The organism is Halomonas litopenaei (genome assembly GCF_003045775.1).
Taxonomy (GTDB): domain Bacteria; phylum Pseudomonadota; class Gammaproteobacteria; order Pseudomonadales; family Halomonadaceae; genus Halomonas; species Halomonas litopenaei.
The window spans coordinates 114,205-171,187 of record NZ_PXNS01000005.1 but is presented as its reverse complement, the minus strand read 5'-3'; the positions used below and the strand labels follow the sequence as shown (position 1 = coordinate 171,187).

Here is a 56,983-nt window from a genome sequence, read left to right as displayed (position 1 = left end):
CAGCCAGAAGCGCAGGCAAGCACCCAAGCAGGCCCGCGGAGGTATCCCCGGCTGGCTGTGGGCCGCCGTCGGCGTGGTCGCAGGCTTCCTGCTGGCCCACCACCAGAACGGTACCGCTCCCTGGCAGGATCCCCGTTCACCGGTGGCGGCGGTACTGCCCAAGCCCTCCAGCGGCGAGCAGCAGGGCAGCAATGCGAGTGGCAGTGCACAAGGCGGACAGGCCAGCGAAAGCGAGCCGCCGATGCCGACGTTCGAGTTCTATACCCTGCTGCCGGAGTCCGAAGTCATCGCCTCCGACGAGGAGATGCCGGCGTCCACCGCCAAGCGCCCCGAGGCGGCCCAGCCGAGCGAGGACGAGATCTCCGCGGACGACCCCATCGCCGCGGTGATCGCCGCCAACTCCCGCGAAGAGGAAGCGTCGTCCACGCCATCCGAGACCCCGCGCAGCGCCGAGCGTCGCTACATGCTGCAGGCGGCCTCCTTCCGCGAGGTCAACGATGCCCGACAGCTCGCCGGGCGACTCAAGGACTTCGGCCTGCTGGCCAAGATCAGCGAGGTCGAGGCCACCGGCGGCGCCACCTGGCATCGCGTCCAGGTCGGCCCCTACAGCGATCGCAATGAGCTGTCGCGGGCCCAGGATCTGATGAGCACTCAAGGCATCGAGCCGCTGCTGATCCAGCTGCAGAACTGACGTCGGCACACCTCCTCCTTCTGAAGCTACGCCCACCAGGCCCAGAACGTCATGTCTGGGCCTGGTGCGTGCTGGCCACCGCTCAAGCCCCCATCGTGGCGGCGTCTTTCTTCCTCTGTTGCACCGTCTTCTTGGCGCAGCGAGCCGCATTCCCGAGTCGCCCGCGCTTGAAATCCTTGCGACCTGCCCGCACCTACCAGCCTATCGCTTATGCAGAGGGCTCTGCCCCTCGACAGTCACCGGAGGCCTCGGCTTCCCCAAGGAGAATTCTCCATGACCACGATCGTTTCCGTTCGCCGCGGCGACCAGGTGGCATTGGCCGGCGATGGCCAGGTGTCACTGGGCAACACGGTGATGAAGGGCAACGCCAGCAAGGTGCGTCGCCTCTATCACGGCCAGGTGCTGGCCGGTTTTGCCGGTGGTACCGCCGACGCCTTCACCCTGTTCGAACGCTTCGAGGCCCAGCTGGAGAAGTACCAGGGCAACCTGGTCAAGGCCGCGGTGGAGCTGGCCAAGGACTGGCGCACCGATCGCGCCCTGCGCCGCCTCGAGGCGCTGCTGGCGGTGGCCGACAAGAAGGCCTCGCTGATCATCACCGGCAACGGTGACGTGGTGGAACCCGAGCGTGGCATCATCGCCATCGGCTCCGGCGGCAACTACGCCCTGTCCGCCGCCCGCGCGCTGCTCGAGAACACGGAACTGTCGCCCCGCGAGATCACCGAGAAGTCGCTGGAGATCGCCGGTGACATCTGCGTGTTCACCAACCATCACGTGACCCTGGAAGAGCTTTGATCATGACCCAGATGACGCCCCGCGAAATCGTCCACGCGCTGGATCAGTACATCGTCGGTCAGCAGGATGCCAAGCGCTCCGTGGCCATCGCCCTGCGTAACCGCTGGCGCCGCATGCAGCTCGACGGCGAGCTGCGCCAGGAGGTCACCCCCAAGAATATTCTGATGATCGGCCCCACCGGCGTCGGCAAGACCGAAATCGCCCGGCGCCTGGCCAAGCTGGCCAAGGCTCCCTTCATCAAGGTCGAGGCGACCAAGTTCACCGAGGTGGGCTACGTCGGCCGTGACGTCGAGTCGATCATCCGTGACCTGACCGAGGCAGCGATCAAGCTGGTACGCGAGCAGGCCAAGGAAGAGGTCGGCCACCGCGCCGAGGACGCCGCCGAGGATCGCATCCTCGACGCCCTGCTGCCGCCGCCCCGTGGCCAGGAAAACGAGCCGCGCGAGGACTCCTCGACGCGCCAGATGTTCAGGAAGAAGCTGCGTGAAGGCCAGCTCGACGACAAGGAGATCGAGATCCAGGTGTCGCCCCAGGCACCCAACCTCGAGTTCCAGACACCGCCGGGCATGGAAGAGATGACCAGCCAGCTACAGAACCTGTTCTCCGGCATGGGCAAGGGCAAGACCGAGACCCGCAAGGTCACGGTCAAGGAGGCCTTCACCATCCTGCGCGACGAAGAGGCCGGCAAGCTGGTCAACGAGGACGACATCAAGTCTCGCGCGGTGGAGGCGGTGGAGCAGAACGGCATCGTCTTCCTCGACGAGATCGACAAGGTCGCCAAGGGCAGCGGTCAGTCCAGCGGCGGTGAGGTCTCCCGCGAGGGCGTCCAGCGCGACCTGCTGCCGCTGATCGAAGGCTCCACGGTGTCGACCAAGTACGGCATGGTGAAGACCGACCACATCCTGTTCATCGCCTCCGGCGCCTTCCACCTGTCGCGTCCCTCGGATCTGATCCCCGAGCTGCAGGGCCGTCTGCCGATCCGTGTCGAGCTGTCGGCGCTGACGCCGGACGACTTCAAGCGCATCCTGACCGAGCCGTCCGCCGCCCTGACCCGTCAGTACGAGGCACTGCTGGCCACCGACGGCCTCGAGGTGCGCTTCACCGATGACGGCATCGAGCGCATCGCCGAGATCGCCTTCAACGTCAATGAAGGCACCGAGAACATCGGCGCCCGTCGCCTGCACACGGTAATGGAGCGGCTGCTCGAGGAGGCCTCGTTCAAGGGCTCGGATCTCGGCAACCCGCTGGTCATCGACCGTGCCTACGTCGATTCTCAGCTCGGCGAGCTGGCCATGGACGAGGATCTGAGCCGGTATATCCTGTAACCACCGGCCAAGCACCCTCGATGACCGGGCCGCCGCGCACTGCGCCGCGGCCCGGTCGTGCTTTCGATGCCGCAAATGCTGAAGTTAGGGCACGCCCACCGTGCTGAAACAGAGAGGATCGCCATGAGCGCCCCCACTCCGACCCTGGTGCACTACCACAGAAAGGCCCGCGAGCTCGAGATCGGCTACGCCGATGGCTCTCGCCACCGCCTGTCGGTGGAGTACCTGCGAGTGTTTTCTCCCTCCGCCGAGGTCCGTGGCCACGGCGGCGACACTGCCACCCTTCAGGTCGGCAAGAAGGACGTGGGCCTTGCCGACATCACCCAGGCGGGCCGCTACGCCCTCAAGCTGCACTTCGACGATGGCCACGACAGCGGCCTTTACAGCTGGGACTATCTGGACTGGCTGATCCGCGAGCGCGAGGCCAACTGGGCCGACTATCTCCAGCGTCTGGACGAGGCCGGCGCCAGTCGCGAGCCGCTGGGTATCGAAATCCGTCAGCTCTAGCGATCGACACCGGTGTGGCGACAAGCCGGGTGACGGTCAAAGACAAGCCACCTCGGCAAGGCTACAATGGCCGCTGCCAAAGAGCCCCCGTCGGCTCTTCTCGCCATCGCTCACGACTCGGGAGTCCCATGGATAAGCGCACCACCCACTTCGGTTTTCAGGACGTGCCGGTCGAGGAAAAGGCCTCACGTGTCGCCGATGTCTTCCACAGCGTGGCGGCTCGCTACGACGTGATGAACGACCTGATGTCCTTCGGTATCCATCGGCTGTGGAAGCGCCTGACCATCGAACGTTCCGGCGTCCGGCCTGGTCATAGCGTACTCGACATCGCCGGCGGTACCGGCGACCTGGCGCTGAAGTTCTCGCGCATGGTGGGACCGCGCGGCAAGGTGGTGCTGGCCGACATCAACGCCTCCATGCTCGGGGTGGGACGCGACAAGCTGATCGACCGTGGTGTCGGCGGCAACGTCGAGTACGTCCAGGCCAATGCCGAATGCCTGCCATTTCCCGACAATACCTTCGACTGCATCACCATCGCCTTCGGTCTGCGCAACGTCACCGACAAGGACGCCGCCCTAGCCTCCATGGCGCGCATCCTCAAGCCCGGCGGCCGCCTGCTGGTGCTGGAATTCTCCAAGCCCGACAATCCGCTGTTGACCCGCGCCTATGACGAGTACTCCTTCCGTCTGCTGCCGAAGATGGGCGAACTGGTGGCCGGCGACGCCGACAGCTATCGCTATCTGGCCGAATCGATCCGCATGCACCCGGATCAGGAAACGCTCAAGGGCATGATGGAAACCGCCGGACTCGAGCGCGTCGAATACACCAATCTCACCGGCGGCATCGTCGCGCTGCATCGCGGCATCAAGCTTTGAGGACATGATGGCCTTGACCCCGACCCTGCTGCTGGCCGGCATCGAGAAGACCGTCAACGCCCTGCTCGCACGCGACCCTGCCTCGCCTTCTCGGCTGCGCTCGCTGGCGGGCCAGCGGGTGCTGATGTGCCTGGAGTCCCCGCGTGTCCAGCTGGCGCTGTGCTATCACCCCCAGGGGGTTGACCTGCTGCTGGTGGACGAGGTCGATGAAGGCGCCTGGGACGCCATCGTCGAGCTGGACAGCGACACCCTGGGCCGGCTGGCCGGCGGCGCCGACATGGAACGGCTGATGTTCGAGGGCCGTCTGGCGGTGCGCGGCAAGATCCACCTGCTCGAGGCGACCCGCGACCTGCTGCTGGATCTCGACCTGGACTGGGAGGCTGAGCTTGCCCGCTATCTCGGCGACCTGCCGGCTCACCAGCTCGCCGAAGGCCTGCGCGGCCTGTCCCGCTGGGGCCTGCGCACCCACCGTGAGCTGTGCGCCGACGTCTCCGAGTACGTCTTCGAGGAAGCCCGCTGGCTGCCCGGCCGCCATCAGCTCGAGGCCATGCGCGAGGCGCTGACCGAACTGGAGCTGGCCACCGACCGTACCGAGGCACGTCTCAAGCGCCTGACCCGTCGCCTGGCCCGGGAGAACGACGTCTCATGATCCTCCGCCCGCTGCGCATCATCTGGGTCGTCACCCGCTACCGTCTCGACACCCTGCTGCCGCTGGAAAAGCTGCCCTGGTGGCTGCGGCTGATATTCACCTGGTCGCCGCTCAAGCTGATTCCCGTCGGCGAGCGCTCCCGCGGCGAACGCCTGCGTCTGGCGCTGGAGTCGCTGGGACCGATCTTCGTCAAGTTCGGCCAGATGTTGTCGACCCGTCGCGACCTGTTCCCCGACGATATCGCCAATGAACTCAAGCGGCTGCAGGATCAGGTACCGCCCTTCCCCGGCGAGCAGGCCGAAGCACTGATCGAGGAGTCCCTGGGCGAGCCGCTCGAGGTACTGTTCGCCGAATTTTCCCGTGAGCCGCTGGCCTCGGCCTCGATCGCCCAGGTCCACACCGCCAGGCTGCCCGACGGCCAGGACGTGGTGGTCAAGGTGATTCGCCCAGGCATCGAGCGGGTCATGCGTCAGGACATGGCGCTGATGTACCTGGTGGCGCGAGCGCTGAACAAGGTGCCGGAAGCGCGCCGGCTGCACCCGGTGGAAGTGGTCCGCGACTACGAGACCACCCTGTTCGACGAGCTCGACCTGACCAAGGAAGCGGCCAACACCTCCCAGCTCAAGCGCAACTTCGACAAGTCGCCACTGTTGTATGTGCCGTCGATCCACTGGCCGCTGACCCGCCACAAGGTGATGGTCCAGGAACGCATCCACGGCGTGCCTGTGGCCGACATCGAGGCGCTCAAGGCCCAGGGCACCGACCTGAAGCGCCTGGCCGAGCGCGGCGTGGAGATCTTCTTCACCCAGGTGTTCCGCGACAACTTCTTCCACGCCGACATGCACCCGGGCAACATCTTCGTCTCCCGCCAGGCGCCGTCCGACCCCCAGTACATCGCCATCGACTGCGGCATCGTCGGCAGCCTTACCCGGGAAGACCAGGACTACCTGGCGCGCAACCTGCTGGCCTTCTTCCACCAGGACTACTACGAGGTCGCGGCGCTGCACATCGAGTCCGGCTGGGTGGCCGAAGATACCCGCGCCAACGAGTTCGCGGCGGCGGTACGCACGGTATGCGAGCCGATCCTCGAGAAACCGCTCAAGGACATCTCGTTCGGCCAGGTGCTGCTGGGCCTATTCCAGACCGCGCGGCGTTTCAACATGGAAGTCCAGCCCCAACTGGTGTTGCTGCAGAAGACCCTGCTCAATATCGAGGGGCTGGGCCGTCAGCTCTACCCGGACCTGGACCTGTGGGCCACCGCCAAGCCCTACCTGGAGCGCTGGATGAAGGAGCGCGCCGGCGCCCAGGGCCTGTGGGAGTCGTTCAAGCGGCAGGCACCGGAGCTGACCCGGCAGCTACCGGAATTGCCGGTGCTGGCCCACCAGGCACTGTCCCAGACCGAGAAGCGATCGCGTCAGATCACCCAGCAGGGCGAGGTCATGACCCACATCCTCGGCCAGCTGACCCGCCAGGCCAGGCGAATTCGCCGGACCCGACTGGGGCTCGCCCTGGCCGCGGTGGCGCTGGCCTGGCAACCGCTGTCCGGCTGGTTGACCGATCAGCCCTGGCCGGTCCTGGTCGCTGCGGGCATCGGCACACTGCTGGTGATCTGGAACTGATCTTTTAATGGAATCTTCACCGATGAGCGATATTCTGAACCAGCTCGACGCCGCCCTCAGCGAACGTCGGCACGCCGATCCTGACACTTCCTACGTTGCCTCCTTGCATCACAAGGGGCTGAACAAGATACTCGAGAAGGTGGGCGAAGAGGCGGTGGAGACCGTGCTTGCCGCCAAGGATGTTGACGCGGATCCAGCCAGTCGCGAGGCGTTGATCGCCGAAACGGCAGACCTGTGGTTTCATAGTCTGGTGATGCTCTCGCACCTGGGACTCGACCATCGGCAGGTGCTGGATGAACTCGCCCGACGCTTCGGCGTATCGGGGCATGAGGAGAAGGCCTCGCGCCGCTCCTGAGCCTCGGGGAACCAACGATTCACGGCGCCTGGCGCCGCATATTGAGGAAGTTCTTATGTTAGGTGGTATCAGTATCTGGCAACTGCTGATCGTACTCGGCATCATCATCCTGATCTTCGGCACCAAGAAGCTCCGCAACGTTGGCAGCGACCTGGGTGGCGCGGTCAAGGGCTTCAAGAAGGCCGTCAACGAAGATGAGGACAAGTCGGAGGAGGCCAAGCCCCAGGCCCAGGTCCGTCATGACGAGACCGATACGCCCAACAACACCTACGACGTCGAGGCGGAGCGCAAGCCCGAATCCTCCGACGAGCGCAAGTAACGCCACATGTTCGATATCGGCTTTCTGGAACTGCTGATCATCGGGGTGGTGGGACTGCTGGTGCTGGGTCCCGAGCGCCTGCCCAAGGCCGCGCGTACCGCCGGCCTGTGGATCGGACGCATCAAGCGTTCGGTGGCCGGCATGCAGCGCGAGATCAGCGCCCAGCTCGAGGCCGAGGAACTGCGCCAGAAGCTCAAGGAGCAGGAACGCAAGCTGGACGACAGCGTCAACCAGGCCAAGCGCAGCGCCGAACAAGCCAAGCGCAGCGTGGAATCCATCGCCGGCACCCCGAACAAGGGCAACGGCGGGCAGGCGGATTCCACCGGCGCCCAGTCTGCCTCGGCCGGCCAGCGGCTGGACGACGCCGTCGACAGCGCCGCACGCGCCTCGTCGTCCAGCGCTTCGGCTTCCACGCTCTCCCCCGCTCCCAGCGATGACACCGCCTCTTCCGAGCACAAGGACTCCGCCACCCGATGAGCGATACCGGTGACACTCCGCCGTCAAGTCAGGGCCACGCCCCACTGATCGAACACCTGGTGGAGCTGCGCTCGCGGCTGATGCGCGCCGTGATTGCCATCCTGGTGATCTTCCTGGCGCTCTACGCCTTTTCCAACGACATCTACCAGTTTGTCGCAGACCCCCTGATGGAGCTGCTGCCGGAAGGCTCCCAGATGATCGCCACCGAGGTGGCGTCGCCCTTCCTGGCGCCGTTCAAGCTGACCCTGGTAGTGGCGGTGTTCGTGGCCATTCCCTTCGTCCTGCACCAGGCCTGGGCCTTCGTGGCACCAGGGCTGTACGACAAGGAAAAGGCCCTGGCACTGCCGCTTCTGGCCTCGAGCGTCCTGCTGTTCTATCTCGGCGCGGCCTTCGCCTACTACGTGGTCTTTCCCCTGCTGTTCGCCTTCTTCACCCAGACCGGGCCGGAGAACGTGCAGGTGATGACCGATATCAACCAGTATCTCAACTTCGTGCTGAAGCTGTTCTTCGCCTTCGGTATCGCCTTCGAGATCCCGATTGCCACCTTCCTGCTCATTCTCACCGGCGCCGCCAGCGTCAAGAGCCTGAGCGCCAAGCGCCCCTACGTCATCCTCGGCTGTTTCGTCATCGGCATGCTGATGACCCCGCCGGACGTGGTCAGCCAGAGCCTGCTGGCGGTACCCATGTACCTGCTCTACGAGGTCGGGCTGCTGTTCGGCCGGCTGGTCAAGAGGCGGAGCAGCGATGACGAGGAAGCGCCGGACGAGGCGTGATCGCCACACCGGCAGAGCCCCCGTCAGCAGAATGCACAAAGCCCGAGGCATTGGCCTCGGGCTTTGCTTTTTTACCGCTCTCGCACCGGTGGTGTTCAAGGCGCTTGGCGACAATGATCCGCCATCGTCTGGCGTCTCAGGTGTTGACGTCCATCATCTCGTCGATACGATCCACCAGCTTGTTGATGCCCAGCGCCGCCTCGCTGATGCGGGTGGCCAGCATATAGGCGGGGGTGGTCACCAGGCGATGCTCGAAGTCCACCACGATATCGTCCACCGCACAGCTGCGATGTAGGCCGCCCATGGCGCTGATGCAGCCACACACCTCGGGGTCGGTACCGATGGTGACGGCGATGCCCGGCCCCAGCACCTTGGGCACCAGCACCGGCGCGATGCACATCAGACCGATCGGCTTGCGCGCATCGTGAAACTCGATCAACAGCTCGGCCAGGTCTTCGTGGACCTCCATCTCGGACTTGGCCGTGGCGTAGTTCGAAAGATTCTTGGCCGCCCCGAAGCCACCGGGCAGGATCAGGGCATCGAAGTCCGATGCCGACAGTTCGTCCAGCGGCGAAATCTCGCCACGAGCCAGGCGGGCGGACTCGACCAGCACATTGCGCGTCTCCTCGACGGCCTCCCCGCTGTGGTGGTCGATCACCTCCTGGTGAGCGATATCCGGGGCAAAACAGCGATAGGCGATGCCCAGCTGGTCCAGGCGCAGCAGGGTCAGGGTGGTCTCGTAGATCTCGGAACCATCCTGTACGCCGCAGCCCGACAAGACGATCGCTACCTGTTTACTCATGTCATTCTCCTTTATAGCGCGTCGCGAACGGGGCCGGACGCGGCCAAGACTGCCACTACTCTAGAGAGTCGCCACGGGTGCGACAAGACGCGACTTTCGGCGAACGGGAGAGGAGGAATATACTCAATCAATGTCATGCTTTTGTCATGAAGTGCCACCAGACTAGCGCGTGGCGCCGAATCCTTGCTTCCGTGGAGTGCCGTCTTGAGTGCCATTACCCCTCGTCTTTACCCCGCCAGCCGTCCTCGCCGCATGCGCAAGGACGACTTCTCCCGCCGCCTGATGCGCGAGAACCAGCTGAGTGCCGACGATCTGATCTGGCCAGTCTTCGTGCTCGAGGGCGAAGGCCGCCGCGAGGCTGTACCGTCCATGCCCGGGGTCGAGCGCCTGTCGCTGGACCTGTTGATCGAAGAGGCCCGCGAGGCCGTCGAGCTGGGCATTCCCGCCATTGCGCTGTTTCCGGTGGTCGACGCCGACAAGAAGAGCGAGCTGGCGGAAGAAGCCTACAGCGCCAGCGGCCTGGTCCAGCGCAGCGTGCGCGAGCTCAAGGCCGCCCTGCCCGAGCTCGGCGTGATCACCGATGTCGCCCTGGACCCCTACACCAGCCACGGTCAGGACGGCATCCTCGATGAAGACGGCTATGTGGCCAATGACCGCACCGTCGAGACCCTGATCAAGCAGGCGCTGTCCCATGCCGAGGCCGGGGCCGACGTGGTCGCCCCCTCCGACATGATGGACGGGCGTATCGGTGCCATCCGTGAACTGCTCGAGCGTGAAGGCCTGCCCAACACCCGCATCATGGCCTACAGCGCCAAGTACGCCTCGCGCTACTACGGCCCCTTCCGCGATGCGGTGGGCTCGGCGGCCAACCTGGGCAAGGCCGACAAGTCGACCTACCAGATGGACCCCGCCAACAGCGACGAGGCCCTCCACGAGGTCGCCATGGACATCACCGAAGGTGCCGACATGGTGATGGTCAAGCCCGGCATGCCCTACCTGGACGTGGTCCGCCGGGTCAAGGACGAGCTGCGCGTGCCCACCTACGCCTACCAGGTGAGCGGTGAATACGCCATGCACATGGCCGCCTTCGACAACGGCTGGCTGGACGCTGACACTGTCATCCTCGAGTCGCTGATGTGCTTCAAGCGTGCCGGCGCCGACGGCGTGCTGACCTACTTTGCCAAACGCGCGGCCAGGCTATTGGCCCGCTGATCAGGGGAGGGAGCGGCGCCCTTCCCGAGCCCCGATGAGGAACCACCATGGAAGACGCGCAGAGCGACAACGCCACGATTGAACATGCGACCCTGGGCAAGTCCGACGTCTCGATGAGCGACGCGCCCCAGGCCGATACCCCGGTGCCGCGCCTTAACCAGACGCGCACCGGCATCAAGCCCAAGGCAATGCCGGACCCTGAGGCCGACCTCACTGACCCGAGCCTCTACTTCAATCGCGAGCTGTCGCATCTGCAGTTCAACATCCGGGTGCTGGAACAGGCGCTGGACCAGGCGCACCCGCTGCTCAACCGCCTGATGTTCCTGTTGATCTTTTCCTCCAACATGGACGAGTTCTTCGAGATCCGGGTGGCCGGACTGAAGAGCCAGCTGGCCCTGGGCGACGACACCACCGGTGCCGACGGCCGCAGCCCGCGTTCGGTGCTCGACGAGATCTCGAAGATCGCCCACGAGCACGTGGAGCGTCAGTACCGCATCCTCAACGAGCAGCTGATCCCTGCCATGGAAGCCCACAACATCCGCTTCCGTCGGCGTGGAGACTGGACCAAGCAGCAGCGCAAGTGGGTCCATGATTACTTCTCCACCGAGATCATCCCGGTGGTCAGCCCCATCGGGCTGGACCCCTCGCACCCCTTCCCGAGGCTGGTCAACAAGAGCCTCAACTTCATCGTCGAGCTCGAGGGCAAGGACGCCTTCGGTCGCGAGGGCGGCCTCGCCATCCTGCCGGCGCCACGTTCGCTGCCCCGGGTCATCGCGCTGCCGGAAGAGCTGTGCGAGGAAGGCTTCACCGAGTACCTGTTCCTGTCGTCGATGATCCACGCCCACGCCGACGAGGTGTTCCCGGGGATGAAGGTCAAGGGCTGCTACCAGTTCCGTCTGACCCGCAACGCCGACATGACGGTCGATCCCGAAGAAGTCTCGGACCTGGCCTCGGCCCTGCGCGGCGAGTTGCTGGCCCGGCGCTACGGCAGCGGCGTGCGCCTGGAGGTGGCCGACAACTGCCCCGAGGAGCTCTCCGACTTCCTGATCAAGCAGTTCCAGCTCGAAGCCAGTGACCTCTATCGGGTCAATGGCCCGGTCAACCTGACCCGCATGATGTCGGTACTGGGTGACGCCGACCGGCCCGATCTGATGTACCGCTCCTTTACCCCCGGCGTGCCCAAGCAGGTCAAGCAACCCAACTCCATCATGCAGTCGATGCAGGAAGGCGACATCCTGCTGCACCACCCCTTCCAGTCGTTCACCCCGGTGGAGGACCTGCTGCGCGAGGCCGCCCGCGACCCCGACGTGCTGGCGATCAAGCAGACCCTGTATCGCACCGGTGCCGACTCCCCCATCGTCAACGCCCTGGTCGAGGCCGCCGGCCACGGCAAGGAAGTGACGGTGGTCATCGAACTGCGCGCCCGCTTCGACGAAGCCGATAACCTGGCGCTGGCGTCACGCCTGCAGGAGGCCGGCGCCATCGTCATCTACGGGGTGATGGCCTACAAGACCCACGCCAAGATGATGCACATCGTGCGCCGCGAGAAGGGCGCGCTGCGCCACTACGCTCACCTCGGCACCGGCAACTATCACTCCAAGACGGCCAAGCTCTACACCGACTACAGCCTGCTCACCGCGGACCCTGTGCTGTGCGCCGACGTGCACAAGGTGTTCCAGCAACTGTCCGGCATGGGCCGCACCCGCCAGATCGAGAAGCTGCTGCACGCCCCCTTCACCCTGCACGAACGGGTCGTGGAAATGATCGAGCGGGAGGCAAGCTACGCGCGCAAGGGCAAGCGCGCCCATATCATCGTCAAGTGCAACTCGCTGACCGAACCCAAGCTGATCCAGGCGCTCTACCGCGCCTCCCAGGCCGGCGTCGAGTGCGACCTGATCATCCGCGGCATGTGCTGCCTGCGCCCTGGCCTGCCCGGCATCTCCGAGAATATCCGGGTGCGCTCGGTGATCGGTCGCTTCCTCGAACACACCCGGGTGTTCCACTTCCACAACGACGGCAAGCCCGAGATATGGGGCTCCAGCGCGGACTTCATGGCGCGCAACATGTTCCATCGGGTCGAGACCTGCTTCCCGCTGCTCGACAAGAAGCTCGCCGCCCGGGTGCGCAAGGACCTCGAGACCTACCTGGTCGACAACTGCCAGAGCTGGCTGCTGCAGGCCGACGGCACCTACATCAAGCAGGATCCGGGCGAGGCCGCACCGATCTCCGCCCAGGAAACGCTGCTGTACGCCTACGCCGCTCGCGCTTGAGTAACGCCCCGCATTGACGCGCCATCGGCGCGTCGATAGCACCACCCAGGCCCCTCGCCAGCGACGCTGGCGAGGGGCTTTTCATGTTGTCGTCATGTGTCCTGACGGCTGCCGGACGCCGCGCGACCTGCGCCTTGGCCGCCCCAAGCGGTTCCCGGACCAACCGCCTCCCGCTTCAGGCTGCCGATCATCCAGCCCTGGACACCCAGACCCTAGAAAAAACACCCCGGCTCCCTGAAAAGGGAGCCGGGGTGCTGGGGCGGCGCAAGACGTCAGACGTAGAGAACGCCCCTGGAGGTTGCCCGAAAGGCCGACGCAAGCCGGCACCTTTCGGACACGTCCTAGACGCCGATCTGGCCGCCGTCTTCGCGCTGGATCACCACCGTGGCGGCGCGCGGTCGCACGCTGGCATCAGACGCCTGGGTCGCGTCGTCACTGGCCGGCCAGTTGCCCGGATGCTGGATATTGATAAACAGCGCGGTCTTGTCCGGCGTGGGGAAGATGCCAGTGACCTCGCAGCCGTTGGGGCCTACGCAGAAACGCTTGAGCTTGTCCTGGTTGGCCCCGGAGATCACCGCGGCGGCACCATCGGCACGCTCGAGCTCCGCCGGCACGACCGCCAGCACCTGGTCATTGGTGCTCTCGGTGACGCCCTCGTAGCCATTGTCGGTCTGGATCCACAGGATGCCCTGGCCGTCGCCGCGCTCATCGAAGTAGAGCCCATCGGGACTGGCGAATTCGTTGTCGGCGGTCAGCCCGGACAGGTTGTTCTGGTCACTGGCCGCGGCACCGAACACGAATACCTCCCAGTCGAAGGCGGTGGCATCGCTGCCCTCGCGCCAGCGGATGATCTGACCGGCCTCGTTGTTCGCCCGCGGGTTGGCCGCATTGACCGGTGCCGTGGCGTAGCCGTTGCCCAGCGCGGTGATGTTGTCGCCGTCGCCGGTCAGGGTCGCCTCGGTGCCGTCTTCGGTACGCTTCGAGTTGTTGGTCAGGGTCATGTAGACCTCGCCGGTGGACGGGTCCACCGCGCCCCACTCAGGGCGATCCATCGGTGTGGCACCCATCAGGTCGGCGGCATCACAGGTGTGGATGATCACCCCGGCCAGGTCATCGGCGTCGAGTTCCAGCGCCTCGGCCAGGGTACGGCCATCCTGGGTGGAAGCGTCCGGCGTCAGCGGCAGCCACTCGCCGCTGCCATCGGCGTTGAAGCGAGCGACGTAAAGGGTGCCGCTGTCCATGTACTTGTCACCGATCGCCAGGCGATCGGCCTCGGCGCCGGGAGCGATGGCATCCGCCGGGTCCCAGGCCGCCTCCGAGACAAACTTGTAGATGTACTCGTTGCGCGAGTCGTGACCGGAGTAAAACACCACCGGCTCGCCTGCTACCAGCTTGCCCGGCCAGCAGCCCTCGTGGCGGAAGCGGCCCAGCGCCGTGCGCTTGATCGCCTGCCTGCCGGTATAGGGGTCGATCTCGACGATATAGCCGAACTGACGCGGCTCGTTGCGGTAGTCACCGCTGGCGTCGTCGGCGACGGGGTCGCCGATCAGACGGGTAAATTCGTCGTCGCGTTCGCTGTCATCGCCTGCGGCGGTCTCCCAGCCGTAGCGCCCGCGACCACTGGCGATGCCAAGACGGTCATCGTCCAGGGTACGGCCTTCGTTCTTGACGAAGTAGGCCGGCCAGTTCTCCTCGCAGGTGAGGTAAGTTCCCCAGGGCGTGTAACCGTGGGCACAGTTGTTGTTGGTGCCGCGAGCCTGGGTGCCGCCCGGGGAATACCGGGTCTTGACGTAGTCGCTGCCCGCCACCGGCCCTGACAGGTGCATCGGGGTGGCGCTGGTGTAGCGACGGTTGTGGGCGGAACCCTTGACGTGGCTCCAGCGACCATCGGCGCCCTTCTTCACCTCGACCACGGTCACCCCGTGGGCGTTGATCTCGGTGCGCACCTCGTCCGCCGGGCGCTTGCCTTCGGTCATGTTGGTCGGGCCACCCTGGGGCGCCCACAGCGCGTTCTCGTCGATGTATTCGTTGTTCATCACCAGCAGGAAGCGCTCGGAGGCCGTGCTCTCATCCAGCGCGAAAGGATGCATGCCGTCGTGATGCATGCCGACGCTGGCCGCCTGGGCCTGGGGCGTCATCGTCAGATCTTCGCTCCACTCGGGCGCGCTGTCGTCAAGCGGCGTCCCCCAGGGCACCAGCACCTGGGCGGTATAGCCCGGCGGCACCACCACGGCGTCGCTGCGCGAACCGGCGATCGACTCGAAGGCCAGCGCCAGCGGCGTCTTGGCCATCCCTGACGACGGCTCGTTGGCGAAGGCCGAGAGACCAAAGCTTCCCAGCATGGTCATGGCCGCCATGCCCATGCCACCCTTCATCACCGCTCGCCGGGAAAGACGACGGTCGAGCACCGAGGAGAAGGGTTCATTACGGCTGGGGTTCAATAGACGATGATCTTCAATTTCCTTGCTCATTGCGCAGTCCTCTTCTTGCAGCCCTCTGTTCGCCGTCAAGGCGTGGGCTGTCGGTGCCAGTCACTGTTGCCGGCCTCGGGTATCGGAGGGGAAAGTCGATCACAGGGGCGACGGCGGTCCGCCGACAACACTAGGTAGTCCAGATGACACTCGTATGACGATAGACGAGGTTGACGCAGAGCACAGGAAGTAGCGCTATTGTAAAAAGAGTAACAGTTGGTGAAAGAAAATGGCTTCGCTCGTCGACACAGTGCACCAACAATCGCTATCGACAGGACCAGAACCATGTGGAATCTGGGACACCGACATCAGCGCATACTTCTTATGCCCCAACGCGCCCCTTCAGCCGACGAAGATCCCGAGCCTCGTTGGTACTGGGTCCACTGTGTCGATCAACAGAGCCTCGACCGGGGCAGCGCCGCCAATGTCCAATCGCTTTCGTGCCTCGACCAGGCACTTCCCTGTTGTCTCGTCATACCGCCACAATCGGTCACCCTGGTAACGCTGGACGGCGCCCTGGCCGAGGAGGTCGACAGCAGGGAGTCACTGGATGAACTGGTTGAGCGGGAGCTTTGCGTAATACCGCACACTCTCGCGCTCCATGTGCTCTACCGTGATGACAGCGCCCTGGATGTCATGGTGGTGCAGCGTACGCTGCTGGCCCAGTGCAGCCGACGCCTGGGACGCCATCACCTCTCGCCCCGCTGGTGGGCCAGCGCCTTCCAGGGTCTGCCGCCGCCCGAACCCGACACCCTGGGCGTGCTGCCCTGGGGCGACGACTGGATGCTGAAGTGGCGCCACCCCGAGACCCCTGAACGGGAGCGCTGGCTGTGCTGGCCCAAGAGTCAGGACATGGAGGACCTGAGCGACCTTCTTCCGGAAGTGCTGCGCGAGTCGCCATGGAATTGTCCACTGGCCCCCCAGGCCGTCAACGGCCTCGACTGCCTGGACTTCTGTGCCCGCCACCTGCCCGAGGACCTGCCACTGGTGCCCTCGGACATCGGAGGTGAGGGTCAGCCAAGGGAGAAGAAGCCCGAGCCCGCGTAGAGGCAGCGTGATCGCTATCGCTAAACTTCGCTGCCGCTGGCCCGAAAAACGTGCATAGGCGTTTGAAGCGACGAGAGGGAGTGCTGAAGTCATATCGTGAGCGATGACGAGCCGGATGCCGCCGGAGCGCAAAGGCTGGAGTTTACCTCCGACGAAATGAGAACCTTTAGCGCCGGCGGCGGAGTTGCAGTGCATCGCCATCTATCCCGTGTTTCTTCAATCTCCGAGCATGACTCCTATACTTTCCGTTTGGCTACCAACTCCGTTGACCGCCGTAATATCCTGGGGACAGCATGACATGACTACGTAACAGGTCATCATTGCCTTGAACACGATCCTGTCGTCTCTTTTGGCCACGGGTGGCACAAATGTCAGTGAGCCATCACCATCAAGTGGAACATTCATCCACACATTGAATGGTGATGGAACATGCGAAACCTCCTTGCCGATGGCAAGCAATGCCATTCGAAGATTATCAACACAGTTGTCATGGTATTCGCTTACGCCAAGCTGTCTATAGCGATTGATATCGCAGGCGGCAATCAATGTGTCATGCACCCCAGGCGAAGTATCTTCCACTAGTTCCAGCATCTCGTTTCTTCTATTGGAAACCATACTGTCACCGACAACCGGCACCAAGCGCCCAAGATGGGTTCGAGTATGTTCCATGGATAGAAATTCGTCTGGATCACTCGTATTGAAAGCCCACATATCGCAGACCTGCAATCCACTTACGTTAATCAGCGTAAGCATCTTCCCTTTTTCCAGTACAACGGCAGCGCCACACCTCGCGGGAATGAAATAGACCTTTCCTGGCTGCAGAACACCATTGCGCGCAAGCGGTTGGCTCACTGACAACTGTTTTTCTTCCAGCGCACCGAAAGAAGCCGCCAGATCAGGCTCCCTATCTCTACTTATATAACCACCCATCATCCACCTCGCTCACTGATTTTTCCGACTTATCATGAAGAATACATTGTTGGAAATCAGACACTCCCTCTCACCACATCGGCCCTCTGACGGCGAGACGCGCAAATTTCTCATCCCGCGAGACTATTCTTATTTCAAGTTCTGCAATACAGACGTTTGCTGGACAGGGAATCACATCTGTTGCCGAGCATCTGGTACCCAGCAGGGGACGATCGTAGAAGCGGTCACGGAGGTGCGCTCACCCCGAGACTGGATCGGAAACAACGCGAGGAACGTCCAGACTGGCCGCCAGCCTGTCGACCAACGCCTCAACGCGTTGCTCCGCCTGAATCAGAGACTGCTGCAGCCGCTCGCCGGCAAACTCGTCATACTCCACGGCGATGCTGTGCAACTCCTCTATGCCGAGATAGGCGAAAACGGTACGCAAGTGTGGTTCGACGTGGTTGGTGTGCTCCATTCGCTCACCAGGCTCGTAGCCATAGTCACCCCGTGCACCAAGCACCACCAAGCGCTTGCCCATGGCGCTCAGCATCGGCCAGTAGGGCAAGCCTGGGCGGGAGCGATCAAAGCCGAAAGTCCGCCCGACTCGCACAATATTGTCGATATAAGCCTTGAATCCGGCCGGAACGCCGAAGTTGTACATCGGGACGCCAGCGATGATCAGATCCGCCTCGAGCAGTTCGTCGACCAGGGAATCACTCTCCGCGAGAACCTCGTGCATCCAACTATCCCGCGCTTCCGGCTTGGTGAAGGCGGCATGAATCCAATCACCGCTGACAGGGCGAGGCGGCTGCTGGCCGACATCGCGATAGACGACCCTGTCGTCAGGACGTGCCCGTTGCCACTGTGTGACGAAGTGGGCGCTGAGGCGTCTCGAATGCGATCCGTGGGGTTGACTACCGGAAAGTCCGGAGCGTGCGCTGGCATCAAGGTGCAACAGTGTGGCCATGAAGATTCTCCTTTGGGATTAGTACCGCTCATGCTTGGTGGAGCACGAACGACAGAATCTTCCAATCGATTCGGGCCGACAAACGATCTATTCTTTGCAGATGCACAAAAATTTTTTACCCATAGGGATGTGATGCAACGACGCCGACTACCACTATCGCAGTTGCGTGCTTTTGAGGCGGCAGCACGTCACCGTAGTTTCAAGGGGGCGGCTGAAGAGCTGGCGGTAACGCCCGCCGCGATCAGCCACCAGGTACGTGAACTGGAAAGCTGGCTCGGCGTAGCGCTATTCGAGCGTCGCACCCGCCAGGTGATCCCGACCGACGCGGCAACGGAGCTTTCTCCCGTGCTACGCCAGGGCTTTGACGCCTTCGCCGAGGCATTGGAAAGTCTGCTCAAGCGAACGACACCCGCCAGCGTCACCCTCTCCTGCACTCCGGCCTTCGCCAGCCAGTGGCTGCTTCCTCGACTGACCGACTTTCATTCGACGAATCCCGATATCGCCTTGAATATCCATGCCAGCGAGAGCGTGCTTGATCTAACGCATGGAACCCGCCTGGCGATTCGTTACGGTATGGGCCCCTATCCGGACCATGAGGTGGTGACCCTGGCGACCGATCGCATTGCCCTGGTCGCCAGCCCGCAACTCCAGCTGGCTGGCGTCGACGACCTCAGGGGTGTTCGTCATATCGATTTCGACTGGTACTGTCCGAACCTTGGCCTGCCCGGCTGGGCTCAGTGGTGTCAGGCGTTGGGGTCTACCCCTGCCGTGCTGGGGCCTCGACTCGCCTTCTCCGAAGAAAGTCACGCGATCCAGGCCGCTATCTCCGGTCAGGGCGTGGCCCTGCTGGGCTTGACCCTGGTGCAGGATGAGATCGCTCGTGGTGTGCTGGAGGTGCCATTCGGCCCGTTTCTACCGGGACTGCACTACCACCTGATCAGGAGCCAAACAATGTCCGACAATGCCATCCTCGACAAGGTGGTGGTTTGGCTTCAACAGGCGTTTTCAGCGGCAACCGCTACCATAGGCGAACAACAGGCACCTTGATGCAACCCGTTTGCCTTCCCGCAAGAAATGACCGTCCTGGCCTTGAGCGTGGCGCTGGATGATCGAACTCAGACGTCATCGGACATCGAAGGCGTTCGCCCCATCGCCCCCTCTCCGATGACCCGAAGCAGCCGGTGGGACATGTGAGGATGACCCGACACTGCACGGGAGGGCATACTGGGGGCGATATCACTAAAACGGGAAAATGTTGTGAAACGGGCCATGCCAGGGATGCGGTCTGCTCTACTCACTACGGTGCTTGCCGCGGCGCTTGTTACTCTCAGCGGCTGCGCCGCCTTCGCCCCGGCGCCGCCGAGCCATCAGGACAATCTGTGCGAGATCTTTCGCCAGCAGCCTGACTGGTACGACGCCACCCAGGCCTCCTATGAAAAGTGGGGCACGCCCCCCTGGACCCAGATGGCCTTCATCAAGCGCGAGTCGTCGTTTCGCAGCCACGTCAGGCCGCCACGTACCAAACTACTGGGCTTCATTCCGTGGACGCGCCCGTCCTCGGCCTACGGCTATGCCCAGGCCCAGGATCCGGTATGGGGCGAATACGATGACGCCGCCGGCGGGCTGTTCGCCAGTCGCACCGACATGGACGACGCCACCGACTTCATCGGCTGGTACAACGCCCGCACGCGGCGCATGACGGGGGTGTCACTGTCCAACCCCGAGCACCTGTACCTGGCCTACCACGAAGGCCAGGGCGGCTATCAGCGCGGCAGCTATCGCGCCAAGCCGGCGGTGCAACGCGCGGCGCGGGAGGTGGCTAGCACAGCTTCCCGCTACCGCAGCCAACTGGCAGCCTGCGAGGCGGAATTCCGCTGCGACAGCTTCTATCAGGTATGGCCCTTCTGCCGCTGAGTCAGGTGGCCACCCACTATGCTTCCCGCTACCGCAGCCAACTGGCAGCCTGCGAGGCGGAATTCCGCTGCGACAGCTTCTATCAGGTATGGCCCTTCTGCCGCTGAGTCAGGTGGCCACCCACTATGCTTCCCGCTACCGCAGCCAACTGGCAGCCTGCGAGGCGGAATTCCGCTGCGACAGCTTCTATCAGGTATGGCCCTTCTGCCGCTGAGTCAGGTGGCCACCCACTATGCTTCCCGCTACCGCAGCCAACTGGCAGCCTGCGAGGCGGAATTCCGCTGCGACAGCTTCTATCAGGTATGGCCCTTCTGCCGCTGAGTCACGTCCCCCACCCGCGGCGCGAGCCAGTTACGCCGGACAAAAACGACCAGAGGCCCGAAAGGGCCTCTGGTCTGGTTCGTTCGCATCGTCGGGCTCAACCCTGCTGGGCAAGACGCTCGGCAGCCAGGCTCAACAGGTGTTCGGTGGTCTCCCAGCCGATGCAGGCGTCGGTGACCGAGACACCGTAGCGCAGCTTGCCGGGCTCCAGGGGTTGTTTGCCCTCGTTCAGATGGCTTTCGAGCATCACCCCGATCAGCGAGGTGTCACCGGCCAGGCGCTGGGCCAGCACCTCGAGCAGGACTTCGCTCTGACGACGATGGTCCTTGCGTGCGTTGGCGTGGCTGCAGTCCACCATCAGCCGCGGCGGCAGGCCGGTGCCGATCAGCGCCTTCCTGGCGGCGGCGACCGCATCGACCCCGTAGTTGGGCTCACCGTGGCCGCCCCGCAGCACCACATGGGTGTAGGGGTTGCCGGCAGTCTCGCGCATGACCGGCTGCCCCTGCTCGCCCACCGCGAAGTGCTGGTGGGGGTGGGCGGCCGAGCGCATGGCGTCCAGTGCCACCTGGACGTCGCCGCTGGTGGCGTTCTTGAAGCCGACCACCGCGCCGATGCCACTGGCCATCTCGCGATGCAGCTGGGATTCGGTGGTGCGTGCACCGATCGCGACCCAGGCCAGCAGGTCCTCAAGGTAGGGCGCGATCATCGGCTGCAGGATCTCGGTGGCCACCGGCAGGCCCAGCTCGACGATCTCGCGCATCAGCTGGCGTGACAGCTCGAGCCCACGCGCCATGTCGCCCTTGCCATCCAGGTCCGGGTCATAGGCCAGGCCCTTCCAGCCCACGGTGGTGCGGGGCTTCTCGACGTACACCCGCATCACCACCAGCACTCGATCACGGATGCTGTCGGCCAGGGAGGCCAGGCGCCGGGCGTATTCAAGCGCCGACCTGGGGTCATGGATCGAACAGGGCCCGACCACCGCCAGCAGGCGATCATCACGACCCTCGAGAATGTCACGGATCTGCTGACGCTGAGCGTCGACGCGATCGCTCAGGGTCGTCCCGAGTGGGCACTGGCGCTTGAGCGCCTGCGGGGTCGGCAGGGTCATCTGGGGGGCGGTCTCTTGCGTCGCGGCAGCGTTGAGGTCGGCGGTGGCAAGCGAAAGGCTGGCGGTCATGGTATCAGCTCCGTGTGGTCGTACATCGTTGGGTGCGTCGACCACCGAGGCGCTCACGGTCGGAGGTGGCCAGTTGGGCCGACCGCGCGTCGATAAATCGCCAGCTATCGCCATAGGCATAGCCATGGGAAATGGTGCTGGCGAAGAGTCGATATGCGGTCATGTCATTGCTCCGGTTGCCTGCCTTTCGCAGGTGAGTGCTACTGGGTGAAAACGTCTGGCCACACAAACAAGGAACCCCCGGACGGGCAGCCGTCCGGGGGTTCTGGGAGGCGGCCCTGGGGGGGGAGCGCCTCGCGAGTGCCAGATACTTGGATCAGGCCTCGCGCACCAGCGCCCCGGTATCAAACCAATACCAGGAAAAGCTGGGCCAATAAAAGGACACCGCGTCCGCATGCACACAATCCGAGCCCAAGACGGCACCGACGAGGGCGCTGTCGCTGCCATCGGGTCGGGGTCGGGTCGGGTTTGCGTGATCGGTCATCGGTGTCTCCTCGAATCTTGTTTCATCCTGCCCCGCGCCGGAGCAAATGGCAACCCCTGTGCACGGGCAGGAAAAGCGCCGTGCCGTCGACCATGGTCTGCTGACGCCCCTGGCTAGCCTGTCGCCAGCTGCACCCAGCCGATGGTCGCCGGCAGGCAGGTCATGCCGACCATCACCACCAGGCCGAGAAAGATCGTCAGGAATCCGCTTTCGTCATGAAAGCCGTCGTGAGAGCTGTCGCCATGCAGGTCGTCGTCGTGATGGGCCATGGGTCGCCTCCTTGTGATGTTGTTGTCAGGGTCATCCAGAGTCTAGGGGGATTCCTCGGGTCAGGCGAGTCCGCCGGCGATTCAGCGCAGGTGGCGGCCACCGTCCACGGCCAGGGTCGTCCCGGTCACATAGCGGTTGTCGAGCAGGTAGCGCAGGCTCTGGTAGATGACCCCGGGCCCCGGCACCATGTCCATCGCCGACTTGGCCCTGGCCTTGGCGGCATAGTCCTCGTCGTCGCCCTGATTGAGCATGATCAGCGCTGGCGCAATGGCGTTGACCTGGATCTCTGGGGCATAACGCGCGGCGAAGGACAGCGTCAGATTGTCGAGCCCGGCCTTGGTGGCGGCGTAGGCGGCGTGCTTGCGCGAGCCCTTCTGCACCACGTAGTCGGTCATGTGGACGATGTCCCGCTGGGGCTCGCTGCAGGCGTCGAGCAAGGCCTTGGCGTGGAGGTTAATCAGGTAAGGCGCCAGCATATGGATACGGAACAGCCGCTCGAAGGCGGCCCCGGCATCATCGCCATCGCTGTCCGGTGCCCAGTCGCTGGCGTTGTGGACGATGGCGCGAAGCGATCCGGTCTCGCTCTTGAGCCGCTCCAGGAAGTCGAGGATACCGTCTTCGCTGGAGAAGTCCGCCTGGAGGGTGACGATGCCGCGCTCGCGCATGGCCTCGAGCTCCGGGCGCTCGCGGCGATAGCTGATGATCACCGGCTGGCCGTCCTGTACCAGGCGCTCGGCGCAGTGACGCCCCAGACGCTGGGCGCCACCGGTAATCAGGATCGGCGACGCGCTCATGACTGCTTTTCCCCGACCAGGCTACCGACCACCGGCACCAGAGGGTCGCGTGGCGCGTAGGCGAAGACGTCCGAGAACACCCGTGACGGGTCCAGCCCCAGCGAGGCGAGCACGTCGACACAGGCATAGACCATGCCGGGCGAGCCCGACAGATAGACGTCGTGGCCCGACACATCGCCAAGCTCGGCGGCGAGTGCGGCGTCGATACGGCCATGATGGGCGTGCACCCGCTCGTCGGCGAAGCCTTGCTCGAAGCCTTCCTCGCAGACCGCGTGGAAGCTGACCTTATCGGACTCGGCGACCCACTGCCGGGCCAGGCTCTCGGCGTACAGATCACGGCGTTCCTTGGCCGCCCACCACAGGCTGATGGAGCGCTCGGGGTTGGCGTGGAGCGCCGCCTCGACGATCGCCTTCATCTGGGCGAAGCCGGTACCGGCGGCGATCAGCGTCAGCGGACGATCGCTTTCACCATCCAGCACGCAGTCGCCCCCCGGCAGACGCACGGTCAGGTGCTGGGCCTCGACCAGCATGGCCCTGAGCTGGGCCGAGTTGGAGCGTTCGGGCCAGTGCTGAATATGCAGCTCGAGTCGCCCATCGTCACGATGGCGGCTGGCGATGGAAAAGGGCACCCAGCAGTCATCGTCCAGGCACATTTCCAGGTACTGGCCCGGGGCATGGGCCATGGCCTCGGCGCGTCCTTCCAGAATCACGCGAAACACGTCAGGGGTGAGGTCCTCGACCTCGATGACCTGGCAGGTCAGGGTCCTTGCCGTCATGTCGACCTCTTGTTGCTGTCGGGGAGAGGAATGTCGAATTCGTCCCAGCGCTCGCTGACCCGGGACTTGATGCTGTCGTCCATGGCAATCGCCACGCCCCACTCCCTGTCCGTTTCACCCGGCCACTTGCTGGTGGCGTCCAGGCCCATCTTGGAGCCGAGCCCAGCCACCGGAGAGGCGAAATCGAGGTAGTCGATCGGGGTGTTCTCGACCATCACGGTGTCGCGGGCCGGGTCCATGCGGGTGGTGATGGCCCAGATCACGTCCTCCCACTGGCGAGCGTCGACGTCATCATCCAGCACGACCACGAACTTGGTGTACATGAACTGACGCAGGAAGCTCCATACCCCCATCATTACCCGCTTGGCGTGGCCCGGGTACTGCTTTTTCATGGTCACGACCGCCATGCGGTAGGAGCAGCCTTCCGGGGGCAGATAGAAGTCGACGATCTCAGGGAACTGGCGGCGCAGGATCGGCACGAACACCTCGTTCAAGGCGAGCCCGAGGATCGCAGGCTCGTCCGGTGGACGTCCGGTGTAGGTGGAGTGGTAGATGGCGTCCTTGCGCATGGTCATGCGCGTCACGGTGAACACCGGAAAGGTCTCCACCTCGTTGTAGTAGCCGGTATGGTCGCCGTAGGGACCTTCCGGCGCGGTATCATCGGGGTACAGGAAGCCCTCGAGGATGATCTCGGCAGACGCCGGCACCTGCAGGTCGGCGTGACCGCAGTTGACCAGTTCGGTGCGCGAGCCACGCAGCAGCCCGGCGAAGGCGTACTCGGACAGCGAGTCAGGCACCGGGGTCACCGCCCCCAGAATGGTCGCCGGGTCGGCGCCCAGCGCCACCGCTACGGGGAAGGGCTCGCCGGGGTGCGCCTGCTGGAATTCCTGGAAGTCCAGCGCGCCGCCACGATGGGACAGCCAGCGCATGATCAGGCGGTTCTTGCCGAGCTTCTGCTGGCGATAGATACCGAGATTCTGACGACTCTTGTGCGGGCCCTTGGTGATCACCAGCGGCCAGGTCACCAGGGGGGCGGCATCACCGGGCCAGCAGTGCTGGATCGGCAGTCGATCCAGGTCCACCTCATCGCCCTCGAAGACTCGCTGCTGGACCGGTGCCGAGCGCACGGTCTTGGGACCCATGCTCATGATCTGCTTGAAGATCGGCAGCTTTTCCCAGGCATCGCGAAAGCCCTTGGGAGGTTCCGGCTCCTTGAGAAAGGCCAGCAGCTCACCGACCTCGCGCAGCGCCTCCACCGAGTCCTGGCCCATGCCCATGGCGACGCGTTTGGGGGTGCCGAAAAGGTTGCCGAGCAGCGGCATTTCGCTGCCCTTGACGTTCTCGAACAACAACGCCGGGCCACCGGCGCGCAGGGTGCGATCGCAGATCTCGGTGATCTCGAGATAGGGGTCCACCTCGGCGGTCACCCGCTTGAGTTCGCCGGCGGCCTCGAGACCCGCGATAAAGTCACGCAAGTCACCATATTTCATGCGATTGCCTCGCTCCCCTGAACACAAAAGGGGCAGCATAGCATGCTGCCCCTCGTCTTGACCTCGGTCACCTGGACCTTGCGTCTGGCGACCGCCCAGGCGCGGCGTTGGCCAACGCTAGCGGCGCTTCATCGCCTCGAAGAATTCGAGGTTGGTCTTGGTGTCCTTGAGTCGGTCGATCAGGAACTCGGTGGCCGCGGTATCGTCCATCGGGTTGAGCAGCTTGCGCAGGATCCACATGCGCTGCATCTCCTCGTCGGAGGCGATCAGGTCCTCACGACGGGTGCCGCTGCGGCGGATGTTGAGCGCGGGATAGACGCGACGCTCGGCCAGACGGCGATCCAGGTGGGCTTCCATGTTACCGGTGCCCTTGAACTCCTCGAAGATCACCTCGTCCATCTTGGAGCCGGTGTCCACCAGGGCCGTGGCGATGATGGTCAGGCTGCCGCCTTCCTCGATGTTACGCGCGGCACCGAAGAAGCGCTTGGGCTTTTCCAGGGCGTGGGCGTCGACACCACCGGTCAGCACCTTGCCGGAGGACGGCACCACGGTGTTGTAGGCGCGCGCCAGACGGGTGATGGAATCGAGCAGGATGACCACGTCCTTCTTGTGCTCGACCAGACGCTTGGCCTTCTCGATCACCATCTCGGCCACCTGGACGTGACGCGCCGGCGGCTCGTCGAAGGTCGAGGCGACCACTTCGCCGCGCACGGTGCGCGACATCTCGGTGACCTCCTCGGGGCGCTCGTCGATCAGCAGCACGATCAACTGGCACTCGGGGTTGTTACGCGTGATCGAGGTGGCGATGTTCTGCAACATCAGCGTCTTGCCCGCCTTGGGCGGCGACACGATCAGGCCACGCTGGCCCTTGCCGATGGGTGCGGTCAGGTCGATGATGCGCGCGGTCAGATCCTCGGTGGAACCATTGCCGATCTCCATGCGCAGACGGTCCTGCGGAAACAGCGGCGTGAGGTTCTCGAACAGGATCTTGTGCTTGGCGTTCTCCGGCCGGTCCAGGTTGATCTGGCTGACCTTCAACAGCGCGAAGTAGCGCTCGCCTTCTTTCGGCGGGCGAATCTTGCCGGAGATGGTGTCGCCCTTGCGCAGGTTGAAGCGCCGGATCTGGGACGGCGACACATAGATATCGTCGGGGCCGGCCAGGTAGGAGCTGTCGGCGCTGCGCAGGAATCCGAAACCGTCCTGAAGGATCTCCAGCACGCCATCGCCGAAGATGTCTTCGCCGCTCTTGGCGTGCTTCTTCAGGATGGCAAAGATGATGTCCTGCTTGCGGGACCGGGCCAGGTTGTCGATACCCATCTCGCGGGCGATATCGAGAAGCTCCGGCACGGGCTTTTGCTTGAGTTCGGTCAGATTCATCAGAGTTCAGAAATTACTCGTGGAAGCCGGGCGGCAAGGCGCCGAGGGGCGAAAAGACACGCCGATTGAGTGCGTTCAGAGCCCGAGGCTGCTCGTGCGAGGCCAGGTAAAGATAATAGGGCCATTGACTGGATTCTCCGGAGGGGAGATCCACGCCAGCGTCTGGACGAGGGAGCAGGTTCATTCGCCGTTGCCAGCGTCTCGCGGGCTTGGGCCGGGGCCTTGGCCGGGAGCGGAGCTGACGTCGTGCGGGCTGTCTGACGACTTGGGATGGTCACGTCGCGGCGGCGGCGCGACCGGGAAAACACATTCGAAACAGGCGAATGACCCGATACTAGACAAGCCGGAAGGGGAACGCAAGCCCCGTGGCGGACCCGGATCATTGACATCCCCCGGGGCGAAACGCAACCTTGATCCATCTCCAGTGAAGGACCCGCCATGAATCAACCCTCGGATACGCTCAGCACCCTGCGCGAGTCGCCCCACGACGCCACCAAGGACCCCGCCCGCCTGGCCGCCATCGATCTGGGCTCCAACAGCTTTCACCTGCTGGTGGCCAACTATCAGGATGACCGGCTGCAGGTGGTGGCGCGGCTGGGCGAAAAGGTCCAGCTGGCGGCGGGCCTGGACGACGACGGCTACCTCAACGAGGACGCCATGACGCGGGCGCTGGACTGCCTGGCTCGCTTTGCGCCCTTTCTCGAGGGCATCCCCGCCTCGCGTATGCGGGTGGTGGGCACCAACGCCCTGCGCGATGCCCACAATAGCCAGGAGTTGATCGACCGCGCCGAGGCCATGCTCGGCACGCGCATCGAGATCATCGCCGGGCGCGAGGAGGCACGCCTGATCTACCTCGGCGCGGCCCACGCCCTGGCCGAGAACGGGCGCCGGCTGATCGTCGATATCGGCGGCGGTTCCACCGAGTTCATCATCGGCGAACAGTTCGAACCCAAGGCGCTGGAAAGCCTCTCCATGGGCTGCGTGACCTTTACCCGACGCTTCTTCGGCGACGGCGATATCAGCGAGAAGCGCATGCGCAACGCCGAACTCGCGGCGTTGTCGGAACTGGCTAATATCCGCAGACCCTACCAGCGTCTGGGCTGGGATGACCCGGTGGGCTCCAGCGGCACCATCAAGGCGGCGGCGGCGGTGATGCACGCGGCAGGCGACGCGCCGGAAGGAGTGATCACTCGCGACGGTCTGGCCAAGTTGAGAAAGCGCTTGATCAAGACCAAGCAGCTCGACAAGGTCTCCATGGACGGGCTCAAGGCCGATCGTGCCCGGGTCTTTCCCGCCGGTGTCGCGATTCTGTGCGCGATCTTCGAGGCCTTCGACCTCAGCGAAATGCGCTACGCCGACGGCGCCCTGCGTGAAGGGGTGCTCTACGACATGGCTGGCCGCAACAGTCCCGAGGACTCGCGTCTAAAGAGCCTGGAGACCCTGGCCCGCTACAACGCCGTCGACGTTCGCCAGGCCGACAATGTGGCCGCCTCGGCCAAGGCGCTGTTCGCCCAGGTCGCCGACGACTGGGGGCTCGATGAGGAACGTGGCCGCTATCTGGAGTGGGCCGCCTGGGTGCACGAGATCGGCCAGTCGATCTCGCACAGTCAGTTCCATCGCCACGGCGCCTATCTGCTCGAGCACTCGGATCTGGCCGGCTTCTCGCGCCCGGAACAGCGCCTGCTGGCCTTCCTGGTCCGCGCCCACCGACGCAAGTTCCCGAGCAAGGAATGGCAGCTGTTGCCGAAGGCCGAACAGCGTGACAGCCAGCGCCTGGCACGCCTGCTTCGACTGGCGGTGATCCTCAACCATTCGCGCCCGGAGCAGCCGCCGGCGACGCCGCGGCTCGAGGTGGACGGCGAGGTCCTGCATCTGCACTACCAGGGCGGCGACGAGCCAGGCCTCTTGTGCACCGACCTGGAGCGCGAGGCCGACTACCTGGCCAATACCGACTTCGCGCTCAAGCTGCACGCGAGCACGGCCCACGCCGAAGCCTGAGCCCTCTCACACGGTCCCTGGCCAGAGCCATTGCCCAGAAGTCACGGCCAGAGCCCTTGGCCAGAAGCCATGGCCAGAGCCCTTGGTCAAATGCCACGGCCAGAGCCCTTGGCCAAGCCATCAGCCGGCCCCAGGCGTTGCCCGTCAGGGCGACGCCGTCCAGCCCTCGGCCAGGGCGATCCAGCACCCCCTGCCGGCGTCCAGCGCAGCCACACAGACCTCGCCCTGCCACACCACCAGCACCTGGGCACGCCGCCAGGGCGGCACACCAGCTTCCTGCAGCAGCCGCTTCAGGTCGCGACTTCCTCGCCCGGCAAGCCTCAGCCTTTCGCCGCCCTGGCGCTGGCGCAGCCACAGTGGCAGCGGCGTTTCCTCCTCTGTCGTCGGCAGCTTCATCGACACCCCCGCGACCACCAGGGCGCTCCCTGGCGACCAGGGGCCTTCGGCAACCTCCAGCGGATCTCCGGCACCCTCCCCCATCAGCCACAACGCACCGCGCCAGAGCCGCGCCTCTGCCCCGGGCCAGCTCACCTTGACCTCGGCGTCACGCCGGGCATGGCATTGCTCAAGCAGATCGTCCAACCGTGGTCCCGGTGCCGGCGCAAGTCCCAGCCGACGCAGGCACAGCCCGATCATCCAGCGCTGACGGCGCCGTGACAGCGACAGCAGGCCCTCGAGTTCCAGCCTGGCGGGGTCGCCACCCAGCCGCGCCAGATCCTCAAGCGCGTATTCGTCCAGCAGTGCCGCCGCCTCGCCGGCATGCCGGGCGCTCGCCGCCAGGGCATCCGCGGCGTCGGGCCAGCGCTGCGTCAGCGCCGGCACCACCTCATGACGCAGATAGTTGCGATCGAACTCGCGACTGGCGTTGCTGGGGTCCTCGACCCAATCGAGCCCGCGACGCCGGGCTTCGGCTTCCAGTTCGCTTCGCCGGACCTCCAGCAAGGGGCGCTCGATCGAAAGGCCACGCTCCTCACGCCGCGCAGGCATGGCGGCAAGGCCCGCAACGCCTGCGCGCCTGAGTGCGGCCAGCAGCAGCGTCTCGGCCTGGTCATCACGGTGCTGGGCCAGCCACAGCACATCACCGGCGTCCAGGCATTCGACGAAGGCGTCGTAGCGCGCCTGGCGCGCCGCCGCCTCCAGGCCCTTGCCGGAGGTACGGTCCACCCTTGCCCGGACGACCTCGAGGGTTACCCCCAGCTGCGCGCATAGCCTGCGACAGTGGCGCTCGAAGTCATCCGCCGCCGCCTGCAGGCCATGGTGCACGTGGATCGCCCGCAATCGGCGCGACCGCTGCCCGCAGACCCTTGCCGCCAGCGCCAGCAGCACGCAGGAGTCGAGCCCGCCGGACAGCGCGATCCACAACGACCGCTCCGGCGGCACCCGGTCGAGGGCCCGCTCGATTCGCGCTTCAAGGGTGGGAGACGTCGGCATGTCGGCGATTCCTGAGGGTCAGGGTGGGCGGTGGCACCTACTATGCATACGGCCCCCATCGCAGGACGATGGGGGCCGCTGGGTCGACGCCAGACGCGGGGAACTTGCCCGCGCCACTTACGCCAATTGCGTCACTGACGCCGGGGCGCCGTGGCTCATCAGACGCTCATCGATGCAGAGCGTTCGGGCTCAGGCCGGGGCGCCGTAGCTCATCAGACGCTCGTAACGACGTTCGAGCAGTGCCGCGGTATCCATGGCGTCGAGGCGCTCGAGGCTTTCGCCGATGGCGTCGCGGACCCGGGTGGCGGTTTCATGGGGGAAGCGATGGGCGCCGCCCAGGGGTTCCTTGATCAGGGTGTCGACGAAGCCCAGCTCCTTGAGACGGCTGGCGGTGATCCCCATGGCCTGGGCGGCGTCGCTAGCCCGCTCGGCGCTCTTCCACAAGATCGAGGCACAGCCCTCCGGCGAGATCACCGAGTAGGTGGAGTATTCAAGCATCATCAGCTCGTCGCACACGCCGATGGCCAGGGCGCCGCCGGAGCCGCCTTCGCCCACCACGGTGGAAATGATCGGCGTCTCAAGCCGCGACATCACCGCCAGATTGTAGGCGATGGCCTCGCTCTGACCGCGCTCCTCGGCGTCGATGCCCGGGTAGGCACCAGGGGTGTCGATAAAGGTCAGCACCGGCATCTTGAAGCGCTCGGCCATCTCCATCAGACGGCAGGCCTTGCGATAGCCTTCCGGCCGCGGCATGCCGAAGTTGCGGCGCACCTTCTCCTTGACGTCGCGGCCCTTCTGGTGGCCGATGATCATCACCGGACGATCATTGAGTCGCGCCACACCACCGACGATGGCAGCGTCATCGGCGAACTCGCGATCACCGTGCAGTTCGTCGAAGTCAGTGAATACGTGCTCGAGGTAGTCCAGGGTGTAGGGACGCTGGGGATGGCGCGACAGCTGGGATACCTGCCACGGCGACAGGTCCTTGAAGATCGACTCGGTGAGCTTGCGGCTCTTTTCCTCGAGACGGGAGATTTCGTCCGCCAGGCTGACCTGGCTGTCGTTGCCGACCAGACGCAGTTCTTCGATCTTGGCCTGCAGTTCGGCGATGGGCTGTTCGAAATCGAGATAGTTGGGATTCATGGGCCAGCCTTGTGGTCATGGTCAGGCGGGCGCGACGCAGTCGTCGCAAGCCCACCCATGGCAAAGAAAAAGTGGTGTGCATTATCGCACCCTGACCGGGCCACGCAAGGCGCAGCGGGTCAAGATCGTCTTAGAGGCGCCCTCGCAACCCCGCGCCGCTAGCGATACTTGAGGCGGACGCCGTCCTGGCCCTCGACCTCACGCAGCGCGATCAGCAGGTCGTCGGATGGCAGCACCTTCCACTGCTCGTCGAGTTCGAGCCAGCCGGTGGCCTCCAGATTGCGGTAGCGCAGGCGCACCGGCAGGCCTTCCTGGTGACGATGCGGCTCGAGGCTCGTGCGCAGGCTGTCGATCAGTCGACCGTTGGCCTCACGACCATCCACCGACACTTCCACCGCCTGACCGAAGCGCGAGCGCGCCTGGACCATGGGGGTGACCTCCTTGCCGCGCAGGCGCAGGCCGCCGGAGTAGTCATCGCTGGACACCTCGCCTTCGATGATCAGCACCTCGGCGTTGTCGAGCTGCTCGCGCACGCTGTCGTAGAGCTCACCGAACAGCGACGCCTCGATGCGTCCGGTACGGTCGTCCAGGGTCACGAACGCCATGGTGTCGCCACGCTTGGACTTCATGGTGCGCTGGGCCACCACCAGGCCGGCGACCCGCTGGGGCTCGCGGGACGGTTTCAAGTCGGCGATGCGGGTCGAGACGAAACGCGAAAGCTCTTCCTCGTATTCATCGATGGGATGGCCGGTCAGATAGAGCCCCAGGGTGTCCTTCTCGCCGGCCAGGCGCTCGCGGTCGCTCCACTCCCGCACGCGCAGATAGTCGGCGTAGGGATCGCTGGCGCTGTCGTCCTCGTCCGGGGCGAAGGCCTCGCCAAACAGATCCATCATCCCGGCGCTCTGGTTCTTGTGGCTCTGGGCCGCGGCCTTCAGGGCGTCATCCAGCGAGGCGGCCAGCACGGCGCGGTTTGGCCCCAGGTTGTCCAGCGCCCCGGAGCGGATCAAGGCCTCCAGGGTACGCTTGTTCATGCGCTTGGGGTCGATCCGCCGACAGAAGTCGAACAGGTCGCTGAAGGGGCCGTCTGCGCTGCGCGCCTCGACGATGGCGCCGATGGGACCTTCGCCCACCCCACGGATCGCGCCCAGGCCGTAGACCACCCGCCCCTGTTCGTCGACGGTGAACTTGTAGCCACCGACATTGACGTCCGGCGGGGTCACCGTCAGCTTGAGGTGACGACACTCCTCGATCAGCGGCACCACCTTGTCGAGGTTGTCCATCTCGGTGGACATTACCGCCGCCATGAAGGGACCCGGATAGTGGGCCTTGAGCCAGGCGGTCTGGTAGGACACCAGGGCGTAGGCGGCGGAGTGCGACTTGTTGAAGCCGTAGCCGGCGAACTTCTCCACCAGGTCGAAGATGTTGCCCGCCAGGTCGGCATCGATGCCGTTGGCCGCGCAGCCCTCCATGAAGCCGGCGCGCTGCTTGGCCATCTCTTCCGGCTTCTTCTTGCCCATGGCACGACGCAACAGGTCGGCCTGGCCCAGCGAGTAGCCGGCCATCACCTGGGCGATCTGCATCACCTGCTCCTGGTACAGGATGATGCCGTAGGTGGGCTGCAGCACCGGCTTGAGCAGATCATGCTGGTAGTCCGGGTGCGGATAGGAGATCTCCGCCCGACCGTGCTTGCGGTTGATGAAGTCGTCGACCATGCCGGACTGAAGCGGACCGGGACGGAACAGCGCCACCAGGGCGATCATGTCCTCCAGCGAGTCCGGCAGCAGGCGCTTGATCAGCTCCTTCATGCCACGGGATTCGAGCTGGAACACGGCAGTGGTCTCGGCCTTCTTGAGCATCTCGAAGGTCTTGCCGTCATCCAGCGGAATGGTGTCGATATCGAGCGGTCCCTGGCCCTCCTTCGAGCGCACCTTGTCGACCATCTCCAAGGCCCAGTCGATGATGGTCAGGGTACGCAGGCCAAGAAAGTCGAACTTGACCAGGCCGGCGTCCTCGATATCGTTCTTGTCGAACTGCACCACCAGGCCGGAGCCGTCTTCATCGCACAACAGCGGAGAGAAGTCGGTCAGCTTGGTGGGGGCGATCACCACGCCACCGGCGTGCTTGCCGGTGCCTCGGGTCACGCCCTCGAGCTTGAGCGCCATGTCCCAGATTTCCTGGGCCTCCTCGTCGGCCTCGAGGAACTCCTTGAGCTGAGGCTCCTCCTCGATGGCCTTGGCCAGCGTCATGCCGACCTCGAAGGGGATCAGCTTGGACAGCTTGTCACCCAGCGAATAGGGCTTGCCCTGGGCCCGGGCCACGTCGCGAACCACCGCCTTGGCGGCCATGGTGCCGAAGGTGACGATCTGGGACACCGCGTTGCGGCCATAGCGCTCGGCCACGTAGTCGATGACCCGGTCGCGCTTCTCCATGCAGAAGTCGACGTCGAAGTCGGGCATGGAGACACGTTCCGGGTTGAGGAAGCGCTCGAACAGCAGGTCGTACTGGATCGGGTCGAGGTCGGTGATCTTCTGGGCGTAGGCCACCAGCGAGCCGGCACCGGACCCCCGCCCCGGCCCCACCGGCACGTCGTTGTCCTTGGCCCACTGGATAAAGTCCATCACGATCAGGAAGTAGCCAGGGAACCCCATCTGCAGAATGATGTTCAGCTCGAAGTCCAGGCGCTCGCGGTAGCGTTGCTCGAGGGCCGCCCATTCGTCACTGTCGCGGGGGTGATGCGCCACCGGATAGAGCGCCTCGAGGCGCTCGGTCAGACCGTCGTGGGAGATCTTGCGGAAGAACTCGTCCTGGGTCATGCCCTCGGGGATGCCGTACTCCGGCAGGAAGATCTCGCCCAGACGCACGTCGACGTTGCAGCGCGCGGCGATCATCACGCTGTTTTCCAGCGCCTCGGGGATATCGGCGAACAGCTCGGCCATCTCCTGGGGCGACTTCAGGTACTGCTCTTCGGTGTAACGGCGCTCACGTCGGGGATCGTCGAGCGCCTTGCCCTCACCGATGGAGACCCGGGTCTCGTGGGCCCAGAAGTCCTCACGCTTCAAAAAGCGCACGTCGTTGGTGGCCACCACCGGCACCCCGGTGTCCAGCGCCAACGCCACCGAGGCGTGTACGCAGTCTTCTTCCAGCGGGCGGCCGGTACGGGTCAGCTCCAGATAGAAACGTCCCGGGAAGGCCTGGCACCAGTCGTCCAGCAGGCGCCTGGCATCGGCGTGAAGATCGCTGAGCAGGTGGCGACCGACATCGCCATCGCGACCACCAGACAGCGCAATCAGCCCCTCGTTCTGCTCGAGCACCCAGGCCTTCTCCAGGTAGGCCCGCCCCTGGCGCTGGCCCTCGACCCAGCCACGCGAGATCAGCTCGGTCAGATTGCGGTAGCCGACGTCGTTCATCGCCAGCAGGGTCACCCGATAGGGGTGATCCAGGTCGTGGCCGTTGACCAGCCACAGATCTGCGCCGATGACCGGCTTCATGCCGGCGCCCTGGACACCGTTGTAGAACTTCACCAGGCCGAACAGGTTGGCCTCGTCGGTCAGCGCCAGCGCCGGCGCCCCGTGCTCGATGCCCGCCTTGACGTACGGCTTGAGGCGCACCAGGCCATCGACGAGGGAGAACTCGCTGTGGACGCGAAGATGAACGAAGGGAGCGGACATGAGAAAGCCTTACCTCGACCCGCCGTGGCGGGTGTGTGAAAACGGGTCAGAACAGCGCCAGTTGACGCTTTACCGGTGCAAACGACCGGCGATGCTCGGCCAGCGGCCCGAGGCGTTCGAGCGCGGCCAGATGCTCAGGCGTCGGGTAGCCCTTGTGGCGGGCGAAGCCGTAGTCGGGATAGCGCTCGTCGAGGGCCAGCATGGCCGCGTCACGGGCCACCTTGGCCAGGATGGAGGCGGCGGCGATGGCCGGATGGCGGGCATCGCCCTTGACCACGGCCTGGCCCGGAACATGATGCCCGGGCAGCCGATTGCCGTCCACCAGCAGGTACTCAGGAGCCGGCGCCAGACCATCGATGGCCCGGCGCATCGCCAGATGGGTGGCGTGATAGATATTGAGCCGGTCGATCTCTTCGGGGCTCGCCTCGGCCACATGGTAGGCCAGAGCATGCTCGCGTATCTGGCCGTCGAGCGCCTCGCGACGCTTGGCACTCAGCGCCTTGGAGTCATTGAGTCCGCTGATCGGCACCGAGGGATCGAGGATCACCGCCGCTGCCACCACCGAGCCCACCAGCGGCCCTCGACCAACCTCATCGACACCGGCCAGCAAGCTGCCATCATAGTTCACCACCAGCGGCGGCAAGGCAGGCTTGTTGCTGCGCCTGGACTTCGCTTCAGCGGCCACCGCCAGCCTCCTGACGGACATCATCCGTTTCATCAGCCGTGGCCTCGGCCACCTCCTCGGCCAGCCGAGGCGATACGCTTTCCGGCAACGGCTGTCCCGCTACCAGCGCTTCGATGGTCTCCGCCGCACGCCGGCTGGCATCACGCTGCAACCCCTCGTGCATGGCGGCAAAGCGAGCCTCGAGCGCAGTCCGCGCCGCTTCATCGTCGAGCAACTCGCCCAGGCGGGTGGCAATGGCCTCGCTGCTGGCCTCGTCCTGGATCAACTCCGGCACCAGCGATTCGCGGGCGATCAGATTGGGCAGCGAGATCCACTCGGTCTTGACCATCAGCCGAGCGATGCGATGGGTCATCGGCGCCATGCGGTAGCCCACCAGCATGGGGCGATGACACAGCATCGCCTCCAGCGCCGCGGTGCCGGAAGCCAGCAGCACCAGGTCGCTTGCCACCATGGCCTCACGAGCCTGGCCATCGAGCAGGCTGACGCAGGCCGCAAGCGCCGGCCGCGCGGCCAGCAGCGCCTCGAGCTCTTGCCTTCGCTCGGGCGCGGCCGCCGGGATCACCACCGCAAGCCCCGGCCTTGCCTTGACCAGGCGCTCGGCAGCCTCCAGGAAGGTCTCCCCCATGAAGCGGATCTCGTTGCGCCGGGAGCCGGGCAGCAACGCCAGCACCCGGGCGTCGGCGGCAATCCCCAGCGCCTCGCGCGTGGCCCGGCGGTCGTTGACCAGCGGCAGTTCGTCGGCCAACGGATGGCCGACGAAGGCCACCGGCACCCGGTGCTTGACGTAGAAGGCCGCCTCGAACGGCAGAAAGGTCAGCATGGCGTCCACCGAGCGGGCGATGCCCTTGACCCGCCCCTGACGCCAGGCCCATACAGACGGGCTGACGTAGTGGGCGGTGGTGACACCTGATTCGCGCAGCTGGCGCTCGAGGCCAAGATTGAAGTCCGGGGCGTCGATTCCGACCATGATGTCGGGTTCCCAGTCCAGTGCATCCCGACGCAGGGTGCGGCGCACGCGGATCAGCTCTGGCAGGTGCTTGATCACCTCCACCAGCCCCATCACCGACAGGGTCTCCAGCGGATACAACGACTCGAGCCCCTCGGCGATCATGCGCGGGCCACCCAGTCCTCGGAATGCCACCTCGGGATGACGCGCCTTGAGCGCGCGCATCAGGCTCGCTCCGAGAATATCGCCGGACAGTTCACCGGCCACCAGGTAGACGCGGCGGATTGAGCCTGTCTCGCTGGCGACATCGCGTGCAGCGTGGGTCATGACGGATACCTGACTGGCTGAACAAGTCTGACGATGGAAGGGTGCCCAAGCCGACGACGGCCATCAAGATGGCCGACGACACTGGGGCTGACGCCCGCCGCTGCGGGCGCCGACCGCCGGCCCGACCGCCGGGCCGACGACTGCCTAGCGGATGATGCCCCGCGAGGACGCCTCGATCGAGGCCACGAAGGCTTCGGTCTCGGCCAGCGAGAAGCGCTGGCGGATCTCGCCGATGGCCTGTTCCACGGTGAGCCCCTGACGGTACACCAGCTTGTAGGACTCGCTGAGGGCACGGATGGCTTCCGTCGCAAAGCCGCGGCGCTTGAGCCCGACCACGTTGAGTCCGTGGGCCTGGGCCGGATTGCCGTTGATCATCACGAAGTCCGGGGTGTCCTTGGTGATGATCGAGCCACCGCCTGCCATGGCGTGGGAGCCGAAACGACAGAACTGATGGATGGCGGATAGCCCGCCAATGATCGCGAAGTCGCCCAGGTGCACGTGGCCCGCCAGGGTGACCTGATTGGCCAGGATGCAGTCGTCGCCGATCACGCAGTCATGGCCGACGTGGACGTAGGCCATGAACAGGTTGCGCGAGCCGATGGTGGTCTCGCTGCGATCCTGAACGGTGCCCCGGTGCAGGGTGACGCCCTCGCGCACGACGTTGTCGTCACCCATCACCAGGCGGGTCGGCTCGCCCTGGTACTTCTTGTCCTGGCAGGCCTCCCCCACCGAGGCAAACTGGAAGATGCGGGTACGCTCGCCCAGCACGGTGGGGCCCTGCACCACGACGTGGGGGCCGATGACCGACCCGGCGCCAATCTCGACGTCTGGGCCGATCACACTGAAGGGCCCCACCTCGACATCGTCGGCCAGGCGGGCGCCGGGGTCTACGATGGCGGTCGGATGTATCAAGCGATCTTCCTCTCGGCACAGATGATGTCGGCCTCACAGGCCAGCTCGCCTTCCACGGTGGCACGGCACTTGAACTTCCAGATACCCCGCTTGGCCCGCTCGACCTCAGCGCGCAGCTCAAGCTTGTCGCCCGGCATCACCGGGCGCTTAAAGCGCACGTTGTCGCTGCCGACCAGGTAGTACACATAGCCATCGGCGGGTAGCTTGTTGACGGTCTTGAAGCCCAGGATACCGCAGGCCTGAGCCAGCGCTTCCACCACCAGCACGCCGGGCATGATCGGGTGGTGGGGGAAGTGACCATTGAAGAACGGCTCGTTGATGCTGACGTTCTTGTAGGCAACGATGGTTTCGCCAAGGGTCAGTTCCGTGACCCGATCCACCAGCAGAAAAGGATAACGGTGGGGCAGATATTCGCGAATCTCGTTGATGTCCATAACCATCGTAGCGACCTCTGAAATGACAAGAGCCCTTCTCCCTGGAAGGACATGACCGGCGGGGGCCAAGGGCACCATACCGGCAATAGGCGGTGGATTATACCGACCTGTACCCGCCCCTCAAGCCTCGCCGGAGCCTCGCTTCTCCAGACGATTGACCCGCTTGGCGATACTGTCGAGCTGCTTGAAACGCACCGCATTGCGGCGCCACTGACTGTTTTCCATGGCCCCGGTACCCGAGGAATAGACCCCGGGTTCGAGGATGGAGTTGGTCACCAGGCTCATGCCGGTGACCTGGACGCCGTCGCAGATGGTCAGGTGGCCGGACAGCCCCACTCCGCCACCCAGCATGCAGTGGCGGCCCACCCGGGTGGAACCGGCGATGCCGACACAGCCGGCCAGGGCGCTGTGGTCACCGATGTGCACGTTGTGGGCGATCTGCACCTGGCTGTCGATCTTGACGTCATTGCCGATCACGGTGTCACCCAGCGCCCCACGGTCGATGCTCGAGCAACTGCCGACCTCGACATCATCGCCGAGCACCGCGCCACCGAGCTGGGCGATCTTGCGCCAGCCGCCACCGTCGTGGGCAAAACCGAAGCCATCGCCACCGATCACACAACCGCTGTGCAAGATGACACGCTTGCCGACGACCACGCCGTGATAGAGGGTGACGTTGGCGTGCAGGAAACCGTCCTCGCCGATCTCGCAGTCCGCCCCGACCACCGAACCGGGCCCTACCACCACACGATCCCCCAGGCGAGCACCTGACTCGATCACCGCATTGGGGCCGATCGAGACGTCGGCACCCAGACTGGCGTCCTCGGCCACCACCGCACTGGGATGGATGCCCGGCTGGTGCGCGTCGGCCTGGGGGTCAAGCATGCGCGAAAGCTCGGCGTAGCCGAGGTAGGGATTGTCCAGCACCAGCGCTGGCACCGGGCAGGCGTCGAGATGGTCGGCGTGAAGCAGCACCGCCGCCGCCCGGGTGGACGGCAGGTCCTTCAGATAGGCGCGATTGGCAAGAAAGCTCACCTGATCGGGGCCGGCGTCCTTGAGCGTCGCCAGGCCAACGATACGTTGGCTGCCGTCACCGTGCAGGCGAGCGCCCAGGCGAGAGGCGATATCGGAGAGGTTTGGCTGTGTACGTGTCGATTTCATGTATGACCGTAATGCGGTGACGACGGAATTCGGGACAGGCGCTGTCGGCGATTCCCTCAGTACGTGTTGAGCAGCCGGGTGACCTCGGCCGTCAGGTCCGGCAGATCACGACCGCTGTGCAGGACACCGTCCGGTGTCACCAGCACCTCGACCTCGTGACGCTCGATGACCTGAGCGACCGCCTGGTCGACCCTGCCTTCCAGGCGACTTATCAAACGCTGTTCGGCTTCCTGGCGAGCCTCGAGGATATCACGTCTGAGGCGATCGAAACGCTGCCCTTTTCGCTGAAATTCCTGAACCCGTGAGGGGCTCGGCGGCCCTTCGGCAGCCGCCAGGTCGTCGGCCAGTGCCTCGAGCTCAAGGCGCAGCGATTCGGCCTCGCGCTGCCAGGGTGCGACCTGTTGCTGCAGGCTCTGCATGGCACTGCGGGCGGCCTCGGTGTCGAGCACGGCGCGACGCCAGTCGAGCACCGCCACCTGGGACGCCGATGCCGACACCGGGCTGCTCAGTGCAGCGGCCAGCGCCAACCACACCAGCCAGCGGCGACGGCCGCCTGTCCTCATCAGAAGGTCTGACCCAGCGAGAACTGGAACACCTGGGTGTCGTCCTCGTCCTCGTCATTGAGCGGCTCGGCCACGCTGAAGGTCAGGGGACCCACCGGCGTCAGCCAGGAGACGCCCACGCCCACACTGTAGCGTATATCGCTGAATTCCACCCCGGAGTTGCACTTCTTGCGATCCTCGTCCTCGGACAGCACGTCGTAGCACTCGGTGAGGAAGGTGTTACCGGCATCGACGAACAGCGACGGCTGCACCGAGCGCTTGTCCTCGACGAACGGCATCGGGAAGATCAGCTCCATGCTGCCCTCGAGCAGCACGTTACCGCCGAGGGTCTCGTCATCACCGTCCTCACGTTCGGTGGTGAGCTGGCCAAGGGTGTTGTCGGTGAAACCACGCACCGAGCCCAGGCCACCGGCGAGGAAGTTCTCGTAGAACGGATAGGGATCGCTCGAATTGATGGCATCGGCGTAGCCCAGCTGGCCACTGAACTTCAACGACCAGGTCTGCTCTTCGTTGAACGGGAAGAAGTGCTTGGCCTGGGCCCTGGCCTTGTAGTACTCGGCGTCACTGCCGGGCACCCCGAGTTCCAGCGACAGCCGCTGGTAATTACCCGCCGTCGGCATGATGCCGCGGTTGAGGTCGTTGCGGGTCCAGCTGCCGGTGGCCGACAGGGTACTGGCGTCGTCACCCTCGTCGAGCACGTAACGCTTGATCTCCGACGGGGTGTCGTCGTAGGTGTCGATCTCGAGCTTCTCGATATTGGCGCCGAAGTTCATCCGCGTCAGCTCGTTGATCGGGTAGCCGAAGTTGATCCCGGCACCGAGGGCATCGGTGGAGTAGGTGGAGATGTCGGAATCTTCGTAGTCCGTGGCCCGGTAGTAGAAGTTGTAGCCGCGGGAGATGCCGTCCAGGGTCCAGTAGGGATCGGTGAAGCCGAAGTTGACGCTGGTGTAGGTATCACTCTTCTGGGCGCCGATGTTGACCCGGTTGCCGCTACCCAGGAAGTTGTTCTGGGACAGCGAGGCGCCGTAGATGACGCCGGCACTCTGGGAGAAGCCGAGACTCGCCGACAGCGAGCCTGAGGGCTGTTCCTCGACGGTGTAGGTGACGTCGAGCTGGTCGCTCTCGCCGGGGACCGGCTCGGTCTGCACCTGCACCTGCTTGAAGAAGCCAAGGCGCTCGAGGCGCTGGCGCGACTGGGAGATGGCCTCGGTGGAGGCTGGCGCGCTCTCCATCTGGATCATCTCGCGGCGCAGCACTTCATCCTTGGTGGTGGTGTTGCCGACGAACTGGATACGCCGTACGTAGGCGCGACGCCCCGGCGCCACCTGGAAGCTCAGGTCCACCGTCTCGCCGTCGCTGCGCACCTCGGGGATGCCGTTGACCTCGGCGAAGGCAAAGCCCTCGGCACCCAGGCGCGAGCGCATGGCCTCGGAGGACGCCACCACGTCGCTGCGCGAGAAGATATCACCGGATTCGAACTGCAGCAGCTCGCGGGCCTCGGCCTCGGCCACCTTGAGATCACCAACGAAGCTGATGTCGCCGACCCGGTAGCGATTGCCTTCATTGACGTTGATGGTGATGAAGATGCGCGACTTGTCCGGGCTGATCGATACCTGGCTCGAGGTGATCTCGAAGTTTACGTAGCCACGATCGAGGTAGTAGGAACGCAGCCGCTCCAGGTCACCGGCCAGCGCCTCGCGGGAGTACTCGTCGGCGGAGAACCAGCCGAAGAACAGACCGGGATCGTCCTCGAGCTCGAACTCGTCGAGCAGGATCTCGTCGGAATAGGCTTCATTGCCGACGATGTTGATCTGGCGGATCTTGGCGACCGCACCTTCATTGATGTTGATGTCGACCCGCACCCGGCCCTGACCCACCGGCGTAAGCTCGGTGTCGATGCGCGCGCTGTAGCGGCCCTGGGACTGGTAGAGGCCTTCCAGCTCACGCTTCATCTCGTCGATGGTCGAGAGCTGCAGCACCTGGCCTTCGCTGATGCCGGCCTGCTTGAGGCCCGCACGCAGGTCCTCGTCGGGAATCTGGGAGTTGCCTTCGATATTCAGCGCCGAGATCGTCGGGCGCTCCTCCACCTGGATGATCAGGACGTCGCCTTCACGGGCCAGCTGGATATCTTCGAACAGTCCGGTGGCAAACAGCTGGCGAGCCGCTTCGGCCAGTTCACTGTCGTCCACTCGATCGCGAGCGTTGACGGGAAAAGCATTGAAGACGGAAGCCGCAGAGACCCGTTGAAGGCCTTCCACGCGAATGTCCGACACGGTGAAAGGGGCCGCGTGCGCCACCTGGGCACAGGCGGTCAAGAGTGTCGCCAATCCGATGGTCTTGATTTTCATGCAGTCGTTTCGCTCGCGTTGAGTCAGCGTACCTGTCCAGACAGGCACCTTATACATTTCTCCGCCTTACTGACAAGTTGGCGGCGGCGTCTCGCTTGGTGACGTCCCCGGCAAAGCGCGATTCACCTGGGCGCTCGTTGTTGCGCACGCACCACGTCGATGGCGGGGGCAACTTCTACCACAAGCGCATCACATCGAAGTACAGGGCCATGATCATCAGGGTGCCCACCAGCGCCAGCCCGACCTTGAGGCCAACGGCCTGGGTGCGCTCGGACACCGGGCGCCCACGTACCGCTTCGACCAGGTAGTACAGCAGATGGCCGCCGTCGAGCACCGGAATCGGCAGCAGGTTGAGCACCCCAAGGCTGATCGACAGATAGGCCATGAAGTTGATGAAGCTCTCGAGCCCGGAACGCGCCGTGTCACCGGCGATCCGAGCGATGGTGATGGGCCCGGACAGATTGGTCGGCGAAATCAGGCCGACCACCATCTTGCGCACGGCGTCGAACGTCAAAAGCGTCATCTCGGCGGTACGTGAGGCCGCCTGCCCCACTGCGTCCAGGGGGCCGTAGCGGATTTCCCGCTGGTACTGCTGGGGCCAGTCTACCGGGGCAACGCCGGCACCGATATAGCCGATCTCGCTTCCATCATCCAGCCGGTTGATCCGCGGCGTCAGACTCAGCGCCTTCGACTCGCCGTTGCGCTCGACCTCCAGCGACAGTGTCTGGCCGGGTCGCGCTCTGACCCGCTCGACCAGATCAGGCCAGTCACTCACCGCGCGATCGTCGATACTCAGCACACGATCACCGGCTTGCAACCCTGCCTCGGCCGCGGGCTCCCCTTCCATCACCTGGCCGATGACGGCAGGCATGTCGGGACGCCAGGGGGCGATACCGAGCGTTGCCAGCGGCGCGGGCGGGTCCTGCCCCACCAGCCAGTTCTCGACCGGCGCGCGATAGCTGCGGGAGGCACTCGAGCCCTCCTCGCGGGCCTCGATCTCCAGGCTGCCACTGGCGCCGATGGCCGCCACCAGCTTGAGATTGACCTCGTCCCAGGAGCGCACCGTCTCGCCACCGATGGCGGTCAGCTCCATCCCCGACTCTAGGCCAGCCTCGGCCGCTGGCGTCTGCGGGGTGACGTCACCCACCACCGGCACCACCGTAGTGGTCCCGGCGACGAACAGCGCCCAGTAAGCCACCAGTGCCAGCAGGAAGTTGGCCAGCGGACCCGCCGCAACGATGGCCATGCGGGCCCACACCGACTTGCGATTGAACGCCTGATCGAGCTGGTCCTCGGGCACCTCGCCTTCGCGCTCGTCGAGCATCTTGACGTAGCCGCCCAGCGGAATCGCGGCGATGGCGAATTCGGTGCCATGGCGATCGAAACGTGACCACAGCGGGCTACCGAAACCTACCGAGAAGCGCAGTACCTTGACCCCGCAACGCCGCGCCACCCAGAAGTGACCGAACTCATGGAAGGTGACCAGCAGGCCGAGTACGACGATCACGGCCAGAATATTTTGAATCAGGCCCACGCAAGCCTCCTTGGCTGTATCACGACGGCCGCCGTCGCCGCCGCTTCCCAGGCTCCGGCAGCGCCAAAGGCAAAAGGTTCAACCGGATGCGCGATCATCACAACGCCTCCAGCCAGGCACGGGCACGCGCGCGGGCGTCATGGTCGGCGGCGAGTACCGCCTCCAGATCATCGGCACCACCACCGGGGGCACCTGCGCGCACCGCCTCGACCAGCCGGGGGATCTCGGTGAACCCAAGCCGCCCGTCGAGAAAGGCCTCGACCGCCACCTCATTGGCAGCGTTGAGTACCGCCGGCTGCAGCCCACCCTCGTCCATCGCCTCACGGGCCAACCGCAGGCACGGAAAGGCGGCCTCGTCGGCGGGTTCGAAGTCGAGCCTGGCCACCTGAAACAGGTCCAGCGCCTCGACCCCTGCCTCGATCCGCTCGGGCCAGGCCAGGCCGTAGGCGATGGGGGTGCGCATATCGGGATTGCCGAGCTGCGCCAGCACCGAGCCATCGCTGTAGGCGGCCATGGAATGGATCACGCTCTGAGGGTGCACCACCACCTGGATCTGCTCGGGGCGGGCGTCGAACAGCCAGCAGGCCTCGATCAATTCCAGCCCCTTGTTCATCAGGGTGGCGCTGTCCACCGAGATCTTGCGCCCCATGGACCAGTTGGGGTGGGCGCAGGCCTCATCCGGGGTCACCCGGGCCAGACGCTCGGCATCGAATCCACGAAACGGCCCGCCCGAGGCGGTCAGCAGCAGCTGAGTCACGCCGTGGCGCCCGAGTCCCCCACGATGCTGGCCAGGCAGACACTGGAAGATCGCATTGTGCTCGGAGTCGATGGGCAACAGCGCCGCACCGTTTTGCTCCACCGCCTTCATGAACAGGGCCCCGGACATCACCAGGGCCTCCTTGTTGGCCAGCAGCACGCGCTTGCCGGCCCGCACCGCCGCCAGCGTCGGCAACAGGCCCGCCGCGCCGACGATGGCCGCCATCACCACCTCGGCCTCAGGGGCGCTTGCCACCTCGGCCAGAGCCGCTTCGCCGTGACGCACCTCGGTGGCAAGCCCGGCCTCTTTCAGCTGCGTGGCCAGCCAGTCGGCGTCGGTCGGCGTGCCGAGCACCGCCACGTCGGGACGATGGGTCAGGCACTGACGATAGAGGGCCTCGCGGGAGCGATGGGCGGTGAGAGCGTGGACCCGATAGCGGTCGGGGTGGCGGGCGATGACGTCCAGGGTACTGGTTCCGATGGAGCCGGTAGCACCGAGCACCGAGACGCCCTTGATGGTGGTCGAGGAGGTTTGGGACGAGGCAGAAACTGCAGATGCCGTCATGCTTGCACCAGCCAGGTAAAGAACAGGGCGAACACCGGGACCGCCGCGGTAAGACTGTCGATGCGATCGAGCACCCCGCCGTGCCCCGGCAACAGCGCGCTGGAGTCCTTGAGGCCGCGATGGCGCTTGAGCATACTCTCGAGCAGATCGCCGAGCACCGACACCAGGGTCACGCCGAGGGTCAACGCCACCAGCGCCAGACCGGCCGACAGCGACAGCTGCTGCCACAGCGCGAACACCAGCGCCAGCGCAGCGGTGACCGCCATGCCCCCATAGACGCCCTCCCAGGACTTGCCGGGGCTGACGTTGGGTGCCAGCTTGCGCCGCCCCAGGGCACGCCCGACAAAGTAGGCGCCGATGTCGGCACCCCACACCAGCAGCAGCACGAACAGAAGCCAGGCGCTGCCGCTCTCGCGCAGCAGATTGAAGCCGACCCAGGTCGGCAGCAGCACCCAGGCTCCCATGGCCAGGCGCATCGCCCGCGAGGACCACTGATGGCTGCGCCCAGGATGACCGAGCACCCACCACAGATTCAGCGCCCACCCCAGCGCGCCAATGACCAGTGGCCACAGCGCCAGGTGCTGGCCGAAATGCCACAGCAGCGCCATGCCAAGGGCCAGCACCAGCGGTGGCAGCAGGCGCGAGGCCCCGCGCTCAAGCCCCGCCAGATTGGCCCACTCCCAGCCCGCCAGCACCACGATGGCGGCGGTGAACAGGGCGAAGGGGCCGCCCTCCAGGCCGAACAACCCGGCCAGCGCCAGCGGCGCCAGCCAGGCTGCGGTGATGATCCGCTGTCTAAGCACCCTGGGCCTCGAGCTGTTCGTCGGTCATGCCGAAGCGGCGCTTGCGCCGGCAGAAATCCTCCAGGGCGTCATCGAAGGCCTCGCCATCGAAGTCCGGCCACAGGACGGGCGTGAAGTACAGCTCGGCGTAGGCCAGCTGCCACAACAGGAAGTTCGAGATGCGCCGCTCACCGCTGGTGCGAATGCACAGATCCACCGGCGCGGCGTCACTCAGACTGACTTGATCGGCCAGCGCCTGCTCGTCGATGGCGCCGGGATCGAGCTCGCCGGCGGCCACTCGCTCGGCCAGCCGCCGCGCAGCCCGGGCGATGTCCCACTGACCACCGTAGTTGGCGGCGATCACCAGGCGCAGCCCCTGGTTGTCGCAGGTCAGTCGCTCGGCCTCTTCGATGCGCTTCTGGATGGCCGAGGAAAACCCAGAGGTATCGCCGATCACCGACAACCGAATGTCATGCTCATGCAGCTTCTTGACCTCACGCTTGAGCGCCATCAGGAACAGTTCCATCAAGGCGTTGACCTCGGCCGCCGGGCGCTTCCAGTTCTCGCTGGAGAAGGCGAACAGCGTCAGCGTCTCGATGCGGCGCTCCGCCGCCCGACGAATGACGGCCCTGACCGCCTCCACGCCGGCGTGGTGTCCACGCACTCCTGACAGGCCGCGCGCCTTGGCCCAGCGATTGTTGCCGTCCATGATCACCGCCACATGGCGAGGCAGGCTCGCGGTCGGCGGTAACGGGCGGAGTTCGGGAGACGGCGTTGACTTCATGGTGTCTCGCATGACGGTTGAATCAGGCCCCGAGGCATCCCTGACCCGGGGAGTCCAGACAGTATGACCGATGGCGGAGTCGCCAGGGATCGCTGAACGGCGGTAGTACCCAACGGCCGACCGGCCACGCCAGGCGTGACCGCTCGGTATCGCGCCCCCTCCCGGCCGCACAGGCAGGCCGGTACGGGTATCGCCAGGGCGCCTCAGACCTGCATCAGGTCCTCTTCCTTGGCGGTCAGGGTCTTGTCGATCTCGGCGACAAAGCGATCGGTGATCTTCTGGATCTCGTCCTCGCCCTGACGCTCCTCGTCCTCGGAGATATCCTTGTCCTTGAGCAGCGCCTTGAGGTCGTTGTTGGCGTCACGACGCACGTTGCGGATCGCCACCCGGGCGTTCTCGGCCTCCTGACGCGCCTGCTTGATGTAGCCCTTGCGGGTCTCCTCGGTCAGCATCGGCATCGGCACGCGGATCACGTTGCCGGCAGACGCCGGGTTGAGGCCCAGGTCGGAGGTCATGATGGCCTTCTCGACCTTCGGCACCATGCTCTGCTCCCAGGGCACCACGGCCAGGGTGCGGGCGTCCTCGACGTTGACCGAGGCCACCTGGTTGAGCGGCATCATGGAACCGTAGTATTCGACCTGCACCGCGTCCAGAATGCTGGGATGAGCACGACCGGTACGAATCTTGTTCAGGTTGTGATGCAGCGACTCGACGGTCTTCTGCATTCTTGCTTCTGCGTCTTTCTTGATCTCGTTGATCACGATGTCACCCTCTGTGAATCAGCGTGCCTTCCTTGCCGCCCACCACCAGGTTGAGCAGGGCGCCAGGCTTGTTCATGTTGAAGACCCGGACCGGCATGTCATGGTCCCGCACCAGGCAAATCGCGGTCAAATCCATCACCCCGAGCTTCTGATCGAGGGCGTCATCATAGGACAGTTCGTCGTACTTCACGGCATCGTCGAACTTGACCGGATCCTTGTTGTAGACGCCATCCACCTTGGTGGCCTTGACCACCACATCGGCGTCGATCTCGATACCGCGCAGACAGGCGGCGGAATCGGTGGTGAAGAAGGGATTGCCGGTACCGGCGGAGAACAGTACCACGTCACCGGAGGTCAGGTAGCGAATCGCCGTGCGCCGATCGTAGTGCTCCACCACGCCGCTCATGGGAATGGCCGACATCACTCGAGAACGGATGTTCGAGCGCTCCAGCGCATCACGCATGGCCAGGGCGTTCATCACCGTGGCCAGCATCCCCATGTGGTCACCGGTCACGCGCTCCATGCCGGCCTCGTGCAGGGCGGCACCGCGGAACAGGTTGCCGCCACCGACCACGATACCGACCTGGACACCGATACCGACCAGTTGCCCGATCTCCAGCGCCATGCGGTCCAGTACCTTGGGGTCGATGCCAAAGTCGGCATCCCCGGTCAACGCCTCACCCGAGAGCTTCAGCAGGATGCGCTTGTACTTCGACACCGCGGCACGGGGCTTCTCGGACTTGGACAGGGGGGAAGAATCGACGCTGCTCATGGCATTTCTCCGCTTTGGGCTTGACTGGGTCGGGTGGCGGTCGGTCAGGCCGCGAGACACCCACCGCTGACGCATACACGAAGGCGTGCGCTTTCGCGCACGCCATCATTACACTGTGCAGGCACAGTTTGGAACCTTGGACCTTAGCTACGCTTGGCCTGTTCCATGACTTCCTTGGCGAAGTCGACCTCTTCCTTCTCGATGCCCTCGCCCACTTCAAAGCGAGTGAAGCCGACCACTTCACCACCGGCGGCCTTGACGAACTCGGCCACGCTCTGGTTCGGGTCCTTGACGAAGGGCTGCTCGGTCAGGCTGTTCTCGGCCAGGTACTTCTTCAGACGGCCCTGGACCATCTTCTCGGCGATCTGCTCAGGCTTGCCGGCCATGTCCGGCTGAGCCAGGATGATGGCCTTTTCCTCGTCGAGGGCAGACTGGGGCATGTCCTCGGGACGGGCCACGGTCGGGTTGATCGCGGCGACGTGCATGGACACGTCCTTGGCGGCTTCCTGGGTGCCGCCCTTGAGCTCGGTCAGCACGCCGATGCGGCCACCGTGCACATAGGCACCCACCAGGTTGCCTTCAGCGGCGTCGACGACGACGGCACGGCGCACGCCGATGTTCTCGCCGATCTTCTGCACCAGCTGCTCGCGGGCGGTTTCCAGCTCGCCTTCGGTCACTGCGGCCACGTCGTCGCTCTTGGCGGCGAAGAAGGCGTCGGCGATCTTGTCGGCGAAGGCCTTGAAGTTGTCGTCACGGGCAACGAAGTCGGTCTCGGAGTTGATCTCGACCATCACACCGTAGGCACCGTCTTCGGCCACACGAGTGACGACGACACCTTCAGCGGCGGTACGACCGGCCTTCTTGGCGGCCTTGAGACCGGAGTTCTTGCGCAGATCCTCGATGGCCTGCTCGATGTCACCGCCGGCTTCGGTGAGTGCCTTCTTGCACTCCATCATGCCGAGCCCGGTACGCTCGCGCAGTTCCTTGACCTGGGAGGCGCTGATAGCTGCCATGGTATTCACCTCTAAATGGTTCGACCTGGGTGTCGGAGAGACCCTCGGTATTACCGCGGGCCTGAAGTAGAGAAAAGGGGGCCACGGCCCCCTTTGCGCCTGTCCGGCGTGGATCGCTTGCGCGATCGGCTGGCCCAGGCGGGCCGAAGCTTACTCGGCAGCGGCAGCGGCGGCGTCGCCTTCGCTGTCGGTCACTTCGACGAACTCATCGGGGCGACCTTCCTTCGCACGGCCACAGGCATCGGCGATGGCCTTGACGTAGATCTGGATGGCGCGGATGGAGTCATCGTTGCCCGGGATCACGTAGTCGACGCCGTCCGGATCGGAGTTGGTGTCGACCACACCGATGACCGGGATGCCCAGCTTGTTCGCCTCGTTGATGGCGATGCGCTCGTGGTCGACGTCGATCACGAACAGTGCGTCCGGCAGGCCGCCCATATCCTTGATACCGCCGATGGAACGCTCGAGCTTGTCCTGCTCGCGGGTGGCCATCAGGACTTCTTTCTTGGTCAGCTTCTCGAAGGTGCCATCTTCGTGCATGGTTTCGAGTTCGCGCAGACGCTTGATGGACTGACGAATGGTCTTGTAGTTCGTCAGCATGCCGCCGAGCCAGCGGTGGTTGACGAACGGCTGACTCACACGGTTCGCTTCTTCCTTGATGATCTTGCTCGCGCTACGCTTGGTACCGACGAACAGGATCTTGTTGTTGGAAGCGGCCATCTTCTCGACCACATCGATCGCCTCGTTGAGCGCCGGAAGGGTATGCTCGAGGTTGATGATGTGAATCTTGTTACGAGCGCCGAAGATGAACTTGCCCATCTTCGGGTTCCAGTAACGGGTCTGGTGACCGAAGTGTGCGCCTGCCTTGAGCAGGTCACGCATATTGACGTGTGCCATGGATGACTCCTGAAAAATCGGGTTAGGCCTCCACGCACCCCATGGATCCGACCAGAGGTTTCCCTCAGGCACCCGGGACCATGTGTCGGTGCGTGTGTGTTTTCAAGGCGCGAGGCTCCGTCATGGAGACCTCTTCTACTGTTTGTCGCTCGCCAGCGGGCTATCCCGTTGCAGGCGATCGCAAGACCAAGGTCTCGACGAAAACACCAGCAAGGAACGGCGATTGCAGGAAAGCGCGCAGCTTTATACCATGGATGACCTTCGAATTGAAGTCGCCCAACGTCTCGCGCACCTCGACGCGTCCCTCCCCGGAGTCGCCGCGGTCATCGTCGCCGCGAGCCAGCGACTCGGCTCAGCCGCCTGCGCCGGGGCGACACCACCCAGACCGAGATTCCATGAACGTACCCATCAAGACGCCCGAAGAAATCGAGAAGATGCGCGAAGCCGGCCGCCAGGCCGCCAGTGTGCTGGAGATGATCGCCCCCCACGTGGAAGCCGGCGTCAGCACAGGCCATCTGGACAAGCTGTGCCACGACTACATCGTCAACGAGCTCGGCTCCACCCCCGCGCCGCTCAACTATCACGGCTTTCCCAAGTCGATCTGCACCTCGATCAACCACGTGGTCTGCCACGGCATCCCCGACGACAGCAAGAAGCTGAAGAAGGGTGACATCATGAACATGGACATCACCGTAAGGACCGCCGACGGCTACCACGGTGACTCCAGCGTGATGTTCATCATCGGCGAGACCATCCAGGGCGAGCGGCTGTGCCGGGTCACCCAGGAGTGCCTCTACCGCAGCATGGCGCTGGTGCGCCCTGGTGCCCGCCTGTCGGAGCTGGCCCGGGCCATCGAGAGCCACGCCAAGGCCAACGGCTATTCGGTGGTGCGTGACTTCTGCGGCCACGGCATCGGCGCCGGCTTCCACGAGGACCCCCAGGTGCTGCACTATGACGGCTACGCCCCCGAGGCGGATATCGAACTGGCCGCCGGCATGTGCTTCACCATCGAACCGATGATCAACGTCGGCGACCATCGCACCAAGGTACTGCGCGATGGCTGGACCGCCGTGACCAAGGACAAGGGGCTGACCGCCCAGTGGGAGCACACCCTGCTGGTGACCGAGACGGGGGTCGAGGTGCTGACCGCCCGTTCCGACGAAGACCTGTCCTTCCTCGAGCGCTGAGAGCCCATGCTGCTGCACCACTATCGCTTCGCACCGGAATTCGAGCTGTTCGACTTCGACGACTTCGCTCGCCAGCTCGAGGGCCAGCGCTCCCCCATCGCGCCCTTCAAGGGCGCGCTCAAGGAGATCCAGTCGCGGCTGGACGAGCGCTTCCTCGGCGGCGCCGACATCCGCGACCTGGTGCGAGGACGGGCCTGGTGCCTGGACCAGCTGCTGGCGCTGGCCTGGGCACGCCAGCCAGGCCTGGACGATGGTGTAGCGCTACTGGCGGTGGGGGGCTACGGCCGCGGTGAGCTGCACCCTCATTCGGACATCGACCTGATGTTCCTGCTCGAGGACGACGATGACACGCCCTACCGCGAGCCGCTGACCGCCTTCATCACCTTCCTGTGGGACATCGGTCTCGAGATCGGCCACAGCGTGCGCTCGCTCAACGACTGCGAGCGCGAGGCGAAGGCCGACGTCACCGTCATCACCAATCTGCTCGAGTCACGCACCCTGGCCGGCCGCGAGGCCCTGCGCCAGGCCATGCGCGAGCGCCTGTCCGGCGAGCGCATGTGGCCGGCAGACCGCTTCTTCGAGGCCAAGTGGCAGGAGCAGATCACCCGCCACTACCGCTTCAACAACTCCGAGTATCACCTCGAGCCGAACATCAAGAGCTCCCCCGGGGGGCTTCGCGATATCCAGATGATCGGCTGGGTGGCCAAGCGCCACTTCGATACCGAGTCCTACGAGGACGTGGTCGCCAAGGGCTTCATGAACGATGCCGAGCACCGCATCCTGAGCCAGGGGCAGGCCTTCCTGTGGCAGGTCCGCTACGCCCTGCACATGCTCACCGGGCGCGCCGAGGATCGGCTGCTGTTCGACCACCAGAACACCATCGCCGAGCTGTTCGGCTACCGCGACAGTCCCGAGCGCCTGGCGGTGGAACAGTTCATGAAGCGCTACTACCGCCATGTCACCGCCCTGGCCGGGCTCAACGACATGCTGCTGCAGCACTTCGACGAACAGATCCTGAGGCCCGACACCCCGATCAGCGTGACCCCGCTGAACGAGCGTTTCGAGATCGCCGGCGGCTACATCCAGGTGCGCTCGCGGACCCTGTTCCGCGACCAGCCGGCGGCGCTGCTCGAGCTGTTCTACCTGATGGCCGAGCACCCCGAGATCGAAGGCGTACGCGCCGACACCATCCGCCTGATCCGCGACCATCGCCACCTGATGGACGACCGCTACCGCAACGACCCGCGTCACCAGGCGCTGTTCATGGCGCTGTTGCGCTCCGGTGGCAATGTCGCCCGCCAGCTACGCCGGATGAATCGCTACGGGGTGCTGGGCAAGTATCTGCCGGCCTTCGGCCAGGCGGTCGGCCTGATGCAGCACGATCTGTTCCATATCTACACCGTGGACGCCCACACCCTGCGCCTGCTGAAGTGCTTGCACGGCTTCCGCAAGCCCGAGGCGAAGAAGGAGTTCCCGGTGGCGGCGACCCTGATTCACCAGGCGCCGAAGATGGAGATCCTGTGGATCGCCGGGCTGTTCCACGACATCGGCAAGGGCCGCGGCGGCGATCATTCGCTGATCGGCGCCCGCGAGGTCGAGGATTTCGCCGAACGCCACGGGCTCAGCCAGCGTGATACCCGACTGGTCAGCTGGCTGGTGGAAAACCACCTGCTGATGTCGATGATCGCCCAGAAGCGCGACATCACCGACCCCGAGGTGATCCGCGACTTCGCCGCCAGCGTCGGCGACGAGACCCGCCTGGACTACCTGTACATCCTCACCGTGGCCGACATTACCGCGACCAATCCCACCCTGTGGAATGGCTGGCGCGCCTCGCTGATGCGCCAGCTCCACGCCGAGACACGGCGGGCGCTGCGGCGTGGCCTCGAGAACCCGCTGGAGCGCGCCGACTGGGTCCGCGAGACCCGCGAGGAGGCGCACTCGCTGCTGGCCACGATCGGCGCCGACATGGCGCGGGTCGACGCCCTGTGGGAGTCGCTCGGCGAGGACTTCTTCCTGCAGTACGCCTCCAGCGAGGTGGTGTGGCAGACCCAGGGCATGCTGGCCCACGCCGGCAGCGAGCTGCCGCTGATCCTGATCAACGCGCCCACCGACGACATGGCCGAGGGCGGGACCAAGGTATTTATCCATACCCGTTCGGTGGATGACCTGTTCGCCGCCACCGCCGCCGCCATGGAGCAGCTCGGGCTGTCGATCCACGACGCGCGCATCGCCACCTCGCTCAATGACTGGACGCTGAACACCTTCATCGTGCTCGATGACCACGACAAGCCGATCCGCGACGCCAGCCGCCTCGAGGAGATTCGCCGCCACCTGGTCGAAGAGCTCGACGACCCGGACGACTACCCGACCATCGTCACCCGCCACACCCCGCGCCAGCTCAAGCACTTCAAGGTGGCCACCCAGGTGGCCATCGAACAGGACCCGGGTGGCGAGCGCACCCTGCTGGAGCTGACCGCACCGGACCGGCCCGGCCTGCTGGCTCGGGTCGGCAGTATCTTCATGGAGCAGGGCATCACCCTGTCGGCGGCGAAGATCGCGACCCTCGGCGAGCGCGTCGAGGACGTCTTCTACGTCACCGACCGCGAAGGCCGACCGATCACCGACCCCGAGCGCCAGCAGCAGTTGCGCGAACGGCTGATCGACGTCCTCAGTGTCTAGCGGCCCCGCCGAGCTGACCTGAATCACACAGCAGGCAAGGCGCGTCGATTTGAGGCTGGTACGCCCCTTCCCTATAATCGATGCCCGGTCGCGCCCCGCGCCGACGGCACCCACTCCCGTGATGACAACGACGCCCCAAGGGCGCGCCTGGACCCCATGAACCCTGATCTCGACGCCTTGCAACCCTACCCCTTCGAGCGCCTGGCGGCGCTGAAGGCGGACCTGACGCCACCAGCCGACCTCGCCCATCGTCCGCTGACCATCGGCGAGCCACAGCATGCGCCCTACCAGGCGGCACTCGACGCCCTGGTCCGACATCAGCATGACTTCGCCCGCTATCCGGCCATCGCCGGACTGCCCGAGCTGCGTCAGGCCATCGCCGACTGGGCCAGTAGCCGCTTCGGCCTGGACGGGCTCGACGCCGAGCACCAGGTGCTGCCGGTCAACGGTACCCGCGAGGCCATCTTCGCCTTCGTCCAGGCCTGTCTCGATCGCTCACGCCCGGCGCGGGTGGCGGTGCCCAACCCCTTCTACCAGATCTATGAAGGCGCCGCCCTGCTGGCCGGCGGCACCCCGCTATACCTCGACTGCCGTGCCGACAACGACTTCCGCCCGGATTTCTCGGCCGTCGACGCCGACACCTGGCGCCAGGTGCAGCTGGTGTTCTTGTGTTCGCCGGGCAACCCCACCGGCGCGGTGACCCCGATCGAAGAGTTCCAGCAGTTGATCGCCCTGGCCGACGAGTACGACTTCATCATCGCCTCCGACGAGTGCTACTCGGAGCTGTACCTGGATGAGCAGGCGCCACCACCGGGACTGTTGCAGGCCGCCGCCGCCATGGGGCGCCACGACTATCACCGCTGCCTGGTGTTCCACTCGCTGTCCAAGCGTTCGAACCTGCCGGGGCTACGCTCGGGCTTCGTCGCAGGCGACGCCGAGCTGATCAGCCGCTTTCGTCGCTACCGCACCTACCACGGCTGCGCCATGGCGCAGCCGATCCAGCAGGCCTCGATCGCCGCCTGGTCCGACGAAGCCCACGTGCGCGACAACCGAGACGCCTACCGCGCCAAGTTCGCCGCGGTCACCGAGATCCTCGCACCGGTGATGGACTTTCCCGCCCCCGAGGCTAGCTTTTATCTGTGGCCAGCGGTCCCCGACGGTGACGACGCCGCCTTCACCAGGCGACTCTACGCCGAGGCCCACGTCAGCGTCCTGCCGGGCAGCTACATGGGCAGAACCGGCAGCGACGGCACCAACCCGGGCGCCGGTCGGCTGAGACTGGCACTGGTGGACGAACTGGCCCCCACTCGGGAAGCGGCCGAGCGCATCCGCGACCTGCTCGCACGCGGCTGATCCCGACCGACGCCACGACCAACGAACATTGAGGACGGGCCCCATGCTGACGCTCTACGTGATCAAGAACTGCGATACCTGCCGCAAGGCCCAGAAGGCGCTGGACGGCAGCGGCCACCCCTACCAGGTCCATGACCTGCGCGCCGATGGCGTATCGGCGGCCCTGCTCGAGCACTTCCTCGAGTCGGTGCCGGTGCTGACCCTGCTCAACAAGCGCAGCACCACCTGGCGCCAGCTACCTGACGACGACAAGAACGACGTCGACGCCAACAAGGCCCGCGAATTGATGCTCGCCAACCCGACCCTGATCAAGCGCCCGCTGCTCGACACCGGCGACGACATCCTGGTCGGCTATCGCGACGGCGACTACGACGACCTCTAATTTTTCGCCCCTCTTTGCGAATTCCAGTACCTACGAAAAGGACATACGGCATGCACAGCTTTGCACTCGGCATCGGCACCCAGAACACCCAGGGCGACTGGCTCGAGGTCTACTACCCGGCGCCGCTGCTCGCCCCCGACGCCAGCCTGGTAGAGGCCGCCGCCCGGGTACTCGACGCGCCCCAGGGCACCGCCGCCGTCAGCTTCCTGCCGGAACACTGCCAGGCCCTGGCCGACGCCCTGCGCGACGCCGGCCACCCGGAGCAGGCCGAACTGGCCGCCAGCCTCAGCGCCAGCCAGCGTCCGCTGGTGGCGACCTTCATCAGTGAGGACCTGCCGCCCCAGAGCGCCCCGGAGGTCTACCTCAAGCTGCACCTGCTGTCCCATCGCCTGGTCAAGCCGCACCAGCTCGACCTCACCGGCATGTTCGGTCTGCTGCGCAATATTGCCTGGAGCAGCGAAGGCGCCATCGACATCATCGAGCTGCCGGCACGCCGCCTCAAGGCCCGCCTGGAAGGTCGCACCCTGTCGGTGGACTGTGTCGACAAGTTCCCCAAGATGACCGACTACGTGGTGCCCAATGGCGTGCGCATCGCCGACACCGCACGGGTGCGTCTGGGCGCCTACCTGGGCGAGGGCACCACGGTGATGCACGAGGGCTTCGTCAACTTCAACGCCGGCACCGAAGGCCCGGGCATGATCGAGGGCCGTATCTCGGCCGGCGTGGTGGTCGGCAAGGGCTCCGACCTGGGCGGTGGCTGTTCCACCATGGGTACCCTGTCAGGTGGCGGCAACATCATCATCTCGGTGGGTGAAGGCTGCCTGATCGGCGCCAACGCCGGTATCGGTATCCCGCTGGGCGACCGCTGCACCGTCGAGGCCGGGCTCTACATCACCGCCGGCGCCAAGGTCACCCTGCTCGATGACCAGGGCCAGGAAGTACGCACCCTGGCGGCCCGCGAACTGGCCGGCCAGGACGATCTGCTGCTGCGTCGCAACTCGACCAACGGCCGTATCGAGTGCCTGACCAACAAGAGCGCCATCGCCCTCAACGAAGCGCTGCATGCCCACAATTGATCCCGAGCGCGGCGGCCCTGGCCGCCGCCTTTCTTCGAGACCGCTATGCCGACTACCGACTTGCCTGCACCGACCGACGCCCCCGCGACCACCGAGACACTCTCGCCCACCCTGGAGCTTGCCCTCGAGCTGTTGCGGCGTCCTTCGGTGACCCCGG

53 protein-coding genes (2 of these 53 running past the window's edge) are annotated in these 56,983 nt (G+C 65.1%); 24 read left to right on the top strand and 29 right to left on the bottom strand.

The features are described from left to right. The 11 genes from C6W88_RS09610 to tatC all read left to right on the top strand — a co-directional run. On the top strand, positions 1-691 hold the 3' portion of the coding sequence (locus tag C6W88_RS09610; RefSeq protein WP_108132302.1) for an SPOR domain-containing protein. 44 nt of this gene lie to the left of the window's left edge; 691 of the gene's 735 nt are visible here — the last part of the coding sequence; its start codon lies beyond the left edge, outside the window; its stop codon occupies positions 689-691. A 273-nt stretch (positions 692-964) separates the two neighbouring features. Next, positions 965-1,483: an ATP-dependent protease subunit HslV gene (gene hslV, locus C6W88_RS09605; RefSeq protein ID WP_045991151.1), complete on the top strand. Its 519-nt coding sequence runs from the start codon at positions 965-967 to the stop codon at positions 1,481-1,483. Between the two features lie 2 nt (positions 1,484-1,485). After that, positions 1,486-2,808: an ATP-dependent protease ATPase subunit HslU gene (gene hslU, locus C6W88_RS09600; protein ID WP_045991152.1), complete on the top strand. Its 1,323-nt coding sequence runs from the start codon at positions 1,486-1,488 to the stop codon at positions 2,806-2,808. Between the two features lie 123 nt (positions 2,809-2,931). Then, entirely contained in the window at positions 2,932-3,315 is a 384-nt protein-coding gene (locus tag C6W88_RS09595) for a gamma-butyrobetaine hydroxylase family protein (RefSeq protein ID WP_108132301.1), read from the top strand. Positions 3,316-3,443: 128 nt separating this feature from the next. Next, complete coding sequence (gene ubiE / locus C6W88_RS09590; RefSeq protein ID WP_045991154.1) at positions 3,444-4,190, top strand: bifunctional demethylmenaquinone methyltransferase/2-methoxy-6-polyprenyl-1,4-benzoquinol methylase UbiE; 747 nt, start codon at positions 3,444-3,446, stop codon at positions 4,188-4,190. 7 nt (positions 4,191-4,197) lie between these two features. Then, a complete protein-coding gene (locus C6W88_RS09585; RefSeq protein WP_045991278.1) occupies positions 4,198-4,839 on the top strand; it encodes a ubiquinone biosynthesis accessory factor UbiJ in 642 nt (213 codons plus the stop codon). Then, entirely contained in the window at positions 4,836-6,458 is a 1,623-nt protein-coding gene (gene ubiB, locus C6W88_RS09580) for a ubiquinone biosynthesis regulatory protein kinase UbiB (RefSeq protein WP_045991155.1), read from the top strand. Before C6W88_RS09585 ends, ubiB begins: the two co-directional genes overlap by 4 nt. Positions 6,459-6,480: 22 nt before the next feature. Further along, the gene (locus C6W88_RS09575) at positions 6,481-6,813 is read left to right on the top strand and encodes a phosphoribosyl-ATP diphosphatase (protein ID WP_045991156.1); all 333 of its coding nucleotides are present in this window, start codon (positions 6,481-6,483) and stop codon (positions 6,811-6,813) included. Positions 6,814-6,868: 55 nt separating this feature from the next. After that, entirely contained in the window at positions 6,869-7,132 is a 264-nt protein-coding gene (tatA, locus tag C6W88_RS09570) for a Sec-independent protein translocase subunit TatA (protein ID WP_045991157.1), read from the top strand. A 6-nt stretch (positions 7,133-7,138) separates the two neighbouring features. Next, entirely contained in the window at positions 7,139-7,609 is a 471-nt protein-coding gene (gene tatB / locus C6W88_RS09565; protein WP_108132300.1) for a Sec-independent protein translocase protein TatB, read from the top strand. After that, complete coding sequence (tatC, locus tag C6W88_RS09560; RefSeq protein WP_045991159.1) at positions 7,606-8,382, top strand: twin-arginine translocase subunit TatC; 777 nt, start codon at positions 7,606-7,608, stop codon at positions 8,380-8,382. Before tatB ends, tatC begins: the two co-directional genes overlap by 4 nt. A 136-nt stretch (positions 8,383-8,518) precedes the next feature. On the opposite strand, the gene elbB is transcribed toward tatC, so the two are convergent. Then, positions 8,519-9,184: an isoprenoid biosynthesis glyoxalase ElbB gene (gene elbB, locus C6W88_RS09555; protein ID WP_045991160.1), complete on the bottom strand. Its 666-nt coding sequence runs from the start codon at positions 9,182-9,184 to the stop codon at positions 8,519-8,521. Between the two features lie 204 nt (positions 9,185-9,388). Between elbB and hemB the strand changes: the two genes are divergently transcribed. Then, positions 9,389-10,396: a porphobilinogen synthase gene (gene hemB / locus C6W88_RS09550; protein WP_108132299.1), complete on the top strand. Its 1,008-nt coding sequence runs from the start codon at positions 9,389-9,391 to the stop codon at positions 10,394-10,396. A 47-nt stretch (positions 10,397-10,443) separates the two neighbouring features. After that, positions 10,444-12,666 (top strand): polyphosphate kinase 1, encoded by a 2,223-nt coding sequence (gene ppk1, locus C6W88_RS09545; protein ID WP_181248595.1) that lies wholly within the window; start codon positions 10,444-10,446, stop codon positions 12,664-12,666. 341 nt (positions 12,667-13,007) lie between these two features. On the opposite strand, the gene C6W88_RS09540 is transcribed toward ppk1, so the two are convergent. Then, a complete protein-coding gene (locus C6W88_RS09540; protein WP_108132298.1) occupies positions 13,008-15,137 on the bottom strand; it encodes a PhoX family protein in 2,130 nt (709 codons plus the stop codon). 285 nt (positions 15,138-15,422) lie between these two features. Between C6W88_RS09540 and C6W88_RS09535 the strand changes: the two genes are divergently transcribed. Next, positions 15,423-16,184: a hypothetical protein gene (locus C6W88_RS09535; protein ID WP_108132297.1), complete on the top strand. Its 762-nt coding sequence runs from the start codon at positions 15,423-15,425 to the stop codon at positions 16,182-16,184. 216 nt (positions 16,185-16,400) lie between these two features. Here the strand turns inward: C6W88_RS09535 and C6W88_RS09530 are convergent, their stop codons facing one another. Continuing rightward, on the bottom strand, positions 16,401-17,117 hold the full coding sequence (locus C6W88_RS09530) for a DUF1989 domain-containing protein (RefSeq protein ID WP_197037100.1): 717 nt from the start codon (positions 17,115-17,117) through the stop codon (positions 16,401-16,403). 235 nt (positions 17,118-17,352) lie between these two features. Beyond that, positions 17,353-18,063 carry an FMN-dependent NADH-azoreductase gene (locus C6W88_RS09525; RefSeq protein WP_108132296.1) on the bottom strand — a complete coding sequence of 237 codons (711 nt, stop codon included), beginning with the start codon at positions 18,061-18,063 and terminating at the stop codon, positions 17,353-17,355. A 132-nt stretch (positions 18,064-18,195) separates the two neighbouring features. Here C6W88_RS09525 and C6W88_RS09520 point away from each other — a divergent pair, with 132 nt between their 5' ends. The 3 genes from C6W88_RS09520 (at position 18,196) to C6W88_RS09505 (ending at position 20,191) form a co-directional block, all read left to right on the top strand. Then, on the top strand, positions 18,196-19,110 hold the full coding sequence (locus tag C6W88_RS09520) for a LysR substrate-binding domain-containing protein (RefSeq protein ID WP_181248594.1): 915 nt from the start codon (positions 18,196-18,198) through the stop codon (positions 19,108-19,110). A 231-nt stretch (positions 19,111-19,341) separates the two neighbouring features. Further along, positions 19,342-19,977 carry a transglycosylase SLT domain-containing protein gene (locus tag C6W88_RS09515; protein WP_108132294.1) on the top strand — a complete coding sequence of 212 codons (636 nt, stop codon included), beginning with the start codon at positions 19,342-19,344 and terminating at the stop codon, positions 19,975-19,977. Positions 19,978-20,065: 88 nt separating this feature from the next. After that, entirely contained in the window at positions 20,066-20,191 is a 126-nt protein-coding gene (locus C6W88_RS09505) for a hypothetical protein (RefSeq protein ID WP_308812414.1), read from the top strand. A 204-nt stretch (positions 20,192-20,395) separates the two neighbouring features. Here C6W88_RS09505 and C6W88_RS09495 read toward each other — a convergent pair whose 3' ends face one another. The 7 genes from C6W88_RS09495 to rho form a co-directional block, all read right to left on the bottom strand. After that, positions 20,396-21,475: a 3-deoxy-7-phosphoheptulonate synthase gene (locus C6W88_RS09495; RefSeq protein ID WP_108132293.1), complete on the bottom strand. Its 1,080-nt coding sequence runs from the start codon at positions 21,473-21,475 to the stop codon at positions 20,396-20,398. A 316-nt stretch (positions 21,476-21,791) separates the two neighbouring features. Further along, entirely contained in the window at positions 21,792-21,959 is a 168-nt protein-coding gene (locus C6W88_RS21500; RefSeq protein ID WP_156088602.1) for a hypothetical protein, read from the bottom strand. Positions 21,960-22,072: 113 nt separating this feature from the next. Beyond that, positions 22,073-22,228, bottom strand: coding sequence for a hypothetical protein (locus C6W88_RS21645; RefSeq protein ID WP_181248593.1), 156 nt, complete (start codon positions 22,226-22,228; stop codon positions 22,073-22,075). 81 nt (positions 22,229-22,309) lie between these two features. Further along, on the bottom strand, positions 22,310-23,023 hold the full coding sequence (gene folM, locus C6W88_RS09490; protein WP_108132292.1) for a dihydromonapterin reductase: 714 nt from the start codon (positions 23,021-23,023) through the stop codon (positions 22,310-22,312). Beyond that, a complete protein-coding gene (locus C6W88_RS09485; protein WP_108132291.1) occupies positions 23,020-23,799 on the bottom strand; it encodes an NAD(P)H-flavin reductase in 780 nt (259 codons plus the stop codon). The genes folM and C6W88_RS09485 overlap by 4 nt, the downstream gene beginning before the upstream one ends. Beyond that, positions 23,796-25,289 carry a 4-hydroxy-3-polyprenylbenzoate decarboxylase gene (gene ubiD, locus C6W88_RS09480; RefSeq protein ID WP_045991170.1) on the bottom strand — a complete coding sequence of 498 codons (1,494 nt, stop codon included), beginning with the start codon at positions 25,287-25,289 and terminating at the stop codon, positions 23,796-23,798. Before ubiD ends, C6W88_RS09485 begins: the two co-directional genes overlap by 4 nt. Before the next feature lie 117 nt (positions 25,290-25,406). Then, the gene (gene rho, locus C6W88_RS09475; protein WP_045991171.1) at positions 25,407-26,666 is read right to left on the bottom strand and encodes a transcription termination factor Rho; all 1,260 of its coding nucleotides are present in this window, start codon (positions 26,664-26,666) and stop codon (positions 25,407-25,409) included. 438 nt (positions 26,667-27,104) lie between these two features. Here rho and ppx point away from each other — a divergent pair, with 438 nt between their 5' ends. Then, positions 27,105-28,664: an exopolyphosphatase gene (gene ppx, locus C6W88_RS09470; protein WP_108132290.1), complete on the top strand. Its 1,560-nt coding sequence runs from the start codon at positions 27,105-27,107 to the stop codon at positions 28,662-28,664. A gap of 144 nt (positions 28,665-28,808) precedes the next feature. Here ppx and tilS read toward each other — a convergent pair whose 3' ends face one another. The 18 genes from tilS to rpsB form a co-directional block, all read right to left on the bottom strand. Continuing rightward, on the bottom strand, positions 28,809-30,095 hold the full coding sequence (gene tilS, locus C6W88_RS09465; RefSeq protein WP_108132289.1) for a tRNA lysidine(34) synthetase TilS: 1,287 nt from the start codon (positions 30,093-30,095) through the stop codon (positions 28,809-28,811). Between the two features lie 189 nt (positions 30,096-30,284). After that, positions 30,285-31,238, bottom strand: a complete 954-nt coding sequence (locus C6W88_RS09460; protein WP_045991173.1) for an acetyl-CoA carboxylase carboxyltransferase subunit alpha — start codon at positions 31,236-31,238, stop codon at positions 30,285-30,287. A 158-nt stretch (positions 31,239-31,396) separates the two neighbouring features. Continuing rightward, the gene (gene dnaE, locus C6W88_RS09455; protein ID WP_108132288.1) at positions 31,397-34,906 is read right to left on the bottom strand and encodes a DNA polymerase III subunit alpha; all 3,510 of its coding nucleotides are present in this window, start codon (positions 34,904-34,906) and stop codon (positions 31,397-31,399) included. A gap of 46 nt (positions 34,907-34,952) precedes the next feature. Next, the gene (rnhB, locus tag C6W88_RS09450; RefSeq protein WP_231498598.1) at positions 34,953-35,591 is read right to left on the bottom strand and encodes a ribonuclease HII; all 639 of its coding nucleotides are present in this window, start codon (positions 35,589-35,591) and stop codon (positions 34,953-34,955) included. Then, positions 35,581-36,864, bottom strand: coding sequence for a lipid-A-disaccharide synthase (gene lpxB, locus C6W88_RS09445; RefSeq protein WP_108132287.1), 1,284 nt, complete (start codon positions 36,862-36,864; stop codon positions 35,581-35,583). The genes rnhB and lpxB overlap by 11 nt, the downstream gene beginning before the upstream one ends. Before the next feature lie 144 nt (positions 36,865-37,008). Then, the gene (gene lpxA, locus C6W88_RS09440; protein WP_045991176.1) at positions 37,009-37,776 is read right to left on the bottom strand and encodes an acyl-ACP--UDP-N-acetylglucosamine O-acyltransferase; all 768 of its coding nucleotides are present in this window, start codon (positions 37,774-37,776) and stop codon (positions 37,009-37,011) included. Then, positions 37,773-38,216 (bottom strand): 3-hydroxyacyl-ACP dehydratase FabZ, encoded by a 444-nt coding sequence (gene fabZ / locus C6W88_RS09435; RefSeq protein WP_045991177.1) that lies wholly within the window; start codon positions 38,214-38,216, stop codon positions 37,773-37,775. The genes lpxA and fabZ overlap by 4 nt, the downstream gene beginning before the upstream one ends. Positions 38,217-38,330: 114 nt before the next feature. Then, positions 38,331-39,371, bottom strand: a complete 1,041-nt coding sequence (lpxD, locus tag C6W88_RS09430) for a UDP-3-O-(3-hydroxymyristoyl)glucosamine N-acyltransferase (RefSeq protein ID WP_045991178.1) — start codon at positions 39,369-39,371, stop codon at positions 38,331-38,333. Between the two features lie 56 nt (positions 39,372-39,427). Continuing rightward, positions 39,428-39,934, bottom strand: coding sequence for an OmpH/Skp family outer membrane protein (locus C6W88_RS09425; RefSeq protein WP_108132286.1), 507 nt, complete (start codon positions 39,932-39,934; stop codon positions 39,428-39,430). After that, positions 39,934-42,282: an outer membrane protein assembly factor BamA gene (bamA, locus tag C6W88_RS09420; RefSeq protein ID WP_181248592.1), complete on the bottom strand. Its 2,349-nt coding sequence runs from the start codon at positions 42,280-42,282 to the stop codon at positions 39,934-39,936. Before bamA ends, C6W88_RS09425 begins: the two co-directional genes overlap by 1 nt. 175 nt (positions 42,283-42,457) lie before the next feature. Continuing rightward, positions 42,458-43,816 carry an RIP metalloprotease RseP gene (gene rseP, locus C6W88_RS09415; protein ID WP_108132285.1) on the bottom strand — a complete coding sequence of 453 codons (1,359 nt, stop codon included), beginning with the start codon at positions 43,814-43,816 and terminating at the stop codon, positions 42,458-42,460. A 97-nt stretch (positions 43,817-43,913) separates the two neighbouring features. Further along, positions 43,914-45,137 carry a 1-deoxy-D-xylulose-5-phosphate reductoisomerase gene (ispC, locus tag C6W88_RS09410; RefSeq protein WP_108132284.1) on the bottom strand — a complete coding sequence of 408 codons (1,224 nt, stop codon included), beginning with the start codon at positions 45,135-45,137 and terminating at the stop codon, positions 43,914-43,916. Then, positions 45,134-45,940 (bottom strand): phosphatidate cytidylyltransferase, encoded by an 807-nt coding sequence (locus C6W88_RS09405; protein ID WP_045991182.1) that lies wholly within the window; start codon positions 45,938-45,940, stop codon positions 45,134-45,136. Before C6W88_RS09405 ends, ispC begins: the two co-directional genes overlap by 4 nt. Continuing rightward, positions 45,933-46,703 (bottom strand): polyprenyl diphosphate synthase, encoded by a 771-nt coding sequence (gene uppS / locus C6W88_RS09400; RefSeq protein ID WP_045991283.1) that lies wholly within the window; start codon positions 46,701-46,703, stop codon positions 45,933-45,935. Before uppS ends, C6W88_RS09405 begins: the two co-directional genes overlap by 8 nt. 203 nt (positions 46,704-46,906) lie before the next feature. Then, positions 46,907-47,464, bottom strand: coding sequence for a ribosome recycling factor (frr, locus tag C6W88_RS09395; protein WP_045991183.1), 558 nt, complete (start codon positions 47,462-47,464; stop codon positions 46,907-46,909). A 4-nt stretch (positions 47,465-47,468) separates the two neighbouring features. Further along, positions 47,469-48,236, bottom strand: a complete 768-nt coding sequence (gene pyrH / locus C6W88_RS09390; RefSeq protein WP_045991184.1) for a UMP kinase — start codon at positions 48,234-48,236, stop codon at positions 47,469-47,471. 143 nt (positions 48,237-48,379) lie between these two features. Beyond that, positions 48,380-49,249: a translation elongation factor Ts gene (gene tsf / locus C6W88_RS09385; RefSeq protein WP_045991185.1), complete on the bottom strand. Its 870-nt coding sequence runs from the start codon at positions 49,247-49,249 to the stop codon at positions 48,380-48,382. A 150-nt stretch (positions 49,250-49,399) separates the two neighbouring features. After that, complete coding sequence (gene rpsB / locus C6W88_RS09380) at positions 49,400-50,146, bottom strand: 30S ribosomal protein S2 (RefSeq protein ID WP_045991186.1); 747 nt, start codon at positions 50,144-50,146, stop codon at positions 49,400-49,402. Between the two features lie 395 nt (positions 50,147-50,541). Between rpsB and map the strand changes: the two genes are divergently transcribed. The 6 genes from map to dapE all read left to right on the top strand — a co-directional run. After that, positions 50,542-51,333: a type I methionyl aminopeptidase gene (gene map / locus C6W88_RS09375; protein ID WP_045991187.1), complete on the top strand. Its 792-nt coding sequence runs from the start codon at positions 50,542-50,544 to the stop codon at positions 51,331-51,333. Between the two features lie 6 nt (positions 51,334-51,339). Beyond that, complete coding sequence (locus tag C6W88_RS09370) at positions 51,340-54,015, top strand: [protein-PII] uridylyltransferase (RefSeq protein ID WP_108132282.1); 2,676 nt, start codon at positions 51,340-51,342, stop codon at positions 54,013-54,015. A 156-nt stretch (positions 54,016-54,171) separates the two neighbouring features. Then, positions 54,172-55,368, top strand: coding sequence for a succinyldiaminopimelate transaminase (gene dapC, locus C6W88_RS09365; RefSeq protein WP_108132281.1), 1,197 nt, complete (start codon positions 54,172-54,174; stop codon positions 55,366-55,368). 43 nt (positions 55,369-55,411) lie between these two features. After that, on the top strand, positions 55,412-55,750 hold the full coding sequence (locus C6W88_RS09360) for an arsenate reductase (RefSeq protein ID WP_108132280.1): 339 nt from the start codon (positions 55,412-55,414) through the stop codon (positions 55,748-55,750). 50 nt (positions 55,751-55,800) lie between these two features. Further along, positions 55,801-56,826 (top strand): 2,3,4,5-tetrahydropyridine-2,6-dicarboxylate N-succinyltransferase, encoded by a 1,026-nt coding sequence (gene dapD, locus C6W88_RS09355; RefSeq protein WP_108132279.1) that lies wholly within the window; start codon positions 55,801-55,803, stop codon positions 56,824-56,826. 45 nt (positions 56,827-56,871) lie between these two features. Continuing rightward, positions 56,872-56,983 carry the 5' portion of a succinyl-diaminopimelate desuccinylase gene (gene dapE / locus C6W88_RS09350; RefSeq protein ID WP_045991192.1) on the top strand. 1,085 nt of this gene lie beyond the right edge of the window, so 112 of the gene's 1,197 nt are visible here — the first part of the coding sequence; the start codon lies at positions 56,872-56,874; its stop codon lies beyond the right edge, outside the window.

What these genes read in the sequence shown, in the direction of transcription:
- hslV (WP_045991151.1), top strand. Translation starts at nt 965, where the DNA reads ATGACCACGATCGTTTCCGTTCGCCGCGGCGACCAGGTGGCATTGGCC.
- hslU (WP_045991152.1), top strand. Translation starts at nt 1,486, where the DNA reads ATGACCCAGATGACGCCCCGCGAAATCGTCCACGCGCTGGATCAGTAC.
- C6W88_RS09595 (WP_108132301.1), top strand. Translation starts at nt 2,932, where the DNA reads ATGAGCGCCCCCACTCCGACCCTGGTGCACTACCACAGAAAGGCCCGC.
- ubiE (WP_045991154.1), top strand. Translation starts at nt 3,444, where the DNA reads ATGGATAAGCGCACCACCCACTTCGGTTTTCAGGACGTGCCGGTCGAG.
- C6W88_RS09585 (WP_045991278.1), top strand. Translation starts at nt 4,198, where the DNA reads ATGGCCTTGACCCCGACCCTGCTGCTGGCCGGCATCGAGAAGACCGTC.
- ubiB (WP_045991155.1), top strand. Translation starts at nt 4,836, where the DNA reads ATGATCCTCCGCCCGCTGCGCATCATCTGGGTCGTCACCCGCTACCGT.
- C6W88_RS09575 (WP_045991156.1), top strand. Translation starts at nt 6,481, where the DNA reads ATGAGCGATATTCTGAACCAGCTCGACGCCGCCCTCAGCGAACGTCGG.
- tatA (WP_045991157.1), top strand. Translation starts at nt 6,869, where the DNA reads ATGTTAGGTGGTATCAGTATCTGGCAACTGCTGATCGTACTCGGCATC.
- tatB (WP_108132300.1), top strand. Translation starts at nt 7,139, where the DNA reads ATGTTCGATATCGGCTTTCTGGAACTGCTGATCATCGGGGTGGTGGGA.
- tatC (WP_045991159.1), top strand. Translation starts at nt 7,606, where the DNA reads ATGAGCGATACCGGTGACACTCCGCCGTCAAGTCAGGGCCACGCCCCA.
- elbB (WP_045991160.1), bottom strand. Translation starts at nt 9,184, where the DNA reads ATGAGTAAACAGGTAGCGATCGTCTTGTCGGGCTGCGGCGTACAGGAT.
- ppk1 (WP_181248595.1), top strand. Translation starts at nt 10,444, where the DNA reads ATGGAAGACGCGCAGAGCGACAACGCCACGATTGAACATGCGACCCTG.
- C6W88_RS09540 (WP_108132298.1), bottom strand. Translation starts at nt 15,137, where the DNA reads ATGAGCAAGGAAATTGAAGATCATCGTCTATTGAACCCCAGCCGTAAT.
- C6W88_RS09535 (WP_108132297.1), top strand. Translation starts at nt 15,423, where the DNA reads ATGTGGAATCTGGGACACCGACATCAGCGCATACTTCTTATGCCCCAA.
- C6W88_RS09530 (WP_197037100.1), bottom strand. Translation starts at nt 17,117, where the DNA reads ATGATGGGTGGTTATATAAGTAGAGATAGGGAGCCTGATCTGGCGGCT.
- C6W88_RS09525 (WP_108132296.1), bottom strand. Translation starts at nt 18,063, where the DNA reads ATGGCCACACTGTTGCACCTTGATGCCAGCGCACGCTCCGGACTTTCC.
- C6W88_RS09520 (WP_181248594.1), top strand. Translation starts at nt 18,196, where the DNA reads ATGCAACGACGCCGACTACCACTATCGCAGTTGCGTGCTTTTGAGGCG.
- C6W88_RS09515 (WP_108132294.1), top strand. Translation starts at nt 19,342, where the DNA reads ATGCGGTCTGCTCTACTCACTACGGTGCTTGCCGCGGCGCTTGTTACT.
- C6W88_RS09505 (WP_308812414.1), top strand. Translation starts at nt 20,066, where the DNA reads ATGGCCCTTCTGCCGCTGAGTCAGGTGGCCACCCACTATGCTTCCCGC.
- C6W88_RS09495 (WP_108132293.1), bottom strand. Translation starts at nt 21,475, where the DNA reads ATGACCGCCAGCCTTTCGCTTGCCACCGCCGACCTCAACGCTGCCGCG.
- C6W88_RS21500 (WP_156088602.1), bottom strand. Translation starts at nt 21,959, where the DNA reads ATGACCGATCACGCAAACCCGACCCGACCCCGACCCGATGGCAGCGAC.
- C6W88_RS21645 (WP_181248593.1), bottom strand. Translation starts at nt 22,228, where the DNA reads ATGGCCCATCACGACGACGACCTGCATGGCGACAGCTCTCACGACGGC.
- folM (WP_108132292.1), bottom strand. Translation starts at nt 23,023, where the DNA reads ATGAGCGCGTCGCCGATCCTGATTACCGGTGGCGCCCAGCGTCTGGGG.
- C6W88_RS09485 (WP_108132291.1), bottom strand. Translation starts at nt 23,799, where the DNA reads ATGACGGCAAGGACCCTGACCTGCCAGGTCATCGAGGTCGAGGACCTC.
- ubiD (WP_045991170.1), bottom strand. Translation starts at nt 25,289, where the DNA reads ATGAAATATGGTGACTTGCGTGACTTTATCGCGGGTCTCGAGGCCGCC.
- rho (WP_045991171.1), bottom strand. Translation starts at nt 26,666, where the DNA reads ATGAATCTGACCGAACTCAAGCAAAAGCCCGTGCCGGAGCTTCTCGAT.
- ppx (WP_108132290.1), top strand. Translation starts at nt 27,105, where the DNA reads ATGAATCAACCCTCGGATACGCTCAGCACCCTGCGCGAGTCGCCCCAC.
- tilS (WP_108132289.1), bottom strand. Translation starts at nt 30,095, where the DNA reads ATGCCGACGTCTCCCACCCTTGAAGCGCGAATCGAGCGGGCCCTCGAC.
- C6W88_RS09460 (WP_045991173.1), bottom strand. Translation starts at nt 31,238, where the DNA reads ATGAATCCCAACTATCTCGATTTCGAACAGCCCATCGCCGAACTGCAG.
- dnaE (WP_108132288.1), bottom strand. Translation starts at nt 34,906, where the DNA reads ATGTCCGCTCCCTTCGTTCATCTTCGCGTCCACAGCGAGTTCTCCCTC.
- lpxB (WP_108132287.1), bottom strand. Translation starts at nt 36,864, where the DNA reads ATGACCCACGCTGCACGCGATGTCGCCAGCGAGACAGGCTCAATCCGC.
- fabZ (WP_045991177.1), bottom strand. Translation starts at nt 38,216, where the DNA reads ATGGTTATGGACATCAACGAGATTCGCGAATATCTGCCCCACCGTTAT.
- lpxD (WP_045991178.1), bottom strand. Translation starts at nt 39,371, where the DNA reads ATGAAATCGACACGTACACAGCCAAACCTCTCCGATATCGCCTCTCGC.
- C6W88_RS09425 (WP_108132286.1), bottom strand. Translation starts at nt 39,934, where the DNA reads ATGAGGACAGGCGGCCGTCGCCGCTGGCTGGTGTGGTTGGCGCTGGCC.
- bamA (WP_181248592.1), bottom strand. Translation starts at nt 42,282, where the DNA reads ATGAAAATCAAGACCATCGGATTGGCGACACTCTTGACCGCCTGTGCC.
- ispC (WP_108132284.1), bottom strand. Translation starts at nt 45,137, where the DNA reads ATGACGGCATCTGCAGTTTCTGCCTCGTCCCAAACCTCCTCGACCACC.
- uppS (WP_045991283.1), bottom strand. Translation starts at nt 46,703, where the DNA reads ATGAAGTCAACGCCGTCTCCCGAACTCCGCCCGTTACCGCCGACCGCG.
- pyrH (WP_045991184.1), bottom strand. Translation starts at nt 48,236, where the DNA reads ATGAGCAGCGTCGATTCTTCCCCCCTGTCCAAGTCCGAGAAGCCCCGT.
- tsf (WP_045991185.1), bottom strand. Translation starts at nt 49,249, where the DNA reads ATGGCAGCTATCAGCGCCTCCCAGGTCAAGGAACTGCGCGAGCGTACC.
- rpsB (WP_045991186.1), bottom strand. Translation starts at nt 50,146, where the DNA reads ATGGCACACGTCAATATGCGTGACCTGCTCAAGGCAGGCGCACACTTC.
- map (WP_045991187.1), top strand. Translation starts at nt 50,542, where the DNA reads ATGAACGTACCCATCAAGACGCCCGAAGAAATCGAGAAGATGCGCGAA.
- C6W88_RS09370 (WP_108132282.1), top strand. Translation starts at nt 51,340, where the DNA reads ATGCTGCTGCACCACTATCGCTTCGCACCGGAATTCGAGCTGTTCGAC.
- dapC (WP_108132281.1), top strand. Translation starts at nt 54,172, where the DNA reads ATGAACCCTGATCTCGACGCCTTGCAACCCTACCCCTTCGAGCGCCTG.
- C6W88_RS09360 (WP_108132280.1), top strand. Translation starts at nt 55,412, where the DNA reads ATGCTGACGCTCTACGTGATCAAGAACTGCGATACCTGCCGCAAGGCC.
- dapD (WP_108132279.1), top strand. Translation starts at nt 55,801, where the DNA reads ATGCACAGCTTTGCACTCGGCATCGGCACCCAGAACACCCAGGGCGAC.